Below are 57,353 nucleotides of genomic sequence, written 5' to 3' on the forward strand. Positions count from 1 at the left end.
TGGCGTGCCAAACAGCCCATGGGGGTCGGGCGGGGCACGCAAGCACCGTCAGGCGCTCAAAAGGGGGAAAGTCTTCAAGCCAGCGACTCGCGGGGCGAGGGGGGTCGCCTCTTCGCGGCGCCGGGACCATATCCAACGACCGATGGCCCGCCAACATTCCGGGCCGGCCACCCCACCGGGGCGCTTCGATCGCGTGGCTCATGTGCAACGACCGGCGGCCCGCCAACATTCCGGGCCGGCCACCTCGGCTCACCGGGGCGATCGTGTGCTGGGCGCCACCATCATTCCGCGCCCGCGCCGACGCCTCAGATTTCGGGCGGCGACCCCGGCAGCCCCGCCTTACGGGGGCTTTCCTCGGCCGTGCACCCGGGTTCAACGACCCCCGGCCGCCCGCCATTCCGGCCCCAGGATGCCGCCGGTCACGCCCGCAAACCGGACATCACCCACCACAACACGCCGGCAGGCGACCAACAGACTCTGGTGATCCACTCCAGGTCGCGTAAACGGCGGTATCCGGCAGCCGCGGGCACCGCCACATCCCGTACATGGAGTCGTTCAAGGGTTCTACCTGGGGCGGGGAGGGGTGGCGCGTGAGCTGGGGCACAAACGATACGAACCGGTTCCGTATCGAAAATCGCTCGCTTAGGCTCAGGCTCGTTACGAGTCTGGCCCGTATCGTATTTCGACGCGGGTGAACCGGGGGGAGAACCGGGATGGAACCGCACGAGAACACCGGACACCCGAGGAGGTGGGCGATCCTGGGGGTGCTGGTGATCAGCCTCCTCGTGGTCGTCCTCGACAACACTATTTTGAACGTCGCCCTGCGTACCCTCGCCGATCCGGTGCACGGCCTCGGCGCCAGCCAGGGCGAGCTGGAGTGGGCGATCAACTCCTACACCCTGGTCTTCGCCGGCCTGCTCTTCACCTTCGGCGTCCTGGGCGACCGCCTCGGCCGCAAGCGTTTCCTCCTGGTCGGCCTGGCGCTGTTCGGGCTGGCGTCGCTGCTGTCGGCGTACGCCCAGGACCCGGGGCAGCTGATCGCCGCCCGCGCGCTGATGGGGGTCGGTGGCGCGGCCATCATGCCGGTGACGCTGTCGATCATCTCCAACGTCTTCGACCCGCGGGAGCGGGCCCGGGCGATCGGCGTCTGGGCCGGTGCCGTCGGCCTCGCCGTGGCGATCGGCCCGGTCCTCGGCGGCGCCCTGCTGGAGCGCTACTGGTGGGGCTCGGTCTTCCTGATCAACGTGCCGGTGGTGCTGCTCGGCCTGGTGCTGGTCGCCGCGCTGGTGCCGGAGTCCCGCGACCCGAAGCCGGGCCGCGTCGACGTGCTCGGCGTGCTGCTGTCCGTGGTCGGCCTGGTCGCGCTCACCTACGGCATCATCGACGGCGGCGAGCACGGCTTCGACCGGCTGCCGGTCTGGGTTGCCATCGCCGGTGGGCTGGCGGTGCTGGCCGGGTTCGTCGCCCACGAGCTGCGCAGCGACCACCCGTCGCTGGACGTCCGGCTGTTCCGGGTGCCCCGGTTCGCCGCCCCGGTGGCGATGGTGGGCCTGGTCTTCTTCGCCGCGATGGGCGTGATGTTCTTCGGCGCGTTCTACCTGCAGCTGGTGCGCGGCTACACCCCGCTGGAGAGCGGCCTGCTCTTCCTGCCGTTCGCCCTCGCCCAGCTCATCTTCGCCCCGCGCAGCGCCGCCATGGTCCGCCGCTACGGCGGCCGGGCGGTCTCCGCGGTCGGGCTGCTGCTCACCGCCGCCGCGCTCGGCGCGTTCGTCCTCATCGACGCGGACACGCCGATCTGGATCTTCTCGGCGCTGGGCTTCATCCAGGGCGCCGGGATGGCCAACATCATGCCCCCGGCCACCGAGTCGATCATGTCGGCGCTGCCCCGGGAGAAGGCCGGCGTCGGTTCCGCGGTGAGCAACACCGTCCGCCAGGTGGCCGGCGCGCTCGGCGTGGCGGTGCTCGGCTCGGTGCTCTCCGCGGTCTACCGCAGCGACGTGGCCTCCGCGCTGACCGGGCTGCCCGGTCCCGCGCAGGACGCCGCCCGGGAGTCGATCTCCGGTGCGTACGCGGCGGCGGCGCAGCTCGGGCCGGTCGCGCCGCGGCTGATCGCGGCGGCCAACGACTCGTTCGTGTCGGCGATGCACTGGGCGGCGGCGCTCTCCGCGCTGGTGGCCGCGTTCGGCACCGTCATCGTGCTCCGTTGGATGCCGGGCCGTCCGGTGCCCGCCGCGGCCGACGCTCGACCGACCGCCGAACCTGAGTTGGCCGGGACCGCGTAGGTTCGGCGACAATGTCTGACATGAGTTCCACCGCCGATGCTCCGCGGTCGCCCGGGCGACCGCGGAGCAGCCGCGCGGACGAGGCGATCGTGCAGGCGACCCTGGACCTGCTGGCCGAGGGCAGCACCATCGAGGCGCTCTCCATCGAGGCGATCGCGGCCCGCGCCGGGGTCGGCAAGGCCACCATCTATCGTCGCTGGCCGGGCAAGGAAGCCCTGCTGCTCGACGCGTTGCGCACCCTCAAGGGCATCCCGCCCGAGCCGGCCGGCCACTCCGTCCGGGACGACCTGGTGCTGCTGGTCGGCGCGATCGGGCACAACGTCGACCCGCGGGCCGCGAAGATCATGCCCTGCCTGGTGCCGGAGGTGAACCGCAGCCCGGTGCACTACCAGCTCTACCGGAACATGGTCGAGCCGCGCCGGAAGCTGATGCGGCAGGTGCTCGAGCGCGGCGTACGCAGCGGGGAACTCCGCGCCGACCTGGACATCGAGCTGGCCATGGCGCTGCTGAGCGGGCCGATGCTGATGCAGCGGATGCTGCGGTGGCAGCCGGAGCTGGACGGCAGGATCCTGCCGGAGCGGATCGTCGACGCCGTCCTGGACGGCCTCCGCGCCCGCTGACCCGGGTCCCCGGCCGGGGCACCGTCCGCCGCGTCCCGGTCACCCCGGACACGGCAGGGTCGGCGACCTCGGCCGGGCAGCTCAGCCGGCGGGGGTACGCAGCCGGTGCAGCCGCAACGCCAACTGCACCTCCAGGGCGCGCTCCGGCTTCTGCCAGTCCGCGCCGAGCAACTGCCCGACCCGCTCCAGCCGCTGGGTCACCGTGTTGACGTGCACGTGCAGCAGCTCCGCCGCCCGGGCCAGGCTGCCGCCCACCCCGAAGTACGCCTCCAGCGTCTTCACCAGCGCCGTGCCCCGCCGGGCGTCGTAGTCCACCACCGGCCCCACCGTCGCGATGAGGAACCGGGTCACGTCCCGGTCGCCCGAGTCGCCGACCGCCCCGAGCAGCAGCCCGACGAACCCCAGCTCGGCCGTGCTCGCGCCCTGCCCCGCGCGGCCCAGCGCGCCCAGCGCGGTCAGGCAGCGTTCCGCCTCGGCGAACGTGGCGGCCAGCGACGCCGGCCCGGTCGACGGCCCGCTCGCCCCGGCGGTCACCGGCCGGCCGGTGACCCGCGACAGGTCCCGGGCCACCGCGCGCGCGGCGCCGCCGGCATCCTTGCCGGGCAGCATCAGCACCACCCGGCCGTCCCGCGCCGCCGCCAGCCCGCCCCGCGTGGAGGCGTACGTGGTGGCCCAGGAGAGCACCCGCTGCCGGGCCGAGCCGGTCGCGGCGATCGCGTCGTCGCCCACGGCCACCAGCACGTGCGGGGCGTCCAGGTCCACCCCGAGCCGCCGAGCCCGGCTGCGCAGCGCGTCGGCGTCCCGCAGCGGCCGGGCGATCAGGTCGTCCAGCAGCTCGCCCCGGACCCGCCCCTCCGCCTCGGCCACTGTCCGCCGGAACAGCAGCAGCAGCGCGGTCACCAGCGCGGCCCGCTCCAGGATCCGCTGGTCGGCGTCGACCAGCTCGCCGTCCGGGCGCAGCACCAGCGCGCCCAGGTTCTCCGCGCCGGCCACCACGGCGGCGTACCAGAGCGGGCCGCGGCGGACGCTGCGCCCCTCGGTCCGGGACGCGGCCACCGCCTCCACGATGTCGGCCCGCTCCGGCTCCTCGATCTCGCCCACCCGGGCCAGCCGCCGCCCCTCGGCGTCCAGCGCCAGCAGCTCCCCGCCGAGCACCTCGGTCACCGCCGCCGCCACGTCCTCCATCCCGCCGCCGCGCACCACCAGGGCGGTCATCCGGTCGTGGGCGGCCGCGGCCCGCTCCACCGAGCTGCTGTGCGCCCGGATGGTGCTGTTCGCCGACGACAACTCCGCTAGCGCCGCGCGGGTCTCGGCGAGCAGCCGGGCGGTGTCGATCGCCACGGCCGCGTGCGCCGCGAGGGAGACGAGCAGGGACACCTCCTCCCGGGCGAACGGCCGGGCCGACCGGTTGGCCGCGTACAGCACGCCGATCACGCTCGACCCGAGCCGCAGCGGCACGCCGAGGATCGCCACCAGGCCCTCCTCGCCCACCCCGGCGTCGATCTCCCCGGTGTGGTGGAACCGCTCGTCCTCCGGGTAGTTGGCCGTCGCGTACGGGGTGCCGGTCTGCGCCACCAGCCCGCCCAGGCCGGCGCCCATCGGCAGCCGCAGCTGCTGGAACCGGGCCGAGATCGAGCCGTCGGTGACCCGCATGTACGTGTCGCCGCGCTCCTCGTCGTTGAGCGTCATGTACGCCACGTCGGTGCCGAGCAGGTTCCGGGCCCGGTGCACGATGGCCCGCAGCACGTCGTCCAGGTCGCGCAGCCCGGCCAGGTCGCTGGCCGTGTCGTACAGGCCGGAGAGCTCGATCTCCCGGCGGCGCCGGCGCTCCAGCAGCGCGCGGACCCGCAGCGCCACCACCTTCGCCTGCTCCAGCTCGGCCAGCCGCTCGGCGGGCAGGCCGGCGGCGCGGGCCGCGACCAGCGGCCCTTCGAACTCCACCGCGGCGGCCTCCCGGGCCAGCAGCTCGAGAAACTCGACGGGTGACGACATGACCGTCATTGTGCGGGGCGCCACTAGTTCGCCGTCCAGCCCCCGTCGAGGGCGATCGAGGCGCCGGTGATGAACGATGCCGGCGGGGAGCACAGGTACGCCACCAGCTCCGCCACCTCCTCCGGCTCGATCAGCCGCTTGATCGCCGCCCGGGCCAGCATGATCTTCTCGACCACCTCGTCCTCGCCGATGCCGTGGCTGGCCGCCTGGTCGGCGATCTGGCTCTCCACCAGCGCCGTCCGCACGTACGCCGGGTTGATGCAGTTGGCGGTCACCCCGTGCGCGGCGCCCTCCAGGGCGACCACCTTCGACAGCCCCTCCAGCGCGTGCTTGGCCGAGACGTACGCCGCCTTGTACGGCGAGGCGCGCAGCCCGTGCACCGAGGAGATGTTGACGATCCGGCCCCAGTCGTTGGCGTACATGTGCGGCAGCGCCCGCCGGATCAGCAGGAACGGCGCCTCCACCATCACCCGTTGGATGTACTCGAAGCGTTCGACGGGGAAGTCCTGCACCGGCGCGACGTGCTGCAGGCCGGCGTTGTTGACCACGATGTCGACGTTGACGTCCAGCCGGTCCACGGCGGCCGGGTCGGCCAGGTCGATGCCCTCGGCGCGACCGCCCGCCTCGGCGGCCACCGCCTTGGCCGCCTCCACGTTGCGGTCGACCACCAGCACCGCCGCGCCGGCTGCCGCCAGCCGCAGGGCGCAGGCCCGTCCGATGCCGCTGCCACCACCGGTCACCAGGGCGCTACGACCGGAGAGGTCGACGCGTACGACGTGGGGGACCGCCACGGGTTCTGCCGTCATGGCGCAAGAAGTTACGAGCTGTGTGGCCGGGCGCACATGGGGTGGCGGCACATACTCGACGGCCTTCCTATGTGGCAGCCGAGGCCTCCCGGGTGGGCCTGTCGGCGGTCCTGAGCGGCGGGACGGAAATCCCGGGCCGAACGGGATCCGGGCCGATGTGGCGGGACACCTCCGCGACCGACCATCCCTGCATCGCCGTTCGTCGAATCGGACAAGGGAGAACACGTCATGAACCTCAGCCTCATCCGTCTGGGCGCCGCCGCTGCGGCCGCCGGTGGCCTCTGCTCCGTCCTGCTGGGCCTGGACCACCTGGCGGACCCGGACGGCGGGCCGCTGTCGGCGCTCGGGTACCTCGGCCGCGGCCTCCTCCTGCCGGTCGCGATCGTCGCCCTCGCCGCGCTCTGCCGTCCCCGTTCGGCCCGACTGGCCACCACCGGGGCCGTCGTTGGGGTGCTCGGGTCCCTGGTGCAGGCCGTGATCCTGCTGCTGAACCTGGCCGGGGTGGGCGATTTCTTCGAGTCCCCGGCGGCGCCGGCCTCGCTGCTGGCGCTGCTGGTCGGCTTGCTCCTGCTCGGCATCGCCTGCCTGCGGTCGCGGGCCCTGCCGGTCTGGGCGGGGGTGGGAGTTCTGCTTGGCATCGTGCTCAGCGGGGTCCCGGTCTACGGCGAGATCGCCTTCGGGCTGCTCTACGTCGCGATCGGCTGGGCCATGTCGCGGCGTGCCGCGCCGGAGGTGGTTCCGGCCGTAGGTTGAGTCGCCAGCCGGGCAGAATGTCCGCCACGCGGCCGGGCCGACCGTGCCGGGTCGGCCCGGTGCGGATCGGCGCTGTCGACGTCGGTGTCGCCACGCTGGCGGCGCCGTCATGAGCGGGCGCGGGAAGGGGAGGAACATGCTCGACCGACCGGCCCGCGCCGGCGCGCTCTGGAGCGGTGTCGTCGTTCTCGCGCTGGTGGCGTTGGTGCTTCGCCGGCAGGCGCCGGCCGGACCGCTCTGGTCCGACGTCGGCTTCACCCTGGTCGTGCCGGTTGCCCTGGCCAGTGTTGGCGCGCTGGTCCTGGCCCGCCGTCCCGGGCATCCGGTTGGACCGCTGCTGACGGCCTCCGCGGCGGCGATGGTCGCGGCCGACGCCACCTCGGCGTACGCGGCGGTGGCAGACGGCGCGGCGAGGACCGCCGCGGCCTGGGCCGGTGCCGTCCTGGCACCGATGGGCGTCGGCCTGCTGATCCTGTCGATGCTCCTGATCCCGGACGGGCGATTGCCGTCGCGACGCTGGCGGCCGGCGCTCGCCGGGGGTGCCGCTCTGCTCGCGGTGAAGGGCGTGGTCACGGCGTTTGCCCCGGGAGCGGTCGGGGGCGCGCCGGGCGTTGACAATCCGCTCGGCATCGGCGCCCTGGCCGGACTGGCGGCGGTCCTCGCCGCCGTGGAACCGCCGGTGACCGCGGCGCTGGTACTCGCCGCGGCGGCGTCCGTGCTGGTCCGGCATCGCCGGGGCGACGCCGACCAACGGCGGCGGCTGTCCTGGGTTGTCGCGGCGGCCCTGGTCTTCATCGGGGTGCTCGCCGCCCACCCGGTGGCCGGGGCGCTCGGTCTGCCGCTGCCCGGATGGTTGGCGGACGTGCTGTTCCTGGTCGCCGTCGTCACCTTCCCGGTCGCCCTGGGCCTCGCGATCCTGCGCCACCGTCTCTTCGACATCGAGGCGGTGCTCGGCGCGGCCCTGGTCTACGGGTCGTTGACCGCGCTGCTCACCGCGTTCTACGTGGCGGTGGTCGGCTACCTCGGGGAGATCCTCGGTGCCCAGACGGGTCGGCTCGGTGGGTTGGTGGCGACCGCCGGGGTGGCAGTCGCCTTCGCCCCGCTGCGCGATCGGTTGCAGGCGACCGTCGACCGCCTGCTGCACGGGGGGCGGCGGGACCCGTACGGCACGCTGACCCGGATCGGACGCCGGCTGGGACAGGCCGCCGAGCCGGACGCCGACCTGGACAGCGTGGTCACCGCGATCGCCGACGGCCTGCGCCTGCCGTACGCCCGACTGGCCCTCTGCGGTCAGGATGGCGAGGTGACTCGTGAGGCGGAACACGGCACGCCCCGGCACGGGCGGTACGCGATCGAGCTGATCCACGGCGGCCGACCCGTGGGCCAGCTGGAGCTGGGCCCCCGCGGTCCGGGGGAGGCCTTCACCGAGTCGGAGCGGCGGCTGCTCGCCGAACTCGGCCGCCAGGTGGCGGTCGCCGCCCATGCCGCCCAGCTGGCGGAGGAGGTGCGCGCCTCCCGGGAACGCCTGGTGCTCTCCCGGGAGGAGGAACGGCGCCGGCTGCGCCGCGACCTGCACGACGGGACCGGGCCGCGGCTGGCGGCGCTGGTGCTGCGACTGGAGACGGCCCAGGCCCGGTTCGCCGGCCAACCGGCGGTGGTCGCCGCGCTGACCGACCTGGCCGCGCTGGCCCGCGAGGCGGTCGCCGACGTCCGGCGGGTGGTGCGGGGGCTGCGCCCGCCGAGCCTGGACGAGCTGGGGCTGGTCGGCGCGCTCCGCGAGTTGGCCGCCCGGCACAGTCATGACGGACTGAGCGTCCAGTTGGTCGGCGACCCGCCCGTCGGACGGCTGCCCGCAGCGGTGGAGGCTGCCGCGTACCGGATCACCGACGAGGCGGTGACCAACGCCGCGCGGCACGCCGCCGCCCGGGCCTGCGCCATCCGGCTGACCATCGACCCAGGGGGCTTGGTGGTGCAGGTCGACGACGACGGGGCGGGGCTGGCCGAGGACCGGCCGGCCGGCGTTGGGCTGACCAGCATGCGTGAGCGGGCCGAGGAACTGGGCGGCACCTTCCTGGTGACCCCAGGTCCGGGGGGCGGCACGTCGGTACGGGCGTGCCTGCCCGTGGATCGCGGATGGGCGGTGACCGGGTGATCAGGGTTGTCGTGGTGGACGACCATCCGCTGTTCCGCGACGGGCTGCGGGGGCTGCTGGAGTCGCTGCCGGGCATGCAGGTGGTGGGTGAGGCCGGTGACGGCGCGGCCGCGGTCGCGCTCGCTGAGCAACTGCGGCCCGACGTCATGCTCATCGACGTCGCGATGCCCGGGGTCAACGGCATCGCCGCCACAGCGGAGATCAGCGACGTGGCGCCGGCGGTGGCCGTGCTGGTGGTGACGATGCTGGACGACGACGCCTCACTGCTCGCGGCCGTCCGGGCCGGGGCACGGGGCTACCTGCGCAAGGACGCGAGCCGGGAGGCGGTACGCGTCGCCGTGGAGGCGGTAGCCCAGGGGCAGAGCGTGCTCGCGCCGGGACTCGTCGCCCGACTCGTGGCGTCGGCCAGCCTGCGTCCGGCGGAACGCGCCTTCCCCGAACTCACCGAGCGGGAGGAGGAGGTGCTGCGCCTGCTGGCCGCAGGCCGGACCAACGACGAGATCGCCACGGCCCTGTCGCTGAGTCTCAAGACGGTCCGGAACCACCTGTCGAACATCCTGGCCAAGCTGCGGGTGGCGGATCGTGCCCAGGCCGCGCTGCGTGCCCGGGAGGCCGGGCTGTGAGGCGGGAACGCCCGTGGTCGGTGCCGGACGAGGGCGGCCTCGCGGCACCCTCGTCGGGCCGCCGTGGCCAACCAGGAGGCGGACGTCCCGCTCGTCATCCTGGCCGGCCACACCCGGAGATGTCGGTGGGACGTGGCACAGTCGCCGGGACGGCTTCCCGCCCGGTCGCCCGCCGTGCGGCCGACCCGACCGAAGGAACGTGCACATGGCGACGGTGGTGCCGGAGCGCCGGGCCGAGCCGGCTGACGACGATCGCCGGGAGCCGACAGATGCCGACGGGGCAACCTTCGAGGCGACCCTGGTCCGCTGGTCGGGCGCCGGCGGATGGGTGTTCGCCCCGGTGCCGGCGGGTTGCGCGCCACCTGCGGCGGGACCGTTCGGCCGCGTCCCGGTGATCGCCACGGTGGACGGCCGCACCTGGTCGACGAGCGTCTGGCGGGATCGGAAGGCGGGCTGGTTGCTGGCGGTGCCGGCGCGGATCCGCGCCGGCAAGGACGACGGGGACGTGGTCACCGCGGCGATCGAGATCGACCACGGCCGGTGGTGAGGGCACGGACCGCCGGACCGGTGGTCGCCGTCCCGGCGGGCTGGGTGGACGCGTCCGTGGCGTTGGGGACTCGCCGGGCCAGCCCCGCCCCCGGCGTGTCCCCGCCGGTGCCCGGCGGTTTGCTCGACGGCGTGTCCGCGCGGGCGAGCGTCGGAGTGGATCGGTAGGGTGTCGAACACACGTACTGCTGGCGGTCGGGGAGGAGGCGGCGTGCGGGTGCTCGGCGTCGACCCGGGGCTGACCCGGTGCGGGGTCGGCGTGGTCGAGGGCGTGCCGGGGCGGCCCTGCACGCTGGTCGCCTACTACGTCGTCTACACCGATCCCGCCGACGAGTTGCCGCTGCGCCTGCTGCACCTGGACCGCTCGCTCACCGACCTGATCGCCGAGCACCGGCCGGACGCGGTCGCCGTGGAGCGGGTGTTCAGCCAGCACAACGTCCGCACTGTGATGGGCACGGCCCAGGCCAGCGGGATCGCCGTGCTCGCCGGGGCGCGCGTCGGGCTGCCGGTGCAGACCTACACCCCGAGCGAGGTCAAGGCGGCGGTGACCGGCTCCGGTCAGGCCGACAAGGCGCAGATGACCGCGATGGTCACCCGGCTGCTGCGGCTGCCCGAGCCGCCCCGGCCCGCCGACGCCGCCGACGCCCTGGCCCTGGCCATCTGCCACGTCTGGCGCGGTGGCACCCGATCCAAGCTGGCCGCCGCGGCCGAGCGGGCACGACGAGGAGGAGCTCGATGATCGCCAGCGTGCGCGGCACAGTGACCGCGACCGGTCCGGACCACGCGGTGGTGGAGGTGGGCGGCATCGGCCTGGCGGTGCAGTGCGCCCCCGGCACCCTCGCCGAGCTGCGGGTCGGCCAGCCGGCCCGGCTCGCCACCAGCCTGGTCGTCCGGGAGGATTCGCTCACCCTCTACGGCTTCGCCGACGACGACGCCAAGCAGCTCTTCGAGCTGCTCCAGACCGCCAGCGGGGTGGGCCCCCGGCTGGCCCAGGCGGTGCTGGCCGTGCACACCCCGGACGCGGTCCGCAAGGCCATCGCCAACGCTGACACCGCCGCGCTGACCCGGGTGCCCGGCATCGGCAAGAAGGGCGCGGAGCGGCTCGTCCTCGAACTGCGCGACCGGATCGGCCCGATCCCGGTCGGCCCGGACGGCGCCGCCGGGGTGACCGCGGGCGCCTGGCCGGAGCAGGTGCGCCAGGCCCTGGTCGGGCTCGGCTGGACGGCCGCCCAGGCCGAGCAGGCCGTCGCCGCGGTCGCCGAGACCGTCGACGGGGAGACCCCGCCGGTGCCGGTCCTGCTCAAGCAGGCCATCCGCCTCCTGGGTCGCACCCGATGACGAGCGCGAGGATGCGCGTTCCGGGGCGGCTCGCGTGGGACGCGGCCGAGCCGGAATGCGCGCTTGAGTCAGGGTTGCGCGCCCCGCAGTCACGAATGAAGATCAACTCATGACGGGGGAGAACCTGGTCTCGGCGTACGTCAGCGACGCGGAACGGGACGCGGAGGTCAGCGTCCGGCCGAAGCGGCTGGAGGAGTTCATCGCCCAGCACCGGGTCCGCGACCAGCTCGACCTGCTGCTCAAGGGCGCGATGCGGCGGGGCTCCCCGCCCGACCACATCCTCCTGTCGGGCCCGCCCGGCTTGGGTAAGACCACCCTGGCCAACATCGTGGCGGCCGAGCTGGGCTCGGGGATCCGGGTGACCAGCGGGCCGGCCATCGAGCGCTCCGGCGACCTGGCCGCCATCCTGACCAGCCTCGCCGAGGGCGACGTGCTGTTCATCGACGAGATCCACCGGATCGCCAAGCCGGCCGAGGAACTGCTCTACAGCGCGATGGAGGACTTCCGGGTCGACGTGGTGGTCGGCAAGGGCCCCGGCGCGACCGCCATCCCGCTCGACGTGGAGCCGTTCACGCTGGTCGGCGCGACCACCCGCTCCGGCCTGCTCACCGGGCCGATGCGGGACCGGTTCGGCTTCGTCGCCCACCTCGACTTCTACGCCCCGGCCGACCTGGAGGCGCTGCTGCGCCGCTCGGCGCGGATCCTCGGCGTGCCGATCACCGACGAGGGCGCGATCGAGATCGCCGGCCGGTCGCGGGGGACGCCCCGGATCGCCAACCGGCTGCTGCGCCGGGTCCGCGACTTCGCCGAGGTCCGGGCCGACGGCGTGGTCAACCGGGAGACCGCCCAGGCCGCCCTCACCGTGTACGACGTCGACGCGCTCGGGCTGGACCGGCTGGACCGGGCGGTGCTCACCGCGCTGGTCGACTCGTTCCGGGGCGGCCCGGTGGGGCTCTCCACCCTCGCCGTGGCGGTGGGCGAGCAGCCGGACACGGTCGAGGAGGTGTGCGAGCCGTTCCTGGTGCGGGCCGGGCTGCTGGCGCGTACGCCCCGGGGGCGGGTCGCGACCGAGGCTGCCTGGCACCATCTGGGGCGTACGCCGCCGAATGGTACATTTGGCACCGAGACGCCGCCCGCGCCCGATCTGTTCTCCGTGCAGACCGATCAGCCGTGATCCGAACGTGATCTGTGCCGCATTCGGTCTTCTCAGGTGCAGGGACTAGACTTCGCGCGGTCTACAGGACGTGAGAATCCGCCTCCGCTCCGGCACCCCTCGTGCTGGTGGGGAGGCCAATGGGAAGGTCGACAACCGTGCTTTACGCAGCAGCGAGTGGCGGGGGAGCCGGCGGTCTGATGCCGATCCTCATGATCGCTCTGCTCTTCGGCGTCATGTACTTCATGATGATCCGCCCCCAGCAGAAGCGCCGCCGCGAGGCTGAGCAGATGCAGTCCGCGCTGGCCCCGGGCGACGAGGTCGTCACCATCGGCGGGCTCCACGGCACGGTCACCGCCGTGGAGGACGAGACGGTCCTGCTGGAGGTCGCCCCGGGTGTGCAGACCCGGTACGCGCGCCCGGCCGTCGCCCGCGTGATCAAGCAGGCCGAGCGCCCCGAGACGATCGAGCCGGTAACCGAGGACGCCGAGCCCGTCAAGGAGTGACCGTGGGCCCCGGACGGGGCAGCGGATTCAGCCGCACAAGTGGATAGTTGGGTCGGCGCCCGGCGCCGACACGCATGGGAATCCCGAGCGACGCGGCCGCGTCGTACCGGGGGAGGCGTGTCGGCCGGTGGCGTCGACCCGCCAGAGCCGTCGGGCGGACACCCCCGGCCCGACTTTCGTCGCCGCTGCCCAGCGGCGCGACCGTACAGGGAGACAGGACAGCCGTGGCACCACCTCAGGGACAGATGCGCCCCGGACGGCAGCTTGCCGTGCTCGGGCTCGTCTTCGTCGTCCTCTATCTTTTGGTGTTCTTCTCGGGCGGCGCCAGCGGTGGCTGGAAGGACCGGCTGGAGCCTCGGCTCGGCCTGGACCTGATCGGCGGCACCCGGCTGACGCTGGAGGCCACCAACAGCGTGGACGGCAAGCCCCCGACGGCCGCCAACCTCGAGGAGGCGCGCCAGATCATCGAGAACCGGGTCAACGCGTACGGCGTGGCCGAGGCCGAGGTGGTCACCGAGGGCAACCGCAACATCGTCATCTCCCTGCCCGGCCAGAACCGGGACCTGACCGACGTCGGCAGCGCCGCCGAGCTGCGCTTCCGCAAGGTCCTCAAGGCCACCGACGGCAGCGGCGCCACCGTCGCCCCGGCCCCGAGCGCCAGCGCCACCCCGGCCCCGTCGGGCAGCGCCACCCCGGCCCCGTCCGGCAGCGCGACGCCGGCGCCGTCCGGCAGCGCCGCGCCGCAGGCCACCGCCTCGCCGAGCGCGGGCGGTCAGGGCGGCATGGCCCCGGCGCCGAGCGCCAGCGCCGCCGCGCCGACCCCGTCGGCGTCGCCGAGCGCCGCCGCACCGTCCCCGAGCGCGAGCGCCAGCGCCGCGCCGGTGCCGCAGGGCATCGAGGAGCAGCGCAAGGCCGTCGAGCAGAAGGTCGGGGCCGCCGCCTGGGGCGCCGCCACCGGCCTGAAGGCCCCGGCCGACGTCACCGCCGACCCCTCGCTGGCCGAGAAGCTCAAGCCGTTCGGCACCCTCTCCCCGCAGGAGATCGCGGTGCTGCCGGTCGAGATGCAGTACAACGTCCCGACCATCACCTGCGCCCATCTCGACAAGCGGCCGCCGGCGTCGATCAAGGACGAGAACCAGCAGGCGGTCGCCTGTGAGTCCGGCGCCAAGTACCTGCTGGACAAGGCGAAGGTGGTCGGCCGCGACGTCAAGAACGCCTCGGCTCAGCTCGACCAGACCAGCGCCTGGGTGGTGAGCCTGCAGTTCACTGGCAAGGGCCAGGAGAAGTGGACCGCGCTGACCCGCGAGTCGTTCAACAACGAGGGCCAGGCCTGCGACCAGACCGCGCTCGGCCAGGACGGCAAGTGCCGGGTCGCCGTGGTGCTGGACAACGAGATCATCTCGTCGCCGGAGATCCAGGGCGTGCTGACCGGTGACTCCCAGATCACCGGCAGCTTCGACAGCAAGACCGCCAACCAGCTGGCCAGCCAGCTGCGCTACGGCGCGCTGCCGGTGACCTTCAACCAGGCTGAGCAGCAGAACGTCACCGCGACCCTGGGCGACAGCCACCTCAAGGCGGGCCTGCTCGCGGCCGGCATCGGCATGCTGCTGGTCATCATCTACTCGTTCTTCTACTACCGGCTGCTCGGCTCGGTCATCTTCCTGAGCCTGGTGCTCTCCGCGCTGCTGGTCTTCGGCGCGCTGGTGGTGCTCGGCCGGTCGATCGGCTTCACCCTCACCCTCGCCGGCATCGCCGGCATGATCGTCTCGCTCGGTGTGGCGGCGGACTCGTTCGTCATCTACTTCGAGCGGCTCAAGGACGAGATCCGGGAGGGGCGCAGCCCACGCAGCGCGGTGCCGCGGGCGTGGGTCCGGGCCCGCCGGACGATCATCTCGGCGAACGCGATCACCCTGATGTCCGCCGTGGTGCTCTACCTCGTCTCGGTCGGCGCGGTGAAGGGCTTCGCCTTCGCGCTCGGCCTGGCGACCGTCCTCGACCTGGTGGTCGTCTTCCTCTTCCGGCACCCGATCATGACGATGTTCGCCCGGACCCGGGCGTTCCTGTCCCCGCGGGTCAGCGGTCTCGGCCGGGCCCTGCCGGCCCGGTCGGCCGAGCAGGCCACCGTTCGCAACCCGCGCGTGAAGGAGGCCTGAGATGGCTAAGACTGGTCTGGCGTCCCGGCTCTACCGGGGCGAGGCCGATCTCAACATCGTCGGCCGGCGCAAGCTGTGGTTCGGCGTCGCCGGAGTGCTGGTGCTGGTCGCCGTGCTCAGCTTCGCGATCCAGGGCTTCCGCCTCGGCATCGAGTTCGCCGGTGGCAACTCCTTCCAGGTGCCGGCCAGCGTCGGCACCCTGGACCAGGCCGAGGCGAAGGTCAACGCCGCCCTGCTCGCCAAGGGTGGCGGCGTCGAGGTGGTCACCGCGCAGAAGGTCGGCAGCACCAGCGGCGAGTACTACGAGCTGCGCACCGCGCAACTCAGCGCCGAGCAGGCCAACGCGGTCAAGACCGAGATGGCCCAGGAGTTCGGCATCAACGCCGACCAGATCAGCGGCAGCCAGGTCTCCGAGGCCTGGGGCAGCCAGGTCACCTCTCGCGCGCTGCTCGGTCTGCTGATCTTCATCGCGGTGGTGGCGGTCTACCTGATCCTCCGCTTCGAGTGGCGGATGGCGGTCGCGGCGATCGCCTCGCTGCTGACCAACCTGGTCCTCACCGCCGGCATCTACTCGATGGTCGGCTTCGAGGTCACCCCGTCGACGATCATCGGTTTCCTTACCATCCTGGGCTTCGCGCTCTACGACGTGGTGGTGGTCTTCGACAAGGTCCAGGAGAACACCCGGGGCATCACCGCGAACAACAACATGACCTACGGCGAGGCGGCCAACCTGGCGCTCAACCAGAGCCTCATGCGGTCGCTGAACACCTCGGTGGTCGCCCTGCTGCCGGTCGGTGGTCTGCTGTTCATCGGGGCGGGCCTGCTCGGCGCCGGCACGCTCAAGGACCTGGGTCTGGTGCTCTTCGTCGGTATGGCGGTGGCGTTCCTGACCTCGATCCTGCTGGCCACCCCGCTGCTGGTGCTGATGAAGAACCAGGACCCGCGGATCAGCGCGCACAACAAGCGCGTGCTGGCCCGGCGTGGCGCGATCGCCCGGGGCGAGGTCGCCCCGAAGGGCACGCCGCGGGCCGCCGTGGCCAGCGACGACGCCATCGACCCGGAGGCGGCGGCCCTCGCCGGGGCCGCGCCGAAGGTGGGCGCCCGGCCGGCCGGCAAGCGTCCCGCCGGCACCCGGGGCGGTCGCCCCGGCGGCGGAGGCAACCGGCCGGGCGGCGCCAAGCGCCGCTGACCGGGGGCGACCTCCGACCTGCCCGGGGACACCCGGTAGGAACCGACCGGACGGCGTCCGTCATGTTGTGCGAGCGGCATGACGGACGCCGTCGTCGTTACGAAGGGACACGGGACGTATCGTGACGGAGACCCACACCACCGGGGTACGGGGAGACAGCGGCCTGGAGGTCGCCCAGCTGGTCGCCAGCCGGGTGCTGGACGTGCCGGACTTCCCCCAGCCCGGGGTCATGTTCAAGGACCTGATGCCGCTCTTCGCCGACGGTGCCGTCTTCCGCGAGGTGACCGACGGGATCATCGCGTACCACGGGCGGGACTCGTTCGACGCGGTGGCCGGCATCGAGGCGCGAGGGTTCGTGGTCGCCGCCGCCATCGCGTACGCCTGCGGGGTCGGCGTGGTCCCGGTGCGCAAGGCCGGCAAGCTGCCCCGCGCGACGCACTCCGCCTCGTACGCGCTGGAGTACGGCGAGGCGACCCTGGAGGTGCACCAGGACGCCTTCACCGCCGGCCACCGGGTCCTGGTGGTGGACGACGTGCTCGCCACCGGCGGCACCGCCGAGGCCACCCTCGACCTGGTGGAGCGGGCCGGTGGCACGGTCGCCGGCTTCACCGTGCTGCTGGAGTTGGGCTTCCTCAAGGGCCGGGAGCGGCTCGCCCCGCGTCCGGTCCATGCCCTGCTGACCGTTTGACCCGATGAGCCGGTCGGACCGCCCCCGTGCGGTCCGTCCGGCGGAGGGGCGACGGACCCTGCGTACGGGTAGCATTGCCCTTTGCCGACCGGGCGGGGTGGCAGGTCGGCGCGGAACAACACCGGCCCCCGGGCCGGTTGCACAGTACGTCGGCCGGACGGCCGACGCATCCCGGCGAGCGGTGAGGAGGCCGGTGTCCCACGATGTCGTCCCTCCGATGGAGGGCACGGTGCACCCGACAGGCGACGCGGACGGCTCGGTGACCGAGCGGAGCGGCAACCCGCAGGCCCGGGTGACCGGCTCCGGCGGCGGGCCCGACGCCAGGACGGACGGCGGCGCGTCGTCCGGGGCGGTCGTGGTGCCGCTGCGGGCCGACGCCACGGGTGAGCCGTCCCCCGGCGGAGGCTTCGCCCTCTCCAACGCCCCGACCGGCCGTCGGGTGCGCGCCCGGCTGGCCCGGTTCAACGCGCCGTGGCAGACCTCGCAGGTCAGCGAGGTGCTCGAGCCGCTGATCGCCACCCACCGGGAAAACCACCCCAAGGCCGACGCCCGGCTGCTCCAGCGCGCCTTCGACACGGCCGCGCGCTGGCACTCGGGTCAGTACCGCAAGTCCGGCGACCCGTACATCACCCACCCGCTGGCGGTGGCGACCATCCTGGCCAACCTCGGGATGGACACCACCACCCTGGTGGCGGCGCTGCTGCACGACACGATCGAGGACACGGAATACACCCTCGACCAGATGCGCGCCGACTTCGGCCCCGAGGTCACCCTGCTGGTCGACGGCGTGACCAAGCTCGACAAGGTCAAGCTCGGCGACGCGGCCAAGGCGGAGACGATCCGCAAGATGGTCGTCGCCATGGCCAAGGATCCGCGGGTCCTGGTGATCAAGCTGGCCGACCGGCTGCACAACATGCGTACCCTCACCTTCCTGCCCCGGCCCAAGCAGGAGCAGAAGGCGAAGGAGACGCTGGAGATCCTGGCTCCCCTGGCGCACCGCCTCGGTATGAACACCATCAAGTGGGAGCTGGAGGACCTCGCCTTCGGCACCCTGTTCCCGAAGCGGTACGAGGAGATCAACCGCCTGATCGGGGAGCACCAGCCGCAGCGGGAGGCGCTGCTGCGCCAGGTGACCCAGAAGGTGGGCACCGACCTGAAGGCCGCCAAGATCAAGGCGGAGGTCACCGGCCGGCCGAAGCACCTCTACTCGATCTACCAGAAGATGATCGTGCGGGGTCGCGACTTCAACGACATCTACGACCTGGTCGGCGTGCGGATCCTGGTCGACACGGTGCGGGACTGCTACGCGGCGCTGGGGGTCATCCACGCCAACTGGCAGCCGGTGCCGGGCCGGTTCAAGGACTACATCGCCATGCCCAAGTTCAACATGTACCAGTCGTTGCACACGACGGTCATCGGGCCCACCGGCAAGCCGGTGGAGATGCAGATCCGCACCTACGCGATGCACCGCACCGCTGAGTTCGGCATCGCCGCGCACTGGAAGTACAAGGAGCACAAGGGCACCCAGATCGTCGGCCCGCCGGCGCACATCGACGAGATGACCTGGCTGCGCCAGCTGCTCGACTGGCAGCGGGAGGCCGCCGACCCGAGCGAGTTCCTCGACGCGCTCCGGTTCGACCTGTCCAGCCAGGAGGTGTACGTCTTCACCCCGAAGGGCGACGTCATCCCGCTGCCGACCGGGTCGACGCCGGTGGACTTCGCGTACGCGGTGCACACCGAGGTCGGGCACAAGTGCATCGGCGCCCGGGTCAACGGCAAGCTGGTGCCGCTGGAGTCGACGCTCTCCAACGGCGACGTGATCGAGATCTTCACCTCGAAGTCCGACACGGCCGGCCCGACCCAGGACTGGCTCGGCTTCGTCAAGAGCCCGCGCGCCCGCACCAAGATCCGCCAGTACTTCAACAAGGAGCGGCGCGAGGAGGCGATCGAGGCCGGCAAGGACGCCATCGTCAAGGCGATGCGGAAGCAGGGCATGCCGTTGCAGCGGATGCTCACCTCCGACAACCTGATGGCGATCGCCCGGGACCTGCACCTCGCCGACGTCGCCTCGCTCTACGCCGCGGTCGGCGACAGCCAGGTCTCCGCCCAGTCGGTGGTGCAGAAGCTGATGGCCACGTACGGCGGCGAGGAGGGCGCGGCCGAGGACATCGCCGAGACCGCCGTGGCGACCCGGCCGCCGCGCAGCCGGTCCAGCAGCCACGACCCCGGCGTGGTGGTCCGCGGGGTCAGCGACGTTTGGATCAAGCTGGCCCGCTGCTGCACGCCGGTGCCGCCGGACGCCGTGTTCGGCTTCGTCACCCGCTCCGGCGGGGTGAGCGTGCACCGCGACGACTGCGCCAACGCCGAGGACCTCAAGGCGCAGAGCGAGCGGGTGGTCGAGGTGAACTGGAAGCTCACCTCCGCCTCGACGTTCCTGGTCGCCATCCAGGTGGAGGCGCTGGACCGGCACAAGCTGCTGGCCGACGTCACCCGGGTGCTCTCCGACGAGCGGGTCAACATCCTCTCTGCCACCGTCACCACCACCCGGGACCGGGTGGCGGTGAGCCGGTTCAGCTTCGAGATGGCCGACCCGAAGCACCTGGGGCACCTGCTGGCCGCGGTCCGCAAGGTCGACGGCGTCTTCGACGCGTACCGGGTCACCTCCGGGGCCTGACGCGCCGACAAGCGCCCGGGGCGCGCCGACAAGGGCCTGACGCACCGACAAGGGCCCGAGGGCAGCGACAACGGCCTGAGGCGCCGACAAGCGCCCGAGGCGCCGACAAAACGAAACGCCCGCCGGCGGTCAGCCGGCGGGCGTTTTCGTGCGTCGTACGGCGTCAGCCGCCCTGGATGTCGCTCATCGTCAGCTTTTTGATGACGATCTCCTTCTTCGGGTGACCGCCACCGGCCTGCTGGGCGAAGGCGCCGTCGTCACCGGCCGTCGCGACCTGCTTCACCACGTCCATGCCGCCGGTGATCGTGCCCAGCACGGTGTAGTTCGGGTCGAGCTGGGAGTCGCCGTAGACGATGAAGAACTGGCTGCCGGTGCTGCCCGGCTGGCCGGAGTTGGCCATCGCGATGACGCCCTCCGGGTACGGCGGCCGCTTGTCGGTGGGCAGGTTCTCCTCGGCCAGGTTGTAGCTCGGGCCGCCGGTGCCGTCGGTCTCGCGCCAGCCGTTGCCGGTCGCGCTCGGGTCGCCGCACTGGAGCACCTGGATGCCCTGGGTCACCAGCCGGTGGCACTTGGTGTTGTCGAAGAAGCCCTTGCTGGCCAGGTGGGTGAAGCTGCCGGCGGTGCAGGGCACCTTGCTCCGGTCGATCTTCGCGGTGATCGCGCCCAGGTTGGTGTCGATCGTCATGGTCTGGGTGCCCTTGTTGTCCTGCTGGACCGAGGGCAGCCCGACGTCCTTGATCTGCTTGGTGCGCCCCTCCTTGGGCACCTCCGTGTAGGCGCACTGGGCGTAGCCCTCGGCCGTGCCGGCCGCGTTCTGCTTCTTGTCGTCGCCGCCGAGCGAGGTGGCCAGCCAGACGGTGCCGGCGACCACGAGCACCAGCACGGCCGCGGCGCCGACGATGGCCTGCGTCTGCCGGCGCTTGCGGGCCTTGGTGGCGCGTTCGGCCATCTCCCGCTCGAGTCGGGCCCGCGCCGCCGCGCGCTGCCGCTCTCTCGTGGACGTCACGGTCACTCCTTCGGTGCTCTTGATGCGGCGCTGCCGCTGCTGCTCGGGTGGTGCGCCGGGTCAGCCGGCGCTGGGGCTGGTCGCCGGTGCGCCGGTCGCGGCCGGCGCGGCGTTCGGCTCGCCGACGGTGAGGCTCTGGATGACCACGTCCGTCTGCGGCTTGACCTTGGCCCCGCTCCCATTGTCCACGGTCGGCAGGGCAGCGATCTTCTCCACCACGTCGAGGCCGCCGGTGACCTTGCCGATGACCGGGTAGGCCGGCTTCGCCGGGTTGAAGTCCTTGAAGAAGATCAGGAACTGGCTGCCGTTGGCGCCCGGCGGGTTGGCGATCATGGCGACCGTGCCCTTCGGGTACGCCGGAGGCTCGTTCGGGGCCGGCGAGGCGGACGGGCTCGGCTCCGGGGCGGCCGGGACGTTCTCGTCGTAGAACGAGTACGTCGGGCCACCGAGGCCGGTGCCGCTCGGGTCGCCGCAGTGCAGCGCGCCCTCGGCGGTGATCTCGTGGCACTTGGTGTTGTCGTAGAACGACTTGCCCGCCAGGAAGGAGATGCTCGCCGCCGCACACGGCGCCGAGGTCAGGTCGAGCTCCGCGGTGATCGGGGCGCCCTGGTTGGTGGTGACCGTCATGGCCCGGGTGCCCGAGGTCGGCAGCCCGGTGGTGGTCGGCGTGCCGACGTCCTTGAGGTTGGTGTTGGCGGCGGCGTCCTGCGGGGTCCAGACGCAGACGTCCTCGGCGGCCTTCTGCTCCGGCTTCGAGTCGAACGCGCCGAGCGCCCAGGCCGAACCGACCACGATCAGTGCGAGCACCACCGCGGTGCCGATTCCGGCCTGGATCTGCCGGCGGCGCTTCGCGGCGGCGGCCCGCCGGGCCATCTGCCGGTCGAGCTTGGCCCGCGCCAGTTTGCGCTGCCGGTCCCTGCTGGAAGCCACCCGTGCTCCCCTTCCTCTACCCTGGTCCTCGCCGACGGGTCGTCGTCCGCCCGACCGGCGGGAGGTGCGCCACGCCACACGCCCGCCAGAGTGTACGGGTACCGGCTGGGAAAGTGGTGTACGAGGTCGGACCGCGGTCGATCGGACGTTGTCGCTGTGCCCGGCGGGGTCGGTGGGACGAGTGGGTCGACGGAACCCGCTAGGCGGGGCGACTAGGCTGCTGAACGGGGACGACGACTCGAACGGAAGGGGAGCGGACGTGCTCGTGGCCGGCTTTCCCGCGGACGCCTTCGGCACCAACTGCTATGTGGTGGCGACCGCGCCGGGGGAGCAGTGCGTGGTGGTCGACCCCGGCATCGGGGTGCTCGACCGGCTCGACGCCGTGCTCGCCGAGCACCGCCTGCACCCGGCCGCCGTGCTGCTCACCCACGGCCACCTCGACCACACCTTCTCCGTGGCGCCGGTCTGCGGCGCGCGGGGCATCACCGCGTACGTCCACCCGGACGACCGGGAGCTGCTCGCCGACCCGGCCAAGGCGCTCTCCATGGACCTCACCCAGCTCTTCGGCGGTCGGCTGCCGTACACCGAGCCGGACGACGTGGCCGAGCTGACCGACGGCGCCACTCTCAGCCTCGCCGGCCTGGAGATCACCGTCGACCACGCGCCCGGCCATACCGGCGGGTCGGTGCTGTTCCGGATGCCCGGCGCCGGCTCGCGCTGGGAGGCCGACCAGATCTGCCTCTCCGGTGACGTGCTCTTCGCCGGCTCGATCGGCCGCACCGACCTGCCGGGCGGCAGCATGCCCCGCATGCTGGCCAGCCTCCGGGAGAAGGTCCTCCCGCTGGCCGACGACACCGTCGTGCTGCCCGGCCACGGCCCCGCGACCACCATCGGCCGCGAGCGCGCGACCAACCCGTACCTCATCGAGGTGGCGGGGATCGGCGACGCGCGCCCGGCCGCGCCCACCCGCGGCCTCTGACGCCGCGACCACGACCTGTCCGCGCGGTCCGCGCGGCGCCCAAGGAGTACGCCATGAGCAAGCCCACGCCCATCTCCGGCTTCCCGGAGTGGACGCCCGCCCAGCGGATGATCGAGCAGTTCGTCCTGGACCGGATCCGGGCCACCTTCGAGCTGTACGGATTCGCCTCGCTGGAGACCCGCTCGGTCGAGCCGCTGGACCAGCTGCTGCGCAAGGGGGAGACCTCCAAGGAGGTCTACGTGCTGCGCCGGCTCCAGGCCGACCCGGAGTCGGCCACCGGGGACGACGCCCTCGGCCTGCACTTCGACCTGACCGTGCCGTTCGCCCGCTACGTGCTGGAGAACGCCGGCAAGCTGCAGTTCCCGTTCCGCCGCTACCAGATCCAGAAGGTGTGGCGGGGTGAGCGCCCGCAGGAGGGGCGCTACCGCGAGTTCCTGCAGGCCGACATCGACATCGTCGACCGGGACACCCTGCCGGCCCACTACGAGGCCGAGATGCCCCTGGTGATCGGTGACGCGCTGCGCTCGCTGCCGATCCCGCCGGTGCGCATCCAGGTCAACAACCGCAAGATCTGCGAGGGCTTCTACCGGGGCATCGGGCTGACCGACCCGGAGGCGGCGCTGCGCGCCGTCGACAAGCTCGACAAGATCGGCCCGACCCGGGTGGCCGAGCTGCTGGCGGAGACCGCCGGGGCGAGCGAGGCCCAGGCCAAGGCAGTCCTGGCGCTGGCCGAGATCTCCGCGCCGGACGCCTCCTTCGCCGACGCGGTCCGTGCGCTCGGGGTGAGCGACCCGCTGCTCGACGAGGGCATCGCGGAGCTGGTCGCCGTGGTGGAGACCGCGGCCGCGCACTCGCCCGGCCTCTGCGTCGCCGACCTGCGCATCGCCCGCGGCCTGGACTACTACACCGGCACGGTCTACGAGACGCAGATGATCGGCTACGAGCGGTTCGGCTCGGTCTGCTCCGGCGGCCGGTACGACAACCTGGCCAGCTCGGGCAACGTCCGGTTCCCCGGGGTGGGCATCTCGATCGGGGTGACCCGTCTGCTCGGCCTGCTGTTCGGCGCCGAGGCGCTGTCGGTCTCCCGCAGCGTGCCGACCTGCGTCCTGGTCGCGGTCACCACCGAGGACGAGCGGCCGGCGAGCAACCGGGTCGCCGAGGCGCTGCGCTCCCGGGGCATCCCGACCGAGGTGTCGCCCAGCGCCGCCAAGTTCGGCAAGCAGATCCGGTACGCCGAGCGGCGGGGTATCCCGTACGTCTGGTTCCCGGGGGCCGAGGGCGATCAGGTGAAGGACATCCGCTCGGGCGAGCAGGTGGCCGCGGCGGCGGGCGAGTGGACCCCGCCCCGGGCGGACCTGAAGCCGCTGGTGGGACCCTCGACTGGCGCGTGAGAAAGATTCGACCTACGGTGGCGTAAGTTACGCCACCGTAGGGAGAACCCTGTGACCGTGCTCAGCCAGACCGCCCTGCTCCACGAACTCGAACCCGTCGTCGAGAAGAACCTCGATCGGCACCTGGCGCTGGCGAAGGAGTGGTTCCCGCACGAGTACGTGCCGTGGAGCGAGGGGCGTACCTTCGACGGCCCGCTCGGTGGGGAACCGTGGGCGGAGGCGGACTCGAAGCTGCCCGAGGTGGCCCGCACCGCGCTGATCGTCAACCTGCTCACCGAGGACAACCTGCCCTCGTACCACCACGAGATCGCCAGCCTCTTCGGCCGGGACGGCGCGTGGGGCACCTGGGTGCACCGGTGGACCGCGGAGGAGGGGCGGCACGGCACCGCCATCCGCGACTACCTGACGGTGACCCGGGCGGTGGACCCGGTGGCCCTGGAGCGGGCCCGGATGGTGCACATGTCGGCGGGTTACCGCAACACCCACGACGACGAGGTGCTGCACTCGCTGGCGTACGTCTCGTTCCAGGAACTGGCCACCCGGATCTCGCACCGCAACACCGGCCGGGCCGCCGCCGACCCGATCTGCGAGGCGCTGCTGGCCCGGGTGGCGGCCGACGAGAACCTGCACATGGTCTTCTATCGCAACCTGCTCGGCGCGGCCTTCGAGCTGGCGCCGAGCCAGGCCATGCGCGCGGTCGCCGACGTGCTGGCTGACTTCCAGATGCCGGGCGTCGGCATCGAGGGTTTCGCCCGCAAGTCGGTGGCCATCGCCCTGGCCGGCATCTACGACCTGCGCCAGCACCGGGACGAGGTGGTCGTCCCGGTGTTGCGGCAGTGGAACCTCTTCGAGGCGACCGGGCTGGACGCGGACGGCGAGGCCGCCCGCGACCAGATCGCCGCCCACCTGGACACCCTGGAGGCCCAGGCGGCCCGCTTCGAGGAGAAGCGGGCTGCCCGCGCTGCCCGCCTCGTTGCCGCCAGCTGACCCCTTTCCCCGTTCGCCGCGCCCTCGTCGCCTCGACGAGGGCGCGGTGCTCATCCCGCGCGCCATGGCCACACTCTCCCTGGAAAGAGCGGCCATGGTGGGGCTGGCGAAGCGCGGTCAGGCCGGGGCGTCGAGGGGGAAGAGCAGGCAGGACGACGTGGCGTGGGCGATGAGGCGGTCCCTCGTGTCGGTCAGGCGCGCCTCGGCCAGGGCGGTCCGCCGGCCGCGCTGGAGCACGGTGCCCGCGCAGCGCAGCCGGCCGCTGTCGACCGTGACCGGCCGGAGGAACTTCACGTTCAGGTCGAGCGAGGTGTAACCGACGCCGGCCGGCAGGGTGCTGTGGACGGCGCACCCGGCGGCGGTGTCGAGCAGCGTGGAGATGACCCCGCCGTGCACCGTGCCGAGCGGGTTGTAGTGGAACTCCTGCGGCACCAGCTCGACCGCGACGCGGCCCTCGTCCGCCTCCATCCGGGCCATGTCGATCAGGTGCATGATCGGCGGAGCGGCCAACTCCCCGGCGATCATCGCGCGCAGCAGCTCCAGGCCGCTGCGCCGGCCGACGTGCGCGGCCCCGGCCAGCGGGTCGGACCAGGAGAAGGTGCGGCTGCGGTCCTGCGTCTGTGTCATGGACTCAGCCTCGCAGCGCGTTGCTGAGTCTGTCAATCAGACCTAGCCTGGTCGGCATGAGACCCGCGGCACTGGACTGGTCGGTGGAGAACTGCACCATCGCCCGCGCGATGGCCATCCTCGGCGAGCGGTGGACCCTGGTGGTGCTCCGCGAGGTCTTCAACGGCGTACGCCGCTTCGACGACATGCGGGTCCGCACCGGCATCCCCCGGCAGGTGCTCACCAACCGGCTCGCCATGCTGGTCGAGCAGGGCGTGCTGCGCCGGGTGCCGTACCGGGAACCGGGCAGCCGGATGCGGCACGAGTACCGGCTCACCGACAAGGGGCTCGACCTGTGGCCGGTGCTGGTGGCGGTGCTCGGCTGGGGCGACCGCTACCTGGCCGACCCGGACGGTTCGCCGCTGGCGGTCGCCCACCGGGACTGCGGGGCCGAGGTCCGGGTCGCGCTGCGCTGCGCCGAGGGGCACGAGGTGACCGAACCGCGCGACGTGCTGCCCCGCCCCGGGCCGGGGGCGCGCCGCCGGACCTGAGGCGCGATCCGGCGCGCGGACCACCGGGAGGGGCCGCGCGCCGGGCGGGGGAGGGACTACCAGCCGAAGCCGTTGGCGTACGAGACGCTGGCGAGCACCGCCTGCCCGCTGGTGTTCGGGTGGAAGTAGTCCCAGGTGGAGACCTGGCTCAGCGCGAACGGGTAGTTGAACACCGCGTTGTCGTCGAAGTCGCAGTTGGCCCCGTACGCGGCACAGGCCTGGGCGAGCTGGGTGTTGTAGTCGATCACGCGCTGCCGGACCCGGGCCCGCCGGTCCACGTCGCCCTGGCTGGTGGAGGTCGGGTTGGCCAGCATGGACTGGCAGATGCCGAAGGCCGACCAGGCGGAGCGGGCGCTGCCGCTGTCCTTGCCCACGTACCAGAGGCGGTAGATGTCCGGGATGCTGATCACGGCGACCCGGGCGTTCGGCAGGCCGGCCTTGATCCGGTTCAGCGCGCTGTCGATGTTGGCCCGGTAGGTGGCCACCGGGGTCATGGTGGACTCCGAGCTGGTGCAGGCGTCGTTGGCGCCGATGAGCAGGGTGACGTACTCGACGCCCTGGCTGACGGCCGTGCCCGCCTGGCCGTACATGTCGGCGGACTTGGCGCCGCTGCGCGCGTCGTTGTAGTTGCGGCCCTGGATGTTCGGGTTGACCGCGCGGATCCGCAGGTAGTGGCTGTTGACGCTGGAGTAGTCGCCGGTGCTGAACGACCGCGACGTGCAGTCGACGTACCAGCCGCAGGCGTTGAAGCCGCGGGTGATCGAGTCGCCCAGGCTGGCCATCGAGTTGGGTGGCGGGCCGGCGGCGACGGCGGGGGTGGCGGCGAACAGGACGAGGGCGGTGGCGCTGGCGAGGGTAGCCAGCGCGCGTCGGACGAGGGTCATGGTGGCCTCCGGATCACGGGTGCCGGCGTGCTGCGGTGGCCAGATGGTATAGACGATGCTCTGTGTCCACAATGTTGCGTACTGGTTGCTTTTCGGGCCGGGCCAATTCGGGCAAAGTGATGTCTTGCGCAGGATCTTAAATATGTGAATACTTTGCTCACTCGGCCGGTTCCCCCAGGTCGGCCGAGTTGTCCCCGGGCGCGTCCGCATGACGGCGCCCGTCACCCCCTCCTTGGAGGTTGTTACATGCGACCCACGAGGTCCTCGCTCCGTCGCGCCGCTGCCATCGCCGTGGCCGGCACCCTGGTCACCGGCTCGCTCCTCGGCGCACCCGCCCAGGCGGCCCCCGCCTCGCCCGCGTCCCCCGACGCCGCCGCCGCGCTCGTCGCCAAGCTCGGCGACCGCGCTGCCGGCACGTACGCCGACGCCAGCGGCAAGATGGTCGTCGCGGTGACCGACGCTGCGGCCGCCCGCCAGGTCCGCGCCGCCGGCGCCACCGCGAAGCTCGTCACCCGCGGGGCGAACACGCTCAAGGCGGCCACCGACGAGCTGGAGCGCTCCGCCAAGATCCCGGGCACCGCCTGGTGGGTCGACGCGGCCACCAACCAGGTCGTGGTCTCCGTCGACAGCACCGTCACCGGCGCCAAGCTGGAGCGGGTCAAGGCGGCCGCCGCGCGCACCGGCGGCACGGTGCGGGTCGAGGCCGAGCCCGGCGTGCTGAGCACCCGGATCTCCGGCGGCAACGCCATCTACGCCGGTGGCGGCGGGCGCTGCTCGCTCGGCTTCAACGTGCGCAGCAGCTCCGGCGTGAAGTACTTCCTCACCGCCGGGCACTGCACCAACATCTCGTCGAGCTGGTACAGCAACTCGTCGCAGACCGCGTACCTCGGCGCCCGCGCCGGCACCAGCTTCCCGGGCAACGACTACGGCATCGTGCGGTACAGCGACCAGACCACCACCCAGCCGGGCAACGTCTACCTGTACAACGGCACCTACCGGGACATCACCGGCGCCGGCAACGCGTACGTCGGCCAGAGCGTGTCCCGCTCCGGCAGCACCACCGGTGTGCACGGCGGGTCGGTGACCGCCACCAACGCCACGGTGAACTACGCCGAGGGCAGCGTGTACGGCCTGATCCGCACCACCGTCTGCGCCGAGCCCGGCGACAGCGGCGGCTCGCTCTTCGCCGGCAACACCGCGCTGGGCATGACCTCGGGCGGCAGCGGCAACTGCTCCTCCGGTGGCACCACCTACTTCCAGCCGGTCACCGAGGCGCTGAGCGTCTACGGCGTCAGCGTCTACTGATCGATCCCGCGAGCGGGCCGCCGGGCGACCGGCGGCCCGCTCCACGTTTCCACGCCCGGTGACAGCCCACGCCGAGGGGTGCTGACAGAATGCGGGGAGCAGACGTGTACCGCAGATGAGGAGACGCAAGCCGTGATCCGTACCCACAACGCCGGAAGCCTGCGCGCCGCGGACGCCGGCTCGACGGTGACGCTCGCCGGGTGGGTGGCCCGCCGGCGCGACCACGGCGGTGTCATCTTCGTCGACCTGCGCGACGGCTCCGGCGTGGTCCAGGTGGTCTTCCGGGAGGAGGACGCGCACGCGCTGCGCAACGAGTTCTGCGTGAAGGTCACCGGCGAGGTGACCCGCCGCCCCGCGGGCAACGAGAACCCGGACCTGCCCACCGGCGAGGTCGAGGTGACCGCGAGCGCGCTGGAGGTGCTCTCCGAGGCCGCGCCGCTGCCGCTGCCGGTGGACGACCAGATCGAGGCCGGCGACGACATCCGGCTCAAGTACCGCTACCTGGACCTGCGCCGCAGCGGCCCGGCGAAGGCGATGCGGCTGCGCTCGCGGGCCAACCAGCTGGCCCGCACGGTGCTGCACGAGCGGGACTTCCTGGAGATCGAGACGCCGACCCTGACCCGCTCCACCCCCGAGGGTGCCCGCGACTTCCTGGTCCCCGTCCGCCTCCAGCCCGGCAGCTGGTACGCGCTGCCGCAGTCGCCGCAGCTGTTCAAGCAGCTGCTCATGGTCGGCGGCATGGAGCGGTACTACCAGATCGCCCGCTGCTACCGGGACGAGGACTTCCGCGCCGACCGGCAGCCGGAGTTCACCCAGCTCGACATCGAGATGTCCTTCGTCACCGAGGACGACGTGATCGAGCTCGGCGAGGCGATCGTCTCGGCGCTCTGGTCGGACCTGGCCGGCTACCAGATCCCCCGGCCCATCCCCCGGATCACCTGGCACGACGCCATGTCCCGCTACGGCTCCGACAAGCCGGACCTGCGCTACGGCGTCGAGCTGACCGAGCTGACCGACTACCTGCGCGGCACCGAGTTCCGGGTGTTCGCCGGCGCGATCGACGCGGGCGGCTACGTCGGCGCGGTGGTCATGCCGGGCGGCGCGGCGCAGAGCCGCAAGGAGCTGGACGGCTGGCAGGACTGGGCCAAGGCGCGCGGCGCCCGGGGCCTGGCGTACGTGGTGCTCGACGCGGAGACCGGCGAGGCGCGCGGCCCGGTGGCCAAGAACCTCTCCGAGGCGCATCTGGCCGGGCTGGCCGACGCGGTCGGCGCCAAGCCGGGCGACGCCATCTTCTTCGCCGCCAGCACCAACACGCGCGAGGCGCAGGAGCTGCTCGGCGCCGCCCGGATCGAGATCGCCAAGCGGGCCAACCTGATCGACGAGACCGCCTGGGCGTTCTGCTGGGTGGTCGACGCGCCGATGTTCGAGCGCACCGACGAGGGCGGCTGGACGGCCGTGCACCACCCGTTCACCTCGCCGAACGCCGACTGGGTGGACCGGTTCGAGGAGGCGCCCGACCGGGCCCTGGCCTACGCGTACGACATCGTCTGCAACGGCAACGAGATCGGCGGCGGCTCGGTCCGTATCCACCGGGGCGACGTGCAGCAGCGGGTCTTCGACCTGCTCGGCATCACCCCCGAGGAGGCGCAGGACAAGTTCGGCTTCCTGCTGGAGGCGTTCAAGTACGGCCCGCCGCCGCACGGCGGCATCGCCTTCGGCTGGGACCGGATCTGCATGCTGCTGGCTGGGGCGGACTCGATCCGCGAGGTCATCGCGTTCCCGAAGACCCGGGGCGGCTTCGACCCGCTGACCGGTGCGCCCACGCCGATCACCGCGCAGCAGCGCGCCGAGGCGGGCGTTGACGCCAAGCCGAAGGCGCCGACCGGGGTGCATGCCGGCACCGCCGGCCCGGTGGCCCCGGTCGCCGACCCGACCTGATCGGCTGCTTCTCGACGTCGATCATGAGGTTGGCGGGCACCGCTCCGGCGGGTCGCCCCGCTAACCTCATGATCGACGAGGCGGAGAGGTGGGCGGCGTGACGTTGCTCGTGGTGGGGGCCAGCGGCTTCCTCGGCGCCGAGGTGTGCCGGCAGGCGGTGGCGGCGGGACAGCGGGTGGTCGGCACCTACCACTCGGCCGCCGTCGGAGTCGCCGGCGTCGAGCCGCGCCGGCTCGACGTCACCGACCGGTCCGCCGTCCGCGCGCTGCTGACCGAGGTACGCCCCGACGCCGTCGTCGCCACCCCCTACCGGTACGACGACTGGACGGTCACCGCCGACGGGGCGGCGCACATCGCGTACGCCGCCGCCGAGGTGGGGGCCCGGCTGGTGCACCTGTCCAGCGACGCGCTGCACGGCGGGCGCCCGACGCCGTACCTCGACGACGACGTGCCCACCCCGATTCACGCGTACGGGGCGGCGAAGGCGGCGGCGGAGACCGCGGTGCGGGCGATCGACCCGGGCGCGGCGCTGGTGCGTACCTCGCTGATCGTGGGGGAGGGGAGCAAGCAGATCCAGCTGTGCCGCGACGCGCTCGCCGGCCGGGCGACCCTCTTCACCGACGAGCTCCGCTGCCCGATCGACGTGGTGGACCTCGCCTCCGCCGTGCTGGAGCTGGTGCCCTCCGGGTACGCCGGCCTGCTCAACGTGGCCGGGCCGGATCCGGTGAGCCGCGCCGAGTTGGGCCTCCTGGTCGCCCGGCAGTCCGGGCTCGACCCGGCCGGCCTGAAGACCACGACCGCCGTCGCCGCCGGCGTGCAGCGCCCCACCGAGGTACGCCTCGACTCCTCTCGTGCCGCCGGCCTGCTGCGTACCCGGCTGCGCGGCGTCACCGAACTCCTCGCTTCCTGAGCGTCACCGCGCCGCTGTCGGATCATGCACACTTTCTATGCACAACTCTTGTGCATAGAAAGTGTGCACAGATATTGTGCAAGGCATGGAGAACGAAGGGGCGCGTCCCGCGCCACGGGCCGTCCGGCTGGATCACCGGCAGGTGCGGGTGCTGGCTCACCCGCTGCGGATGCGCCTGCTCGGCGCGCTGCGGGTCAAGGGGCCGTCGACCGCCACCCGCCTCGCCGACCTGCTCGGCACCAACACCGGGGCGACCAGTTACCACCTGCGCCAGCTCGCCGAGGTCGGCCTCGTCGCCGAGGACCCGGACCGGGGCACCGGCCGGCAGCGGTTCTGGCGATCCGCGCACGACGTCACCAGCTGGGAGGCCACCGACTTCGACGACGACCCGGATGCTCGTGCCGCCATCGAGTGGATCCAGAGCGACCAGGTGCGCCATCTGGCCGAACACGCCGAGCAGTGGTTCGCGGTCCAGCACGAGTGGTCGCCGGCCTGGCGGGACGCCTTCGGCATGGGCGACGTCTTCATGACCGTCCCGCCCGCCCGACTGGAAGCGCTCAAGGCCGAGCTGTGGCAGGTGCTTGAGCGCTACCGCAACGAGGCCGATCCGGCCGAGCCTGGTGCCGAGCAGGTGCAGCTCTGGCTCGCCGCCTACCCGCTGCTGAAGGAGTTCCGGTGAGCACCCTGTCCGTACGCCAGGTCCGGTTCCGCTACCTCACCCTCTACGGGCTGCGCTGGCTGCCCAGCGGCCTGCTGATCCCCGTGATGATCCTGCTGATGCAGGAGCGGGGCCTGTCGCTGTCCCAGATCGGTCTGGTCGCCACCGCCCAGGGCCTCGTCGTCCTCGCGCTGGAGCTGCCCACCGGCGGGTTCGCCGACGCGCTGGGCCGCAAGCCGGTGCTCGTCACCGCCTGGGTGATCTGCCTGATCTCGCTGACCATCTTGGCGGTGGCCGACTCGTTCTGGCTGTTCTTCCTGGTCTGGGCGTTGCAGGGCGTCTACCGGGCGCTGGACAGCGGCCCCCTCGAGTCCTGGTACGTCGATGCCACCCTCGCGGCCGACCCGAAGGCCGAGTACGAGCGCGGCCTCGGCTACGCCGGCACCGTCATCGGCCTCGCCATCGGCGCCGGCGCGCTGCTGGCCGGCGGCCTGGTCGCGCTCGGTCCGGTCGGGCCGGTCAGCGCGCTGGCCCTGCCCGTGCTGGTGGCCATCGTGCTGCAGGCCGTCTCGCTGGTCGCCCTGCTGATGCTGATGACGGAGAACCGGCCGGCCCGGGGCACCGCCGCGCTGCGCGCCTCGGTGGTCGAGGCGCCCCGGATGGTCGGGCAGGCGATCGGCCTGCTGCGCCGCTCCCGGGTGCTGCTCGCCCTGGTCGCCGTCGAGCTGTTCTGGGGCTTCGGCATGGTCACCTTCGAGTCGTTGCTGCCAGTCCGCCTCGCCGAGGTGGTCGGCAACGCCGACCGCGCGGCCGCCCTGCTCGGTCCGGCCAGCTCGGCGGCCTGGCTGGCCAACGCGGCCGGCGCCGCGCTCACCCCGTTCCTCCTGCGCCGGCTGGGCGCGGCGCCCGCCGCCGCGCTGATGCGGGTGCTCCAGGGCGTCACCGTGGTCGGGATGGGCCTGCTCGCCGGCCCGGTCGGGGTGCTGGTCGCCTACCTGGCCTGCTACACCGTGCACGGGGCGTCCAACCCGCTGCACATGGGGCTGCTGCACCGGCAGGTCGACGGACCGTACCGGACCAGCGTCATCTCGCTGAACTCGATGATGGGCCAGCCGGCGGGCGCGCTCGGCGCGGTGGTCCTGACCGCGCTGGCCGACCGCACCAGCGTCAGCCTCGCCATGCTGGTCGGCGCGGTGGTGCTCGCCCTGGCCGCCCCGCTCTACCTCCCGGCCTGGCGCGCCGGCCGGACCGCCCCGACGATGGCGGGGTCGGCATCCGACCCGGACGTGTCCACCACCGCCCCGGGCGGCTCCAGCGCTGGGCCGGACGATCCGGCCACGGTGCCGGTCCCCGCGGCGCAGGTGGCCGACGGTCCGGTCGCCCCGGCGGCCGGCGCGGTCCGGGCGGGCTGACCGTGCCCGGCGCCGCCCGGCCGGCCAGCGCCAGGTCGTTGATCCGCCGGACACCGCCAGGTCGGCGATATGGGCGGCGCCTGGCGAGCCACGTCGGCGAGGCGGCGGCGCCGGGCGGGTCGGGACGCCAGATCGGCGAAGTGGTGGTGTCGGGGCGGGCGCGATGGCGCTGGTTCGGCGAGGTGGTGGTGTCGGGCCGGCCGGGACGCCAGATCGGCGAGGTGGCGGGGTCGGGCCGACCGGGCCGGCACCAGGTCGGCGAGGTGGCGGGGTCGGGCGGGCCGGGGGAGGGGGTCTCAGCCGAGGTGGACGGAGCTGCGCGGCTCGGTGCCGGTGTAGCCGAGCCGGCGGTAGAGCCGGATCGCCCCGAGGTTGTCGGTGAAGACGCCGAGCGCCACGTGGTCGTACCGGGCGAAGAGGGCGCGGGTCATCCCGGCGGTGAGCGCCGCGCCGAGGCCGCCGCCCCGGCGGTCGGGCGCCACGGTCAGCCCGGCCAGGAAGCCGATGTCCCCCCGGCTGCGGTCGGCGCCGCAGGCCACCAGGCGGTCACCGTCGCGGATGCCGTACCAGTCGACGACCCGAGGGTCACCGGGACGGGACGTGGTGGCGGGGAAGGACTCCTCGATCAGCGCGGCCAGGGCCGGGTGGTCGGCCTCGGTGAGGCGGACCACCCGCTCCTCCTCCGGCTGGCGGGGCGGCGGGTTGGTGGTCCAGAGGAAGTCCCACTCGTCGAGGCGGGCCACGGTCAGCCGGCCGGTCAGCTCCTCCGGCGCCGTGCGGGGCAGGTGCAGCCACTGCCCGGCCCCAAGCGTCCCGTCCGCCACCAGGTCGGCGCACGCGTCCAGCGCTGCACCCGCCGCCCCGAGCGCCCCGGCGGCCGGGCCCTGGTCCGGCGGCAGCAACCAGCCCACCGCACCGTCCCGCCGCCAGCCGCGCGCCTCGTGACCCCGCCAGAGGGCGTGCCGGGCGTACGGATGGTGGCCAGCGGCGGCGAGCAGCGCGTCCCGACCCACCAGGACCTGGTCGGTAGTGATCATGCGGCCAGCCTACGAGAGGAGACCCCGTGACCAGCATCGACTCCCTGCACCCGGTGCGCCTGCCCGGTCACCGCTGCCTGCTGCGCGAGTGGGACGACGCCGACCTGGTCGCCCTGCACCCGCTGATCAGCGACCCCCGGGTGGTCGAGCGGGTGCTGGACGAGGCGCCGCCGTCGTTGGCGGAGATCCGGGCGGCCCTGCCGGCGTGGCGCCGGGCGGCGCAGGAGGCGCCCCGCCTGTCGTACCGGCTGGTCGCGGTGTCGGCCGACCGGCTGGTCGGTCTGGGCACCCTCACCGTGACCAGCCTTGAGCACCGTCGCGGGGAGATCGGGTACGTGATCCACCCGGACCACTGGGGGCGGGGCCTCGGCACGGAGATCGCCGGCCTGCTGCTGCGCCTCGCGTTCGCGCAGGTGGGCCTGCACCGGGTCGAGGCCACCACCCGCCCCGACCACGTCGCCTCGTGGCGGGTGCTGGAGAAGGTCGGCATGCGGCGGGAGGGGATCAGCCGCGACCACCTCTTCGTCCGAGGCGCCTGGTGGGACTCCGTGCGCTACGGCGTCCTCGCCACCGACCGGTGGTCGGCCGGCTGAGCGGGGCCCGTCCAGGGTGGAGATTGACGAAGAGTCCGATCGGGTACATCCGTCGCCGACCTACTGGGATCCCCCACCGGAGGAACGACCATGCTCGCCATTCTCGCGGCCGTCGTGTTCGGCTTCGCGCTGCTGCTCGATTTCCTGAACACCAACCTCGGCGCCCCCGACCTGTTCAACGGGCAGACCCTCAGCCTGATCGGTTTCCTGCTGCTCTCCCTCTACCTGGCCGGAGTCGGCCGCGGCACCGGCGGCGGCCGCTGGTACCGCGGTCGGCGTCCGGGTCGCGGCTGACCGGAACCGATCACCCCGGGCCGGGCCAGCGGCGCGATTCCAGCGTCGTCGGGCCGGCCCGGTACTGTTCTCGTGATGGAGTCCGACGCCCTTTTCACCCTCGGCGAACCCGCCGGAGCGCCCAGCGCCCCCGCGGGGTCCGGCGGCGTCGACGGGTTCACCGCCGCACGCGCGGATTCCCCGCTGCCGGTCCGGATGCGGCCGGCCGGCATCGACGAGCTCGTCGGGCAGGACCACCTGCTCGCCCCCGGTGCGCCGCTGCGCCAGCTGGTCGAGGGCGCGGCGCCGATGTCGGTGATCCTCTGGGGGCCGCCCGGCAGCGGCAAGACCACGATCGCCCACCTGGTCGCCCGGGCCACCGACCGGCGCTTCGTCGCCATGTCCGCGCTGACCGCCGGCGTGAAGGACGTCCGTGCGGTGATCGACACCGCCCGCCGGCAGCGGCGCGCCGGTGGCCCGCAGACCGTGCTCTTCATCGACGAGGTGCACCGGTTCAGCAAGACCCAGCAGGACTCGCTGCTCGCCGCCGTGGAGGACCGGACGGTCACCCTGCTCGCGGCGACCACGGAGAATCCGTATTTCTCGGTCATCTCACCGCTGCTGTCCCGCTGCGTACTGCTGACCCTCCAGCCGTTGGACGACGACGCCGTGCGTGGCCTGCTGCGCCGTGCGGTCGCCGACGAACGTGGCCTGGCCGGCGCGCTCACCCTGGAGACCGAGGCCGAGGACCATCTCGTCCGCCTCGCCGGCGGCGACGTACGTAAGGCGCTCACCGCGCTGGAGGCGGCGGCCGCCACCGCGGCCGCGCTCGGCACCGGGGGGATCGACCTGGCCACCGCCGAGCAAGCGGTCGACGTGGCCGCCGTCCGCTACGACCGCGACGGCGACGCGCACTACGACGTGACGAGCGCGTTCATCAAGAGCATGCGCGGCTCGGACGTGGACGCGGCGCTGCACTGGCTGGCCCGGATGCTGGTGGCCGGCGAGGACGCCCGGTTCATCGCCCGGCGTCTGGTCATCTTCGCCAGCGAGGACGTCGGCATGGCCGACCCGACGGCGCTGACCGTGGCCACCGCCGCCGCGCACGCCGTCGAGTACGTCGGGCTGCCCGAGGCCCAGCTCAACCTGGCCCAGGCGGTGATCCACCTGGCCACCGCACCGAAGTCCAACTCGGCCACCACGGCGATCGGCGCGGCCATCGCCGACGTACGCGCCGGCCGGGGCGGGCCGGTGCCCCGCGGGCTGCGCGACGCCCACTACGCCGGTGCCCGGGGGCTCGGGCACGGCACCGGTTACCGCTATCCGCACGACGACCACCGTGGGGTGGTCACCCAGCAGTACGCTCCGGACGATCTCGTCGGGACCGACTACTACCGGCCCACCGGGCACGGCGCGGAGCGGGCGGTGGCCGGCCGGCTGCCGCTGTTGCGCCGGATCGTCCGCGGGCTGCCGGCACCGGCGGCGCGAGTGGAGGCCGCCGTCAACGGTGGCCGCCCGGCGGGAGCGGAGCAGGTCGACGGGGCGAATGAGGGCGGCGACGCCGTCGGAGAGGGTCAGTAGTGATGGCGCGTGGTCCGGAGCGGCCGGAGGACGGCCCCGACGAGCGGCGCGACCCTCGTGCCAAGGGCCGTCGGTGGGGGCGCGGCAAGGCCGACGCCGAGCCGGACGAGGCGACCGTCGGCGAGGAGTTCGGCTGGATCGACGACCTGCGTACGGCGAAGCAGCAGCGGGCCGACCTCGGCCCGGACGGGGATGATGCCGGCCCGGTGCCGCCGCCGCGCGGCGGAATGCCGCCGGCGGCCCCCGCGGCCCGACCCGGCGGCCCCTCGCCCGAGCCGCCGCACGGTCCCCGGCCCGGTGCGGTGCCGCCGCCCGGCGCCGGCCGATCCGGGCCCGACGGTCCGCCCGTCCGGCGTGGCCCGGCCGACGCCGGACCCGCCACGCCCCCGGTACGACCCGGCGGCCCCGGCCCCGGCCCCGCCGCGGCTCGGCGCGGTCCCGTCGACGGCCCGTGGCCCGGCGCGCCCGAGCCCATCCGGCACCCCGCCGAGCCGTCCCGGCCGCCGCGCCGGGGCGGGGACGAGCCGACCGGCCAGCAGGGGCCGGTTACGCCGGCGCCCGGCCGGATGAGTGGCCCCCCGGGCCAGCGCATGGCCGGCCCCGGCCCGGACCCCGCCGGGCGTGCACCCGGCCCGGAGCGGGCCCCCGCCGCCCCGGCTCCCGGGTGGCAGCCCCCGGGCCATGAGGGGCCGCGCGCCGCGGCTCCCCCGACTCCGCGCGGTCGGCACGGGTCCGACGGTCCCGGCGGACCGAGCGGCGCCCCGTCCCCCGGCGGGCCGCGGGCGGCCGGCGTCGACCCGGCGGTCCAGCCCGTGTCGGGCGGGGGGCGTCGCGTCCTGCCGGACGGCGCCGATCCCGACGCCGGGCGGCCCGGCGGAGCCACGGCCCGCGCCACGGCCGCCACCTCCGGTGTCGGCCGCCCCGCCGCCGATCCAACCGGCGCCGCGCCTCCGGGCGCCCCCGAGCCCCGTCGGCGCCGGGGCCCGGCAGAACCCGATGCCACCGCCGGCATGTCGCGGCTGGACGCCCCCACCGCACCGGGCGGCGGGCGCGGCGGCCGCCGCCACGCCGAACCGGACCAGCCCGCCGTGGTGCCGCGCAGCGGGAACGCCCCGCCGGTGCCGGGCGTCCCGTCCGAGGTTCCTCCCCCTGGCCGCCAGGCGGGCGGCCCGGGTGCCCCGGCCGCCCGTCGCGCCGCGCCGGACAGCGCCGTCACGTCGACCGGTCGTCGGGCCGCACCCGACGAGGGAGTGAAGCCGGCCGGACGGAGCGCCGCTCCCGGCAACCCCGTCACGTCGACGGGTCGTCGCGCCGCGCCGGATGACGCCGTCACGTCAACGGGTCGTCGGGCCGCGCCGGATGACGCCGTCACGTCGACGGGTCGTCGGGCCGCGCTGGATGATGCCGTCACGTCGGCCGGTCGCCGGGCCGCGCCGGACGATGCCGTGACCTCGACCGGTCGTCGCGCGGCCGACCCGTCGACGCCGGCCCCGCGCCGCGGTGCTCCCGGGGCCGGGGGACCGGCCGCCGGTCGGCGGGCGGCTCCGGACGACGCGCCGGCCGGAAATCGCGCCGCGCCGGACGACGGATCCGGCGCGACCGGTCGCCGGGCCGCCCCGGAGGCGCCGGCCGGACGCCGGTCCACCGCCGACGGACCGCGGACGGGTCCGCGCCGCGCGGCCCCGGAGAGCACCGACGAACCGCCGGCGCAGCGCCCCGATCGACCCGCCGACTGGGTCCGGCAGGCGGGCCGCGTCCAGCGCACCGACCCGGCCATGCCGGTGGTGGGCCGCCCCGCCGCTCCGGTGGACGAGCCGACGGCGGGGCAGGGTCCCGCCGCCGGACCTGACCGCACCGCGACCGGGCGGGCCGGCGCCACTGCCGTGCCCCCGGTCAAGCCGGACCGGTCCGGGCCCGTCCGGGGGGCCGCACGTCCGGCCGGCCGATCCACCGACGCCGGCCAGACTCCGGGCCGACACACCGGCACCGGCCCCGACCACACCGGCGGCCTGCCGACCGGCGGCGACCCGGGTCGAACCGGCGGTTTCCCCGTCTCCGGTGATCCGGCGCGGACCGGTGGCAGTCCCGCCGGCGGCGATCCGGAGCGGCGGCCCGGGCGGCACCCGTCCACTGGCGACCCTGGCCGGACGGGTGGCCTGCCGGTCGGTGGCGACGCCGGCCGCGGCGCCCCGGGTCCGGCCGCGCCCCCTGGACCGGCTCCGGCTCACGGCGGACGACCCGGACCGGCTTCCGCTCAGGCGGGCGGCCCGGGTTACCCGGGGGCGACCCGGAACGACGGTACGGATGGCCGGCGCGGACCGGCTCCCGCCCAGGCCGAGCGGCCCGGACCGGGGCCGGCGGCCGGTGACCCGCGGACCGCCGGCCCGGCCCGGGGCGCGGCCCGACCGGGGCCGGACGGTCCCGTCCCGCCGCGTACGCCGGGGGACGACAGGCGCGCGCCGCAGCCGGGCGGAGCGGCCGGCGGTGCGGCGGTGGCCCGGGCAGCCGCGTCCGTGACCCGGCCCGCCGACCCCGACGAGCGATCGGCCGGCCGGGCACACCCGCCCGCGCCCGAGCCGATCCGGCCTGCCCCGACCGGGGCCGTGCCGGCGCCGGGGCGGGCCGGCGAGCCGGCGGTGGCCCGGGCGGCTGCGGTCGTACCGCCTCAAGAGCCGGCCGGACCGCGACCGGGGCCGGCCGACGGGGCTGGCGCACTGCGGCGGGCCGAGGCGGAGCCGGCTGCGGCGCCCACCGCCGGCCTGCGTGGTGCCCGCTCCGAGCTACGCCGCCAGATGCGCGAGCGGCGACGCCTGCGGATGGGCATCCTCGCGCTGGTCAGCCTGGTGCTGCTCGGTGCGGTCCCGCTCTACTTCGGGGTGCGCACGCTCAGCCGTGACCCGGTCTTCGACAGCCTCGACGCGCTGGACGTGCCCTCCTGGGCGGCGGTGAAGACCGTCGACAACGTCAGCGGCAGCCGCTGGTGCCTGCAGGACTGCCGGCTGCGGGAACGGACCATCGAGTCGCAGAAGGCGCCGAAGGAGACCGCCCAGGCGTACGAGCAGGCGCTGGCCAAGGACGGCTGGCGGCGCTGGAAGGTGGACCGCTGCCCGGAGCAGCTCCCGGGGCAGCCGGCCAAGGGCAACTACACCTGCTGGCGGCGGGACGAGCTCACCCTCGACCTCTGGGTACGCGAACCGACCTGTGTGCCGCCGCCGGTGGACGGGGCGCCCGCGCCGTCTCCCGCGCCCACGCCCGCAGCGGAGACGTGCACCGGGTCGTTGGTGTCGGTGAAGGTCCGCAACGCGATCGACGACGAACGGACCGGGCCGCAGCCGAGCACCGATCCGTCACTCACCGGTGAGGATCCCTTCCCGACGCTCACCGACGATCCACTCGGCGAGTTGACACCCTCACCGTCGTGAGCAGCTCTCCATCACGGACGGTAGGGTCTGGGGCTGGCGGGCCCGGCGATGCGGTCGGTCGCGGGGTCGGGCCGAGGCGGATTGCGTGGGACGGTGGGGCGTCTCGGGGCGTCAGGCCCCGGGACTCTGGTCGAGGAGGACAGGCGTGAGTTTTATGGAGGTCGCGGCGCTGATCGCGGCGATCGCTTTCGCGATGCTCGTGTTGATCCTGACGCTGCCCATCCTGCGGCTGCGGCACACCGTGGACGCCGCCACCCGGATGATCAACGACCTCAACGACCGCACCGCGCCGCTGCTCGGTGACGTCAACAGCACGGTGAAGAACGTGAACACCGCCCTCGAGCAGGTGCAGACCTCCCTCGACGGGGTCAACATCCAGCTCGCCAAGGTGGACACCATGACCACCCACGCGCAGAACGTCACCGCCAACGTGGCCAACCTCGCCGCCGTGGTCTCCGCCGCCGCCGCGAACCCGCTGGTCAAGGTGGCCGCCTTCGGTTACGGCGTGCGCCGGGCCGCGGCCGCCCGCCGGCACGCGGAGCACGAGCGGGAGGCCCGCGACATCATCAAGCAGCGGCGCCGCGCCGAGAAGCGCGCCAACCGGTGACCCGGCCGAGCGGGAGGGTGTGACATGAAGCGGTTGTTCTGGCTCGGCATCGGGCTGGCCGTGGGCGTGCTGGTGGTCCGCAAGGCGACCCGCACCGCGCAGGCGTACACGCCGGCCGGCATCGCCAGCGGCCTGTCCGAATCCGCCGGCAGCCTCGTCGAGTCGGTCCGCGGCTTCGTCGAGGACGTCCGGATCGGGATGGCCGAGCGCGAGCAGGAGATCCACGAGGCCTTCGCCCGCGGCGAGGTGTATGACGACCAGTTCGCCGAGTTGCGGGAGGACCCGCGCATCGGCGACCGAGAGATTTTCCCGGAGGAGCACCAGCGATGAAGACGGCGGAGATCAAGCGGCGGTACCTCGCCCACTTCGAGGCGAACGGCCATGCCGTGGTGCCGTCCGCTCCGCTGCCCGCCATCAGCGACCCGAACCTGCTGTTCGTCAACGCCGGCATGGTGCAGTTCGTCCCCTATTTCCTCGGTCAGCAGACCCCGCCGTTCTCCCGCGCGGTCAGCGTGCAGAAGTGCATCCGTACCCCGGACATCGACGAGGTCGGCAAGACCAGCCGGCACGGCACGTTCTTCCAGATGAACGGCAACTTCTCCTTCGGTGACTACTTCAAGGAGGGGGCGATCCCGCTCGCCTGGGACCTGGCCACCAAGCCGGTCGACCAGGGCGGCTTCGGGCTCGACCCCGAGCGGATCTGGGCGACGGTCTACCTGGACGACGACGAGGCGTTCGAGATCTGGCGGCGCACCGGCGTGCCGGTCGAGCGGATCGTGCGGCGCGGCAAGGCGGACAACTTCTGGTCGATGGGCATCCCCGGCCCGTGCGGTCCGTGCTCGGAGCTCTACTACGACCGGGGCCCCGCCTACGGGCGGGAGGGCGGCCCGGAGGTGGACGAGGACCGCTACCTGGAGTTCTGGAACCTCGTCTTCATGCAGTTCGAGCGGGGTCCCGGCGTCGGCAAGGAGGACTTCCCGATCCTGGGCGACCTGCCGGCGAAGAACATCGACACCGGCATGGGCCTGGAGCGGATGTCGTCCCTCCTTCAGGGCGTCGACAACCTCTACGAGATCGACGAGGTCAAGCCGATCCTCGACAAGGCCGCCGAGCTGACCGGCAAGCGGTACGGCGCACGCTCCGGCCACGCGGCCAGCGAGTCGCACCCGGACGACGTCCGGCTGCGGGTGATCGCCGACCACGTGCGGACCGCGCTGATGCTGATCGGCGACGGCGTGACCCCGTCCAACGAGGGGCGCGGCTACGTGCTGCGGCGGATCATGCGCCGGGCCATCCGGGCCGTCCGTCTCCTCGGCTACCAGGACCGGGCGCTGCCGGAGCTGCTCCCGGTGGCCCGGGACTGCATGTCCCCGTCGTACCCCGAGCTGACCGCGGAGTTCGGTCGGATCTCCCAGTACGCGTACGCGGAGGAGGACGCCTTCCTCGCCACGCTGCGCGCCGGCACCACGATCCTGGACACCGCGATCGCGGAGACCAAGTCGGCGGGGCAGGCCGCGATCTCGGGCGACAAGGCGTTCCAGCTGCACGACACGTACGGCTTCCCGATCGACCTGACCCTGGAGATCGCGGCGGAGCAGGGCCTCCAGGTGGACGCGGAGGGCTTCCGCCGGCTCATGGCCGACCAGCGCAACCGCGCCAAGGCGGACGCGCAGGCGCGCAAGACCGGCCACACCGACGTGTCGGCGTACCGGTCGGTGCTCGACGGGGGCGGCCCGGTGGAGTTCACCGGCTACACCGAGCTGAACCGGGAGTCCCGGGTGCGCGCCCTGCTCGCCGGCGGCGCGGAGATCGCCGCGGCGGCCGAGGGGGACACCGTCGAGCTGGTGCTCGACACCACCCCGTTCTACGCCGAGGGCGGTGGCCAGCAGCCCGACCAGGGCCTGATCACGGTCGGCGGCGGCCAGCTCGAGGTCTTCGACGTGCAGCAGCCGGTGCCGGGGTTGATCGTGCACCGGGCCAAGGTGGTCCGGGGCGAGGTGCGCGCCGGCGAGACCGGGTACGCGGAGATCGACGTGTCCCGCCGGCGGGCCATCTCCCGCTCGCACACCGCCACCCACCTGGTGCACCAGACCATGCGTAACTTCCTCGGCGAGTCGGCCACCCAGGCGGGTTCGCTGAACGCGCCGGGCCGGCTGCGGTTCGACTTCAACACTCCGACCGGGGTGGCGCCGAGCGTGCTGCACGACGTCGAGCAGCAGGTCAACGAGGTGCTCCTGGCCGACCTGGAGGTGCACGCCTTCATCACCACGCAGGAGGAGGCGCGCCGGATCGGCGCGATGGCGCTGTTCGGCGAGAAGTACGGCGAGCGCGTCCGGGTCGTGGAGGTGGGCGACTACGCCCGGGAGCTGTGCGGCGGCACGCACGTGGCCCGCTCGGCCCAGCTCGGCCTGGTCAAGATCCTCTCCGAGGCGTCGGTCGGCTCCGGCGTGCGCCGGATCGAGGCCCTGGTCGGCATGGACGCGTTCGGCTTCCTGGCCCGCGAGCACCTGCTGGTCTCCCGGCTGGCCGAGCTGTTCCGGGTGCCCGGCGACCAGGTCGCCGACCGGGTGGAGCAGACCGTCACCCAGCTCCGCGACGCGGAGAAGGAGCTGGAGAAGCTCCGCGCCCAGCTGGTGCTGGGCGGGGCGGCGGCGCTCGCCGGGCAGGCCCGGGACGTGCGGGGCGTCGCGTACGTGGGCACCGAGGCGCCCGAGGGTGCGGCCGTCAACGACGTGCGCACGCTGGCCCAGGAGATCCGGGGCCGGATCGACCCGGCCCGGCCGGCGGTGGTCGCCGTGGCCGCCCGGGCGAACGGCAAGGCGTCCCTGGTGGTGGCCGTCAACCAGGCCGCCCGGGGCCGGGGCCTGAGCGCGAAGGAGCTGGTGAAGGCGGCCTTCTCCGGCCGGGGCGGCGGCAGTGACGAGCTGGCCCAGGGCGGCGGCCTGCCCGCCGCGGAGGCGCCGAACCTGCTGCAGACGGTGGAGAAGGCGATCGCCGAGGCGTGATGGTCGCATCGATCGAGGCCAGGGCGGACCGTGCGGTCCGCCCTGGCCCGTACCGGCGGGAAGGTGTCCGGTAGATGGCTGAGCTGTCCCGCGGTGTCCGACTCGGGGTCGACGTCGGGCAGGTCCGGGTGGGGGTGGCCCGCTCCGATCCGCACGGCATCCTGGCCACGCCGCTGGTCACCCTCGCCCGCGACCTGACCGCGGCGCCGGACGCGGTGCCCACCGACATGGCCGAGCTGGTCCGGCTGGCCGCCGAGCACGAGGCGGTCGAGATCGTCGTGGGCCTGCCGGTCAACCTCGCCGGAAAGCATGGCCCTGCGGCAACGAACGTCTCGGCGTACGCTGCCCGATTGGCCGATGTAATGGGGTCGATTCCGGTGACGCTCACGGACGAGAGGATGTCGACCGTGGTCGCGAGTCGTAGGCTGGCCGAACGGGGCGTCCGGGGTAAGCGCCAACGGGCGGTGGTCGACCAGGCCGCCGCGGTGGAGATTCTGCAGAGCTGGCTGGATGCACAGCGGAGGCGGACGCAATGATCGACGACCTTGACCTGGTGTTCGACGAGCAGGAGAGGGGGGAGAAGGGACGGCACCGGCGCAGCGCGGTACGCAAGCGCAACGGCCGCTCGGGCGGCGGCCGGGGCAAGACGATCTTCGCCCTCCTGATGGCGCTCGTGCTGCTGGGCGGCATCGGCGGCGGCGCGTACGTCGGCTTCGACCGCATCCGCAGCTACCTCGTCACTCCGGACTACGACGGCCCGGGCTCGGGTGAGGTGCTCGTGCAGGTGAAGGCCGGCGACACCCTCACCGACATCGGCAACACCCTCTACGACGCCGGGGTGGTGAAGAGCACCAAGGCGTTCATCGAGGCCGCCGACGCGAACTCCCGCAGCAAGAACATCCAGGTCGGCAGCTACAAGGTCCGCAAGCAGATGAAGGCCGCCGACGTGGTCATCCTGCTGCTCGACCCGAAGAGCCGGGTGGTCAACGGGGTGACCATCCCCGAGGGCACGATCAGCCTGAACATCTACGCGAAACTCTCCAAGGAGACCAAGATCCCGGTCGCCGAGTTCCAGGAGGCCGCGAAGGACCCGGAGAAGTTGGGCGTACCGGCCTTCTGGTTCAAGCGCGAGGACGGCAAGAAGGGCCCGAAGAGCATCGAGGGCTTCCTCTACCCGTCCACCTACGAGATCCCGCCGAAGGCCACCGCCGAGCAGATCCTGAAAATGATGGTGGCCGAGTTCCTCCGGGTCACCCAGCAGCTCGACTTCGTCGACCGGGCGCAGAAGGAACGCCAGATCTCCCCGTACGAGGCGCTGATCACCGCCTCCATCGCGCAGGCCGAGGCGGTCGACCCGAAGGACTTCCCGAAGGTCTCCCGGGTGATCTACAACCGGGTCTACGCCGGCAAGATCGGCTGCAAGTGCCTCGGCATCGACAGCGGCATCAACTACTGGTTCCGCCTGCAGGGCAAGGACCCGAAGGACTCGGACAAACTGCTGCAGAGCGAGATCAACGACCTGAAGAACCCGTACAACACGCACAACGTGGCCGGGCTGCCGATCACCCCGATCAGCAACCCCGGTGAGGGCGCGCTCAAGGGCGCGTTGGAGCCGCCGAACGGGGACTGGATCTACTTCATGACGGTGGACCAGAAGGGCACGATGGGCTACGGCTCCAACGATGCCGACTTCCGGAAGCTGCAGAAGCAGATGTGCGACAACAAGGTCCTGACGGGAAGCAACTGCACGTGAGGGCCGCCGTTGTCGGCAAGCCGATCGCGCACTCGCTCTCCCCGGTGATCCACGAGGCCGGCTACGCGGCGGCCGGGCTCACCGGGTGGTCGTACACCCGGATCGAGTGCGCGGCCGACGAGCTGGCCGGCCTGGTCGCCGGCCTGGGCCCGGAGTGGGCCGGGCTGTCGGTGACCATGCCGGGCAAGGAGGCGGCGCTCGCGGTGGCCGACGAGGTCTCGCCGGTCGCCGCCGCCGTCGGCGCCGCCAACACCCTGGTACGCCGATCCGACGGCACCTGGTACGCGGACAACACCGACGTCACCGGGATGGTCGACGTGCTCACCACCGTCGGCTGCGCGGCCGGCGCCACGGTGACCGTGCTCGGCGCGGGCGGCACCGCCCGGGCGGCGATCGCCGCGGCGGCCCGGATCGGCGCGGCCGACGTGACCGTGGTGGCCCGCCGGCCGGAGGCGATCGACGAGCTGCGCCCGGTGGCCGGCGCGGTCGGGGTGCCCCTCGCCGGCGCCGACTGGGACGGCGCCCCGGCACACGCCCGCGCCGACCTGGTGATCTCGACCGTGCCGAAGGGGGTGGCCGATCCGCTCGCCGGGCATTTCGACTGGCGGCCGGGGTCCGTCTTCTTCGACGCGCTCTACGATCCCTGGCCCACCCCGCTCGCCACGGCCGCGCTCGCGGCCGGCTGTCGGGTGGTCTCCGGCCTGGACCTGCTGCTGGCCCAGGCGGTCGACCAGTTCGTGCAGTTCACCGGCGTGCCGGCGCCGCGCGAGGCGATGGCCGCCGCGCTGGCCGGCACCCGCGCCGGCTGACGCCCGCCGCGCGGACGGGCGCGTCCGCAGGGCGGGACGCGGTGGGCGGAGCACCGGGGCGGCCACCGGGCGTGACAGACTGACCGCTGTGTTGCGCTGGCTGACTGCAGGTGAATCCCACGGACCCGCCCTCGTCGCGATGCTGGACGGGGTGCCCGCCGGCGTCGAGCTGACCACCGCGGAGATCTCCGGTGAGCTGGCCCGGCGCCGGCTCGGCTATGGCCGGGGCGCCCGGATGTCGTTCGAGCAGGACGAGGTCGAGATCATCGGCGGCCTGCGGCACGGCGTCACGCTGGGCAGCCCGGTGGCGATCCGGGTCGGCAACTCGGAGTGGCCGAAGTGGCGCACCGTGATGGCCGCCGACCCGGTCGACCCGGCGGAGCTGGCCGGGCAGGCCCGCAACGCCCCGCTCACCCGCCCCCGCCCGGGCCACGCCGACCTGGCTGGCATGCAGAAGTACGGCCACGTCGACGCCCGGCCGATCCTGGAGCGCGCCAGCGCCCGGGAGACCGCCGCCCGGGTCGCCGTGGGCACGGTCGCCAAGGCCCTGGTGAAGCAGGCGCTCGGGGTCGAGATCGTCTCCCACGTGGTGGAGCTGGGTCCGGTCGCCGTGAAGCCCGGCCTGCGCCCGACCCCGGAGGACGCCGCGCGGATCGACGCCGACCCGCTGCGCTGCCTCGACCCGGAGGCCAGCGCCCGGATGGTCGCCGAGGTCGACGCCGCGAAGAAGGACGCCGACACCCTGGGCGGCGTGGTGGAGGTGCTCGCGTACGGGGTGCCGCCGGGCCTGGGCAGTCACGTCCAGTGGGACCGGAAGCTCGACGCCCGGCTGGCCACCGCGCTGATGTCCATCCAGGCCATCAAGGGCGTGGAGATCGGCGACGGCTGGCAGCAGGCGCGCTCGCGCGGCTCGGAGGCGCACGACGAGATCCTGCCCACCGCCGCCGGGGTACGCCGGGTGACCGACCGGGCCGGCGGCCTGGAGGGCGGCATCACCACCGGTGAACCGCTGCGGGTGAAGGCCGCGATGAAGCCGATCTCGTCGCTCAACCGGGCACTGTCCACGGTCGACGTCGCCACCGGCGAGCCGGCCACGGCGATCAACCAGCGCTCCGACGTCTGCGCGGTGCCGGCCGCGGCGGTGGTGGCCGAGGCCATGGTGGCCCTGGTGCTCGCCGAGGCCGCGGTGGAGAAGTTCGGCGGCGACTCGGTCGCCGAGATGCGCCGCAACCTGGCCGGATACCTCGACGCGTTGGTGATCAAATGAGCACCCGGCCGGTCTGCGTGCTGGTCGGGGCGCCCGGCTCCGGCAAGACCACGGTCGGGTTGGCGCTCGCCGCCGCGCTGGGCGTGGCGTTCCGGGACACCGACACCGACATCGAGCAGCTCGCCGGCAAGCCGATCCCGGAGATCTTCGTCGACGAGGGGGAGGCCCACTTCCGTACCCTCGAACGGGCGGCGGTGGCGGCGGCGCTGGCCTCGCATCCCGGGGTGCTCGCCCTCGGCGGCGGCGCGGTCCTCGCCGAGGACAACCGCGCCGCGCTGATCGGGCACACCGTCGTGCACCTGTCGGTGGAGCTGCCCGACGCGGTGAAGCGGGTCGGCCTGGGGGCCGGCCGGCCGCTGCTGGCGCTCAACCCGCGGGCCACCCTGAAACACCTGATGGAGCAACGCCGGCCGCTCTACGCCGAGGTGGCGACCGCCACCGTGGTCACCGACGGGCGTACCCCGGAGGAGATCGCCGACGAGCTCGCCGCCCTGCTCACGGCCGACGGGCGGGCGGCGCGGTGACGGACGAGGTGACCCGGATCGCGGTCGGCGGCGAGCGGCCGTACGACGTGCTCGTGGGACGTGACCTGCTCGACCCGCCGCCGCGCCTGCTGCCCGGTGCGGAGCGGGTGGCCTTCCTGCACGCGCCCCCGCTGAAGGGCCTGGCCGAGCGGATCGCGGAGCAGGTGCGAGCGGCCGGCGTCGCGCCGCTGCTGATCGAGGTGCCGGACGCCGAGGCGGGCAAGCACATCGACGTGGCCGCCGCCTGCTGGGACCGGCTCGGGGAGGCTGGGTTCACCCGTACCGACGCCGTGGTGGGAGTGGGCGGCGGCGCCGTCACCGACCTGGCCGGCTTCGTCGCGGCCTGCTGGCTGCGCGGGGTGCGCTGGGTGCCGGTGGCGACCTCCCTGCTCGGCATGGTCGACGCCGCCGTGGGCGGCAAGACCGGGATCAACACCGCGACCGGCAAGAACCTGGTCGGCGCCTTCCACCCGCCCGCCGGGGTGATCTGCGACCTGGCGACCCTGGACAGCCTGCCGCCGGTCGACCTGGCCGCCGGGATGGCCGAGGTGGTGAAGTGCGGCTTCATCGCCGACCCGGTGATCCTCGACCTGGTCGAGCGGGACCCGGCCGCCGCGCTCGACCCGACCGGGCCGGTGGCCCGGGAGCTGATCGAGCGGGCGATCCGGGTCAAGGCGGACGTGGTCTCCGGGGACCTGCGCGAGTCCGGGGTACGCGAGGTGCTCAACTACGGGCACACCCTGGCCCACGCGATCGAGAAGGTCGAGGGCTACCGCTGGCGGCACGGTCACGCCGTCGCGGTGGGGCTCGTCTACGCGGCCACGCTGGCCCGGCTCGCCGGCCGGCTGGACCCGGCCACCGCCGAGCGGCACCGCGCCGTGCTGGGCCTGCTCGGCCTGCCCACCACCTACCGGGCCGACGCCTGGCAGCGGCTGCTGGCCACCATGCGGGTGGACAAGAAGGCCCGGGGCAACACCCTGCGTTTCGTGGTGCTCGACGGCCTGGCCCGCCCGGCGATCCTCGAGGGCCCCGACGACGAGTTGCTGCACGCCGCCTACCGGGAGATCAGCTCATGAGGGTGTACGTGCTCAACGGGCCGAACCTGGGGCGGCTGGGCACCCGCCAGGTCGACGTGTACGGCGTCACCAGCTACGCCGACCTGGTCGCCATGTGCGTGGACACCGGCCGGGAGTTGGGGCTGGACGTGGTGGTCCGGCAGACCGACGCCGAGCACGAGTTGCTGGGCTGGCTGCACGAGGCGGCCGACGATCAGGCTGCGGTGGTGCTCAACCCGGCCGCCTGGTCGCACTACTCGATCGCGGTCCGGGACGCCTGCGCGATGCTCCGCGGCCCCCTGGTGGAGGTGCACATCTCCAACATCCACGCCCGGGAGGAGTTCCGGCACCACTCGGTGGTCTCCGCGGTGGCGACCGGGGTGATCTGCGGCCTGGGCGTGGACGGTTACCGGCTCGCCCTGCGCCACCTGGCCACCCGGCTGGCCGCCGACGCCTGACCGCCCGGGTCTGGTCCGCTCGTGCGGTCCGGTCCGGTCGTGCGGTTCCGGTCCTCGTCCGAGCCGCCCCGGCGTCGGCGCCACCACCGCCCGGGCCGGCGTCTGGGGCCTGCCCCGGGCACGTGCGCCCGGTGACTCTCCGTGTTCGCCGCCTTCGTCACGCTCCGTTGTAGGGTCTGCCGCGCCGGCACCGGGTGGTCGCCGCCCTTTGCTCTGCAGCCATCCACGCAACACCTGGTTGAGCTGCGAAGACCTGGCCCGGCCCGAGGTGGCCGGTCGGCTGGGCCCGTCACGGTGGGTGCCTGCTGCGCCGATGGCTGCAGAGCAAAGGCGGCGCGGGGGAGGTGTCGGCGGCACCTCGGTTGCTTGCGCTGAGTGATGTTCGGCACGTTCGGCCGGTCGGCGGGCCGGCCCCGCGCCGGCCCCGCGCAGGCGCGGCGGACCCGGTTCGACACAGCTAGGGCCTGTTTTCATAAGACCGTGCCCGCCTGCGCCGGACCCAGGCGACGCCCAGCGGCGTTGTCGGTTCGTCCGGATACAACACCGGTATCCGGACGAACCTCCGCCTTGCCGGACGCCGCCTGGGCCTCGGCTCGCTCGGGCGAGCCTTATGAAACAGGCCCTAGTAGAATTCTTAGGTCTGTCCGCCAATTGATGATCAAGGCAGGAAATGGCCACCACCAACGACCTCAAGAACGGCCTGGTACTCAACCTCGACGGCGAGCTGTGGTCCGTCGTCGAGTTCCAGCACGTCAAGCCCGGTAAGGGTGGTGCCTTCGTGCGTACCACGCTGAAGAACGTGCTGTCCGGCAAGGTGGTCGACAAGACCTTCAACGCGGGTACCAAGGTCGACACCGCCACCGTTGACAAGCGCACCATGCAGTACCTCTACGCCGACGGCGAGGACTACGTCTTCATGGACCTGGAGACGTTCGACCAGATCACCGTCCCCGGCGGCACCGTCGGCGAGGCGGCCAACTACCTCCTCCCGGAGGCCGAGGCGACCGTCGCCACCCACGAGAGCGTGCCGCTGTACATCGAGCTGCCGACCTCGGTCGTGCTCGAGGTCACCTACACCGAGCCGGGCCTGCAGGGCGACCGGTCGACCGGCGGCAACAAGCCGGCCACCGTCGAGACCGGCGCGACGGTCCAGGTGCCGCTCTTCATCACCACCGGCGAGAAGATCAAGGTCGACACCCGCGACGGCCGTTACCTCGGCCGCGCCTGATGGCCGAGGGTCCCAAGCAGCAGATGCCGGCGCGCCGCAAGGCGCGCAAGCGGGCGCTGGACGTGCTCTTCGAGGCCGACCTGCGGGACCGGCCGCCGGTCGAGGTGCTGGCCGGCTACATCGAGCGGATCGAGAAGCCCCGCCCCGAGCACCTGGGCTACGCGGTTGGCTTGGTCGAGGGCGTCGCCGCCCACCTCGACCGGATCGACGAGCTGATCGCCAGCTACGCCGAGGGCTGGACGCTGGACCGGATGCCGGTGGTCGACCGCAACCTCGCCCGGATCGCGGTCTACGAGCTGCTCTACGTCGACGAGATCGACGACGCGGTGGCGATCAGCGAGGCCGTCGAGCTGGCCCGGCAGATGTCGACCGACGACTCGCCGCGCTTCCTCAACGGCATCCTCGGCCGGATCGCCGAGTACGCCACCCGCTGACCGGCGGCATCACCAGCGACGACGATTGAGGGCCCGTGCCGGACGGCACGGGCCCTCAATCGTGGCGACAGCGGTCAGGACGCGAAGAAGGCGCGCGGGTCGGCGACCAGCACACCGTGCTCGGTGAGCCGCTCGATCAGGCCCGACGGCGAGGCGTCGTAGACGATTGCGAGGGCCCGCAGGTCGTCGGCGCGGATGGAGAGCACCCGGCCGTTGTAGTCGCCGCGCTGCTGCTGGATGGCGCGGGCGTACCGGGCGACGTACGCGAGGTCCTCGGAGGCCTCGTCGTAGAGCCGCTCCAGGTCCAGGACGATCTTGCTGGTGGGCTCGTGGCGCACCCCGCTGCCGTCGGGCAGCAGCTCCGAGACGGGAACGCGGTAGAAGTCGGCCAGCTCCGCCAGGCGGGACACGGTGACGGCGCGGTCGCCACGCTCGTACGAGCCGACCACCACAGCCTTCCACCGCCCGTTCGACTTCTCCTCCACACCCTGCAGGGACAGGCCCTGCTGCTGGCGGATGGAGCGCAGGCGGGCGCCCAGCGACTTGGCGTATTCAGAGGGCATTCGGACACTCCCAGTGCTGCTCGGGGTTCTCCCAGCTATCGCTACGGAGCGTGACGGTACGGGGATTGCGACACGGGGTCAAGTGGTCGTGACGTTACCGTTGGGGCAGCCGGGGGACTTGTCCCCATTTCACCGGGCTGACCAGGGGGTCAGTGCCGGCGACGGCCGGGCCGGTGACCGCTGGTAACGTGGCATGAAGCCCCGGTCCGGCCGCGCGCGGCCCGCCGGAAAGACCAGACATCCTTTAACGACCCGTCCCGTGAGGCGGGGAAGGAGGTCCGCCGTGGCCTACCCACCGGCTGCCCGCACGTCACCGCCGCGACAACCCTCGGTGAAGGTGATCCTCACCGCAGCCGACGTGTCGCGGGTGGTCGACCGCATCGCCCACCAGATCCTGGAGAAGACCCAGGGCGCCGCCGACACCGTGCTGCTCGGCATCCCCACCCGCGGAGTCCCGCTCGCCGGGCGCCTCGCCGCCCGGATCAGCACCTTCGAGGACGTGACCGTCCCGGTCGGCGTGCTCGACATCACGCTCTACCGCGACGACCTGCGCCGGCATGCCACCCGCGCGGTCGGCCCGACCGACCTGCCCGCCGGCGGGATCGACGGCAAGCGGGTGATCCTCGTCGACGACGTGCTCTTCTCCGGCCGTACCGTGCGGGCCGCCCTCGATGCGCTCAGCGATGTCGGCCGCCCGGCCTCCGTGCAGCTCGCCGTCCTGGTCGACCGCGGCCACCGGCAGCTGCCGATCCGCGCCGACTACGTCGGCAAGAACATCCCGACCGCGCTCGCCGAGAGCGTCAAGGTCACCCTCGCCGAGACCGACGGCGGCGACGAGGTCAAGCTCTACGGGGGTACGCCCGCATGATCAGGCACCTGCTCTCCGGCGCCGACCTGGACGCGGCCACCGCCACCCAGATCCTCGACACCGCGGCCGAGATGGCCACGGTCGCCGGCCGCGAGGTCAAGAAGCTGCCCGCGCTGCGCGGCCGCACCGTGGTGAACCTCTTCTACGAGGACTCCACCCGGACCCGGATCTCGTTCGAGGCGGCGGCCAAGCGGCTCAGCGCCGACGTGATCAATTTTTCCGCGAAGGGTTCCAGCGTCGCCAAGGGCGAGAGCCTGAAGGACACCGCGCTCACCCTCCAGGCCATGGGCGCCGACGCGGTGGTCGTCCGGCACCCGGCCTCCGGCGCCCCGCACCGGCTGGCCAACTGGGTGGACGGCTCGGTGGTCAACGCCGGCGACGGCACCCACGAGCACCCCACCCAGGCGTTGCTCGACGCGTACACGATGCGCTCCCGGCTGGGCCGGCTGGCCGGCCTGCACGTGGCGATCGTCGGCGACGTGCTGCACTCCCGGGTGGCCCGGTCCAACGTGCTGCTGCTCTCCACCCTCGGCGCCAAGATCACCCTGGTCGGCCCGCCCACCCTCATCCCGGTGGACATCGCCCAGGCGCTCGCTCCCGGCACCGACGTCTCGTACGACCTCGACGCCGTTCTACCCGGTGTGGACGTGGTGATGATGCTGCGGGTGCAGCGGGAGCGGATGAACGACTCCTACTTCCCCTCGGCCCGCGAGTACGCCCGCCGTTACGGGCTCGACGGGCCGCGCCTGCGCCGGCTGCCCGAGCACGCGATCGTCATGCACCCCGGCCCGATGAACCGGGGCATGGAGATCACGCCCGAGGTCGCCGACTCACCCCGCTCCACCATCGTCGAACAGGTCGCCAACGGGGTCTCCGTGCGGATGGCCGTCCTCTACCTGCTGCTCGGAGGGAACAACCGGTGACCGCGTACCTGATCCGGAACGTGAGCGTGGTCGGCGCCGCGCCGACCGACCTGCTGATCCGCGACGGCGTCGTGGCGGAGACCGGCGCGGGGCTGACCGCGCCGGACGCCACGGTGGTCGACGCCACCGGCCTGGTCGCCCTGCCCGGCCTGGTCGACCTGCACACCCACCTGCGCGAGCCCGGCCGGGAGGACGCCGAGACCGTCGAGTCCGGCTCCCGGGCGGCGGCGCTCGGCGGCTACACCGCGGTCTGCGCGATGGCCAACACCTCGCCGGTCGCCGACACCGCGGGCGTGGTCGAGCAGGTCTGGCGGCTCGGCCGCGAGGCCGGGCTGGTCGACGTGCAGCCGATCGGCGCGGTCACCGTCGGTCTGGCCGGCGAGCGCCTGGCCGAGCTGGGCGCGATGGCCGACTCGGCGGCCCGGGTGCGGATCTTCTCCGACGACGGACACTGCGTCGCCGACCCGATGCTGATGCGCCGGGCCCTGGAGTACGTCAAGGCGTTCGACGGGGTGATCGCCCAACACGCCGAGGAGCCCCGGCTCACCGAGGGTGCGCAGATGCACGAGGGCGAGGTCTCCACCCGGCTCGGGCTGACCGGCTGGCCGGCGGTCGCCGAGGAGGCGATCATCGCCCGGGACCTGCTGCTGGCCGAGCACGTCGGCAGCCGGCTGCACATCTGCCACGTCTCCACCGCCGGCAGCGTGGAGGTGCTGCGGCACGCCAAGGCGCGCGGGGTGAAGGTGACCGCCGAGGTGACCCCGCACCACCTGCTGCTCACCGACGAGAAGGCGACCAGCTACGACCCGGTCTACAAGGTCAACCCGCCCCTGCGGACCGCGGCCGACGTCGCCGCGCTGCGGGCCGCGCTGGCCGAGGGCGTGATCGACATCATCGCCACCGACCACGCCCCGCACGCCGTGGAGGACAAGGAGTGCGAGTGGGCGTACGCCCGGCCGGGCATGCTCGGCCTGGAGACGGCGCTGTCGATCGCGCTCGACGTGTTCGGGCCGCAGTGGGACCTGATCGCCGAGCGGATGTCCCGCGCCCCGGCCCGGATCGCCGGGCTGGACGGGCACGGCCTCGACCCCGCCCCCGGCGTGCCGGCCAACCTGACCCTGGTCGACCCGGCCGCCCGCCGCGTCATCGAACCGGCGGAACTGGCCAGTCGCAGTCGCAACACCCCGTACGCCCGCATGACGCTGCCGGGTCGCATCGTGGCGACCTTCCTGCGCGGCGAGCCGACGGTCCTGGACGGAAAGGCTGTCAAGTAAATGGCGAAGCGCAGAAGCGCGATCCTCGTCCTAGAGGACGGGCGCACTTTCCACGGCGAGGCGTACGGCAGCGTCGGGGAGACCTTCGGCGAGGCGGTCTTCAACACCGGCATGACCGGCTACCAGGAGACCCTGACCGACCCCTCGTACCACCGGCAGGTGGTGGTGCAGACCGCGCCGCACATCGGCAACACCGGCGTCAACGGCGAGGACGACGAGTCCGGCCGGATCTGGGTCGCCGGGTACGTGGTGCGTGACCCGGCCCGGATCGGCTCCAACTGGCGCGCCACCGGCGGGCTGGAGGACCGGCTCGCCGCCGAGGGCGTGGTCGGCATCAGCGGCGTGGACACCCGCGCGCTCACCCGGCACCTGCGCGAGCGGGGCGCCATGCGGGTGGGCATCTCCAGCGTCGACGACGACGCGGACGGCCTCCTCGACCGGGTGCGCCGGTCGCCGCAGATGGTCGGCGCGGACCTCTCCGCCGAGGTGACCACCGCCAAGCCGTACGTGGTCGAGGCGCAGGGCCCGCACCGGTTCACCGTCGCCGCGCTGGACCTGGGCATCAAGCGCAACGTGCCGCGCCGGCTGGCGGCCCGCGGGGTGACCACCCACGTACTGCCCGCCACCGCGAGCATCGAGGACCTGCTCGCCACCGGGGCGGACGCCGTCTTCTTCTCGCCGGGTCCGGGCGACCCGGCCACCGCCGACGGTCCGGTCGCGCTGGCCCGGGAGGTGCTGACCCGGCGGATCCCGCTCTTCGGCATCTGCTTCGGCAGCCAGATCCTCGGTCGGGCGCTCGGCTTCGGCACCTACAAGCTTGGCTACGGGCACCGCGGCATCAACCAGCCGGTGCTCGACCGGGTCACCGGCAAGGTCGAGGTGACCAGCCACAACCACGGCTTCGCGGTCGAGGTCCCGGGCGCGGCGCACGGCGCGGTCGTGCCCGACCAGGTGATCGACACCGCGTTCGGCGGCGTCCAGGTGTCGCACGTCTGCCTCAACGACAACGTGGTCGAGGGGCTGCGGGCCAAGGACGTGCCCGCCTTCACCGTCCAGTACCACCCGGAGGCGGCGGCCGGCCCGCACGACGCGGACTACCTCTTCGACCGCTTCGCCGAGCTCATCGAAGGCGGAAAGAATGCCTAAGCGGACCGACCTCAAGCACGTCCTGGTGATCGGCTCCGGGCCGATCGTGATCGGGCAGGCCTGCGAGTTCGACTACTCCGGCACCCAGGCCTGCCGGGTGCTGCGCAGCGAGGGGATCCGGGTCAGCCTGGTCAACTCGAACCCGGCGACGATCATGACGGACCCGGAGTTCGCCGACGCCACGTACGTCGAACCGATCACCCCGGAGTTCGTCGAGCTGGTCATCGCCAAGGAGCGCCCCGACGCGCTGCTGCCCACCCTGGGCGGGCAGACCGCGCTGAACACCGCCGTCGCCCTGCACGAGGCCGGTGTCCTGGAGAAGTACGGCGTGGAGCTGATCGGCGCCAACATCGACGCCATCAACCGGGGCGAGGACCGGCAGCTGTTCAAGGACATCGTGGCCAAGGCCGGCGTACGCCTCGGCCTGGACGACCCGTCGTCGCTGGTGCCCCGCTCCCGGGTCTGCCACTCGATGGACGAGGTCCGCGAGACCGTCGGCGAGCTGGGCCTGCCCGTGGTGATCCGGCCGTCGTTCACGATGGGCGGCCTCGGCTCCGGCATGGCGCACACCGACGAGGACCTCGAGCGGATCGCCGGCGCCGGGCTGGCCGCCAGCCCGGTGCACGAGGTGCTCATCGAGGAGAGCGTGCTCGGCTGGAAGGAGTACGAGCTCGAACTGATGCGCGACCGGCACGACAACGTGGTGGTGGTCTGCTCGATCGAGAACCTCGACCCGATGGGCGTGCACACCGGCGACAGCGTCACCGTCGCCCCGGCGATGACCCTGACCGACCGGGAGTACCAGCGGCTGCGCGACCTCGGCATCGCGGTGCTGCGCGAGGTCGGGGTGGACACCGGCGGCTGCAACATCCAGTTCGCGGTGAACCCGGCGGACGGCCGCATCGTCGTGATCGAGATGAACCCCCGGGTGTCCCGCTCCTCGGCGCTGGCCTCGAAGGCCACCGGCTTCCCGATCGCCAAGATCGCCGCGAAGCTGGCCATCGGCTACACCCTGGACGAGATCCCCAACGACATCACCCTGAAGACCCCGGCGGCGTTCGAGCCGACCCTGGACTACGTGGTGGTGAAGATCCCCCGGTTCGCGTTCGAGAAGTTCCCCGGCGCGGACCCGGAGCTGACCACCACCATGAAGTCGGTGGGCGAGGCGATGAGCCTGGGCCGCAACTTCACCGAGGCGCTGAACAAGGCGATGCGCTCGATGGAGACCAAGGGCGGCGGATTCTGGACCCGGCCGGACCCGGCCGGCGCCACCCGGGAGAACACCCTCGCCGCGCTGCGTATGCCGCACGACGGCCGGCTCTACACGGTGGAGCGGGCGCTGCGGCTCGGTGCCTCGATCGCGGAGGTCGCCGAGGCGTCCGGCGGGATGGACCCGTGGTTCCTGGACCAGGTCGCGGCGCTGGTCGAGCTGCGTGCCGAGCTCGTCGACGCCCCGGTGCTCGACGGCGACCTGCTGCGCCGGGCCAAGCGGGCCGGCCTG

General features: G+C 73.3%; 52 protein-coding genes (1 of these 52 running past the window's edge). 44 read left to right on the forward strand and 8 right to left on the reverse strand.

What is annotated here, in order from left to right; all coding sequences use genetic code 11:
* Positions 1-713 precede the first annotated feature (713 nt).
* Both ACY34I_RS23945 and ACY34I_RS23950 read left to right on the forward strand, forming a co-directional pair.
* On the forward strand, positions 714-2,282 hold the full coding sequence (locus tag ACY34I_RS23945; RefSeq protein WP_462757293.1) for an MFS transporter: 1,569 nt from the start codon (positions 714-716) through the stop codon (positions 2,280-2,282).
* Positions 2,283-2,293: 11 nt separating this feature from the next.
* Complete coding sequence (locus tag ACY34I_RS23950; protein WP_148802264.1) at positions 2,294-2,902, forward strand: TetR/AcrR family transcriptional regulator; 609 nt, start codon at positions 2,294-2,296, stop codon at positions 2,900-2,902.
* A gap of 81 nt (positions 2,903-2,983) precedes the next feature.
* On the opposite strand, the gene ACY34I_RS23955 is transcribed toward ACY34I_RS23950, so the two are convergent.
* Positions 2,984-4,903: a helix-turn-helix domain-containing protein gene (locus ACY34I_RS23955; protein WP_462757294.1), complete on the reverse strand. Its 1,920-nt coding sequence runs from the start codon at positions 4,901-4,903 to the stop codon at positions 2,984-2,986.
* A 14-nt stretch (positions 4,904-4,917) separates the two neighbouring features.
* On the reverse strand, positions 4,918-5,700 hold the full coding sequence (locus tag ACY34I_RS23960) for a 3-hydroxybutyrate dehydrogenase (RefSeq protein WP_462757295.1): 783 nt from the start codon (positions 5,698-5,700) through the stop codon (positions 4,918-4,920).
* Between the two features lie 228 nt (positions 5,701-5,928).
* On the opposite strand from ACY34I_RS23960, the gene ACY34I_RS23965 reads away from it, so the two are divergent.
* The 12 genes from ACY34I_RS23965 to ACY34I_RS24020 all read left to right on the forward strand — a co-directional run bounded on the left by ACY34I_RS23965 (position 5,929) and on the right by ACY34I_RS24020 (position 19,475).
* Positions 5,929-6,453 (forward strand): hypothetical protein, encoded by a 525-nt coding sequence (locus tag ACY34I_RS23965; protein ID WP_462757296.1) that lies wholly within the window; start codon positions 5,929-5,931, stop codon positions 6,451-6,453.
* Between the two features lie 136 nt (positions 6,454-6,589).
* Positions 6,590-8,605, forward strand: a complete 2,016-nt coding sequence (locus ACY34I_RS23970; protein ID WP_462757297.1) for a sensor histidine kinase — start codon at positions 6,590-6,592, stop codon at positions 8,603-8,605.
* Entirely contained in the window at positions 8,587-9,228 is a 642-nt protein-coding gene (locus tag ACY34I_RS23975) for a response regulator (RefSeq protein WP_462757298.1), read from the forward strand. The genes ACY34I_RS23970 and ACY34I_RS23975 overlap by 19 nt, the downstream gene beginning before the upstream one ends.
* A gap of 205 nt (positions 9,229-9,433) precedes the next feature.
* Positions 9,434-9,775 (forward strand): DUF1905 domain-containing protein, encoded by a 342-nt coding sequence (locus ACY34I_RS23980; RefSeq protein ID WP_462757299.1) that lies wholly within the window; start codon positions 9,434-9,436, stop codon positions 9,773-9,775.
* A 210-nt stretch (positions 9,776-9,985) separates the two neighbouring features.
* Positions 9,986-10,513 carry a crossover junction endodeoxyribonuclease RuvC gene (gene ruvC / locus ACY34I_RS23985; RefSeq protein WP_148802272.1) on the forward strand — a complete coding sequence of 176 codons (528 nt, stop codon included), beginning with the start codon at positions 9,986-9,988 and terminating at the stop codon, positions 10,511-10,513.
* Positions 10,510-11,112: a Holliday junction branch migration protein RuvA gene (gene ruvA / locus ACY34I_RS23990; protein WP_462757300.1), complete on the forward strand. Its 603-nt coding sequence runs from the start codon at positions 10,510-10,512 to the stop codon at positions 11,110-11,112. The genes ruvC and ruvA overlap by 4 nt, the downstream gene beginning before the upstream one ends.
* A 109-nt stretch (positions 11,113-11,221) precedes the next feature.
* The gene (ruvB, locus tag ACY34I_RS23995) at positions 11,222-12,286 is read left to right on the forward strand and encodes a Holliday junction branch migration DNA helicase RuvB (protein WP_462757301.1); all 1,065 of its coding nucleotides are present in this window, start codon (positions 11,222-11,224) and stop codon (positions 12,284-12,286) included.
* Between the two features lie 137 nt (positions 12,287-12,423).
* On the forward strand, positions 12,424-12,771 hold the full coding sequence (gene yajC / locus ACY34I_RS24000) for a preprotein translocase subunit YajC (RefSeq protein ID WP_462757302.1): 348 nt from the start codon (positions 12,424-12,426) through the stop codon (positions 12,769-12,771).
* A gap of 224 nt (positions 12,772-12,995) precedes the next feature.
* Entirely contained in the window at positions 12,996-14,924 is a 1,929-nt protein-coding gene (gene secD / locus ACY34I_RS24005; RefSeq protein WP_462757303.1) for a protein translocase subunit SecD, read from the forward strand.
* A 1-nt stretch (position 14,925) separates the two neighbouring features.
* Positions 14,926-16,113 (forward strand): protein translocase subunit SecF, encoded by a 1,188-nt coding sequence (gene secF / locus ACY34I_RS24010; protein WP_462757304.1) that lies wholly within the window; start codon positions 14,926-14,928, stop codon positions 16,111-16,113.
* A 121-nt stretch (positions 16,114-16,234) separates the two neighbouring features.
* On the forward strand, positions 16,235-16,801 hold the full coding sequence (locus ACY34I_RS24015; protein ID WP_462757305.1) for an adenine phosphoribosyltransferase: 567 nt from the start codon (positions 16,235-16,237) through the stop codon (positions 16,799-16,801).
* Positions 16,802-16,994: 193 nt separating this feature from the next.
* Positions 16,995-19,475: a RelA/SpoT family protein gene (locus tag ACY34I_RS24020; RefSeq protein WP_462757306.1), complete on the forward strand. Its 2,481-nt coding sequence runs from the start codon at positions 16,995-16,997 to the stop codon at positions 19,473-19,475.
* 163 nt (positions 19,476-19,638) lie between these two features.
* Here ACY34I_RS24020 and ACY34I_RS24025 read toward each other — a convergent pair whose 3' ends face one another.
* Both ACY34I_RS24025 and ACY34I_RS24030 read right to left on the reverse strand, forming a co-directional pair.
* A complete protein-coding gene (locus ACY34I_RS24025; RefSeq protein WP_462757307.1) occupies positions 19,639-20,481 on the reverse strand; it encodes a peptidylprolyl isomerase in 843 nt (280 codons plus the stop codon).
* A 60-nt stretch (positions 20,482-20,541) separates the two neighbouring features.
* A complete protein-coding gene (locus ACY34I_RS24030; RefSeq protein ID WP_462757308.1) occupies positions 20,542-21,411 on the reverse strand; it encodes a peptidylprolyl isomerase in 870 nt (289 codons plus the stop codon).
* A 259-nt stretch (positions 21,412-21,670) separates the two neighbouring features.
* Between ACY34I_RS24030 and ACY34I_RS24035 the strand changes: the two genes are divergently transcribed.
* Genes ACY34I_RS24035 through ACY34I_RS24045 form a run of 3 tightly spaced genes read left to right on the forward strand, consistent with a single transcriptional unit; the run spans position 21,671 to position 24,768 of the window.
* Positions 21,671-22,390, forward strand: a complete 720-nt coding sequence (locus tag ACY34I_RS24035; RefSeq protein ID WP_462757309.1) for an MBL fold metallo-hydrolase — start codon at positions 21,671-21,673, stop codon at positions 22,388-22,390.
* 53 nt (positions 22,391-22,443) lie between these two features.
* Positions 22,444-23,781 (forward strand): histidine--tRNA ligase, encoded by a 1,338-nt coding sequence (gene hisS, locus ACY34I_RS24040; RefSeq protein ID WP_462757310.1) that lies wholly within the window; start codon positions 22,444-22,446, stop codon positions 23,779-23,781.
* Between the two features lie 51 nt (positions 23,782-23,832).
* Complete coding sequence (locus ACY34I_RS24045; RefSeq protein ID WP_462757311.1) at positions 23,833-24,768, forward strand: acyl-ACP desaturase; 936 nt, start codon at positions 23,833-23,835, stop codon at positions 24,766-24,768.
* Between the two features lie 117 nt (positions 24,769-24,885).
* Here the strand turns inward: ACY34I_RS24045 and ACY34I_RS24050 are convergent, their stop codons facing one another.
* Positions 24,886-25,395 (reverse strand): PaaI family thioesterase, encoded by a 510-nt coding sequence (locus tag ACY34I_RS24050; RefSeq protein WP_462757312.1) that lies wholly within the window; start codon positions 25,393-25,395, stop codon positions 24,886-24,888.
* A 56-nt stretch (positions 25,396-25,451) separates the two neighbouring features.
* On the opposite strand from ACY34I_RS24050, the gene ACY34I_RS24055 reads away from it, so the two are divergent.
* Positions 25,452-25,925 carry a winged helix-turn-helix transcriptional regulator gene (locus ACY34I_RS24055; protein ID WP_148800190.1) on the forward strand — a complete coding sequence of 158 codons (474 nt, stop codon included), beginning with the start codon at positions 25,452-25,454 and terminating at the stop codon, positions 25,923-25,925.
* Between the two features lie 56 nt (positions 25,926-25,981).
* Here ACY34I_RS24055 and ACY34I_RS24060 read toward each other — a convergent pair whose 3' ends face one another.
* Complete coding sequence (locus ACY34I_RS24060) at positions 25,982-26,809, reverse strand: SGNH/GDSL hydrolase family protein (RefSeq protein ID WP_462757313.1); 828 nt, start codon at positions 26,807-26,809, stop codon at positions 25,982-25,984.
* A 246-nt stretch (positions 26,810-27,055) separates the two neighbouring features.
* Here ACY34I_RS24060 and ACY34I_RS24065 point away from each other — a divergent pair, with 246 nt between their 5' ends.
* The 5 genes from ACY34I_RS24065 (at position 27,056) to ACY34I_RS24085 (ending at position 33,032) form a co-directional block, all read left to right on the forward strand.
* Positions 27,056-28,114 (forward strand): S1 family peptidase, encoded by a 1,059-nt coding sequence (locus tag ACY34I_RS24065; protein ID WP_462757314.1) that lies wholly within the window; start codon positions 27,056-27,058, stop codon positions 28,112-28,114.
* A 132-nt stretch (positions 28,115-28,246) separates the two neighbouring features.
* Positions 28,247-30,052 (forward strand): aspartate--tRNA ligase, encoded by a 1,806-nt coding sequence (gene aspS / locus ACY34I_RS24070; RefSeq protein WP_148800198.1) that lies wholly within the window; start codon positions 28,247-28,249, stop codon positions 30,050-30,052.
* A 97-nt stretch (positions 30,053-30,149) separates the two neighbouring features.
* Complete coding sequence (locus ACY34I_RS24075) at positions 30,150-30,962, forward strand: SDR family oxidoreductase (RefSeq protein ID WP_462757315.1); 813 nt, start codon at positions 30,150-30,152, stop codon at positions 30,960-30,962.
* Positions 30,963-31,047: 85 nt separating this feature from the next.
* On the forward strand, positions 31,048-31,641 hold the full coding sequence (locus ACY34I_RS24080) for a helix-turn-helix domain-containing protein (RefSeq protein ID WP_462757316.1): 594 nt from the start codon (positions 31,048-31,050) through the stop codon (positions 31,639-31,641).
* A complete protein-coding gene (locus ACY34I_RS24085) occupies positions 31,638-33,032 on the forward strand; it encodes an MFS transporter (protein ID WP_462757317.1) in 1,395 nt (464 codons plus the stop codon). Before ACY34I_RS24080 ends, ACY34I_RS24085 begins: the two co-directional genes overlap by 4 nt.
* A 296-nt stretch (positions 33,033-33,328) precedes the next feature.
* Here the strand turns inward: ACY34I_RS24085 and ACY34I_RS24090 are convergent, their stop codons facing one another.
* Positions 33,329-34,069, reverse strand: a complete 741-nt coding sequence (locus ACY34I_RS24090) for a GNAT family N-acetyltransferase (RefSeq protein WP_462757318.1) — start codon at positions 34,067-34,069, stop codon at positions 33,329-33,331.
* Positions 34,070-34,095: 26 nt separating this feature from the next.
* Here ACY34I_RS24090 and ACY34I_RS24095 point away from each other — a divergent pair, with 26 nt between their 5' ends.
* From ACY34I_RS24095 to nusB, 16 genes are all read left to right on the forward strand, one after another.
* Positions 34,096-34,662, forward strand: a complete 567-nt coding sequence (locus ACY34I_RS24095) for a GNAT family N-acetyltransferase (RefSeq protein ID WP_462757319.1) — start codon at positions 34,096-34,098, stop codon at positions 34,660-34,662.
* Positions 34,663-34,752: 90 nt separating this feature from the next.
* Positions 34,753-34,956, forward strand: coding sequence for a hypothetical protein (locus ACY34I_RS24100; RefSeq protein ID WP_462757320.1), 204 nt, complete (start codon positions 34,753-34,755; stop codon positions 34,954-34,956).
* A gap of 75 nt (positions 34,957-35,031) precedes the next feature.
* On the forward strand, positions 35,032-36,516 hold the full coding sequence (locus ACY34I_RS24105) for a replication-associated recombination protein A (protein ID WP_462757321.1): 1,485 nt from the start codon (positions 35,032-35,034) through the stop codon (positions 36,514-36,516).
* 2,792 nt (positions 36,517-39,308) lie between these two features.
* Complete coding sequence (locus ACY34I_RS24110; protein ID WP_462757355.1) at positions 39,309-39,938, forward strand: hypothetical protein; 630 nt, start codon at positions 39,309-39,311, stop codon at positions 39,936-39,938.
* 145 nt (positions 39,939-40,083) lie between these two features.
* On the forward strand, positions 40,084-40,545 hold the full coding sequence (locus ACY34I_RS24115) for a DUF948 domain-containing protein (protein ID WP_148800221.1): 462 nt from the start codon (positions 40,084-40,086) through the stop codon (positions 40,543-40,545).
* 24 nt (positions 40,546-40,569) lie between these two features.
* Positions 40,570-40,875, forward strand: coding sequence for a hypothetical protein (locus ACY34I_RS24120; protein ID WP_073835241.1), 306 nt, complete (start codon positions 40,570-40,572; stop codon positions 40,873-40,875).
* Positions 40,872-43,550, forward strand: a complete 2,679-nt coding sequence (gene alaS, locus ACY34I_RS24125; RefSeq protein WP_148800223.1) for an alanine--tRNA ligase — start codon at positions 40,872-40,874, stop codon at positions 43,548-43,550. Before ACY34I_RS24120 ends, alaS begins: the two co-directional genes overlap by 4 nt.
* A 74-nt stretch (positions 43,551-43,624) precedes the next feature.
* On the forward strand, positions 43,625-44,086 hold the full coding sequence (gene ruvX, locus ACY34I_RS24130; RefSeq protein WP_148800225.1) for a Holliday junction resolvase RuvX: 462 nt from the start codon (positions 43,625-43,627) through the stop codon (positions 44,084-44,086).
* On the forward strand, positions 44,083-45,303 hold the full coding sequence (gene mltG / locus ACY34I_RS24135) for an endolytic transglycosylase MltG (protein ID WP_462757322.1): 1,221 nt from the start codon (positions 44,083-44,085) through the stop codon (positions 45,301-45,303). The genes ruvX and mltG overlap by 4 nt, the downstream gene beginning before the upstream one ends.
* On the forward strand, positions 45,300-46,112 hold the full coding sequence (locus ACY34I_RS24140) for a shikimate dehydrogenase (protein ID WP_462757323.1): 813 nt from the start codon (positions 45,300-45,302) through the stop codon (positions 46,110-46,112). The genes mltG and ACY34I_RS24140 overlap by 4 nt, the downstream gene beginning before the upstream one ends.
* 88 nt (positions 46,113-46,200) lie before the next feature.
* Positions 46,201-47,379 carry a chorismate synthase gene (gene aroC, locus ACY34I_RS24145; protein ID WP_462757324.1) on the forward strand — a complete coding sequence of 393 codons (1,179 nt, stop codon included), beginning with the start codon at positions 46,201-46,203 and terminating at the stop codon, positions 47,377-47,379.
* Entirely contained in the window at positions 47,376-47,903 is a 528-nt protein-coding gene (locus ACY34I_RS24150) for a shikimate kinase (protein ID WP_148800234.1), read from the forward strand. Before aroC ends, ACY34I_RS24150 begins: the two co-directional genes overlap by 4 nt.
* Entirely contained in the window at positions 47,900-48,979 is a 1,080-nt protein-coding gene (gene aroB, locus ACY34I_RS24155; protein ID WP_462757325.1) for a 3-dehydroquinate synthase, read from the forward strand. The genes ACY34I_RS24150 and aroB overlap by 4 nt, the downstream gene beginning before the upstream one ends.
* Entirely contained in the window at positions 48,976-49,416 is a 441-nt protein-coding gene (aroQ, locus tag ACY34I_RS24160; RefSeq protein WP_462757326.1) for a type II 3-dehydroquinate dehydratase, read from the forward strand. Before aroB ends, aroQ begins: the two co-directional genes overlap by 4 nt.
* 670 nt (positions 49,417-50,086) lie before the next feature.
* The gene (gene efp, locus ACY34I_RS24165; protein WP_462757327.1) at positions 50,087-50,644 is read left to right on the forward strand and encodes an elongation factor P; all 558 of its coding nucleotides are present in this window, start codon (positions 50,087-50,089) and stop codon (positions 50,642-50,644) included.
* 23 nt (positions 50,645-50,667) lie between these two features.
* Complete coding sequence (gene nusB, locus ACY34I_RS24170; RefSeq protein ID WP_187413655.1) at positions 50,668-51,078, forward strand: transcription antitermination factor NusB; 411 nt, start codon at positions 50,668-50,670, stop codon at positions 51,076-51,078.
* Positions 51,079-51,152: 74 nt separating this feature from the next.
* Here nusB and bldD read toward each other — a convergent pair whose 3' ends face one another.
* Positions 51,153-51,641 (reverse strand): transcriptional regulator BldD, encoded by a 489-nt coding sequence (gene bldD / locus ACY34I_RS24175; RefSeq protein ID WP_013285505.1) that lies wholly within the window; start codon positions 51,639-51,641, stop codon positions 51,153-51,155.
* Positions 51,642-51,924: 283 nt separating this feature from the next.
* Between bldD and pyrR the strand changes: the two genes are divergently transcribed.
* The 5 genes in view from pyrR to carB are tightly spaced (each overlapping or abutting the next) and all read left to right on the forward strand, a layout consistent with a single transcriptional unit that may run on beyond the window.
* Positions 51,925-52,509 (forward strand): bifunctional pyr operon transcriptional regulator/uracil phosphoribosyltransferase PyrR, encoded by a 585-nt coding sequence (gene pyrR, locus ACY34I_RS24180; RefSeq protein ID WP_462757328.1) that lies wholly within the window; start codon positions 51,925-51,927, stop codon positions 52,507-52,509.
* Complete coding sequence (locus ACY34I_RS24185; RefSeq protein ID WP_148800246.1) at positions 52,506-53,432, forward strand: aspartate carbamoyltransferase catalytic subunit; 927 nt, start codon at positions 52,506-52,508, stop codon at positions 53,430-53,432. Before pyrR ends, ACY34I_RS24185 begins: the two co-directional genes overlap by 4 nt.
* Entirely contained in the window at positions 53,429-54,706 is a 1,278-nt protein-coding gene (locus ACY34I_RS24190; protein ID WP_462757329.1) for a dihydroorotase, read from the forward strand. Before ACY34I_RS24185 ends, ACY34I_RS24190 begins: the two co-directional genes overlap by 4 nt.
* Positions 54,707-55,852 (forward strand): glutamine-hydrolyzing carbamoyl-phosphate synthase small subunit, encoded by a 1,146-nt coding sequence (carA, locus tag ACY34I_RS24195; protein WP_462757330.1) that lies wholly within the window; start codon positions 54,707-54,709, stop codon positions 55,850-55,852.
* A protein-coding gene (gene carB / locus ACY34I_RS24200; RefSeq protein WP_462757331.1) for a carbamoyl-phosphate synthase large subunit crosses the window boundary here: on the forward strand, positions 55,845-57,353 show its start. The gene runs 1,839 nt beyond the window's last position; only the first 1,509 of its 3,348 coding nucleotides appear in the window; its start codon is at positions 55,845-55,847; its stop codon lies beyond the right edge, outside the window. The genes carA and carB overlap by 8 nt, the downstream gene beginning before the upstream one ends.

Source organism: Micromonospora sp. RTBAU3-60, assembly GCF_054963695.1.

What these genes read in the sequence shown, in the direction of transcription:
- ACY34I_RS23945 (WP_462757293.1), top strand. Translation starts at nt 714, where the DNA reads ATGGAACCGCACGAGAACACCGGACACCCGAGGAGGTGGGCGATCCTG.
- ACY34I_RS23950 (WP_148802264.1), top strand. Translation starts at nt 2,294, where the DNA reads ATGTCTGACATGAGTTCCACCGCCGATGCTCCGCGGTCGCCCGGGCGA.
- ACY34I_RS23955 (WP_462757294.1), bottom strand. Translation starts at nt 4,903, where the DNA reads ATGACGGTCATGTCGTCACCCGTCGAGTTTCTCGAGCTGCTGGCCCGG.
- ACY34I_RS23960 (WP_462757295.1), bottom strand. Translation starts at nt 5,700, where the DNA reads ATGACGGCAGAACCCGTGGCGGTCCCCCACGTCGTACGCGTCGACCTC.
- ACY34I_RS23965 (WP_462757296.1), top strand. Translation starts at nt 5,929, where the DNA reads ATGAACCTCAGCCTCATCCGTCTGGGCGCCGCCGCTGCGGCCGCCGGT.
- ACY34I_RS23970 (WP_462757297.1), top strand. Translation starts at nt 6,590, where the DNA reads ATGCTCGACCGACCGGCCCGCGCCGGCGCGCTCTGGAGCGGTGTCGTC.
- ACY34I_RS23975 (WP_462757298.1), top strand. Translation starts at nt 8,587, where the DNA reads ATGGGCGGTGACCGGGTGATCAGGGTTGTCGTGGTGGACGACCATCCG.
- ACY34I_RS23980 (WP_462757299.1), top strand. Translation starts at nt 9,434, where the DNA reads ATGGCGACGGTGGTGCCGGAGCGCCGGGCCGAGCCGGCTGACGACGAT.
- ruvA (WP_462757300.1), top strand. Translation starts at nt 10,510, where the DNA reads ATGATCGCCAGCGTGCGCGGCACAGTGACCGCGACCGGTCCGGACCAC.
- ruvB (WP_462757301.1), top strand. Translation starts at nt 11,222, where the DNA reads ATGACGGGGGAGAACCTGGTCTCGGCGTACGTCAGCGACGCGGAACGG.
- secF (WP_462757304.1), top strand. Translation starts at nt 14,926, where the DNA reads ATGGCTAAGACTGGTCTGGCGTCCCGGCTCTACCGGGGCGAGGCCGAT.
- hisS (WP_462757310.1), top strand. Translation starts at nt 22,444, where the DNA reads ATGAGCAAGCCCACGCCCATCTCCGGCTTCCCGGAGTGGACGCCCGCC.
- ACY34I_RS24050 (WP_462757312.1), bottom strand. Translation starts at nt 25,395, where the DNA reads ATGACACAGACGCAGGACCGCAGCCGCACCTTCTCCTGGTCCGACCCG.
- ACY34I_RS24055 (WP_148800190.1), top strand. Translation starts at nt 25,452, where the DNA reads ATGAGACCCGCGGCACTGGACTGGTCGGTGGAGAACTGCACCATCGCC.
- ACY34I_RS24060 (WP_462757313.1), bottom strand. Translation starts at nt 26,809, where the DNA reads ATGACCCTCGTCCGACGCGCGCTGGCTACCCTCGCCAGCGCCACCGCC.
- ACY34I_RS24065 (WP_462757314.1), top strand. Translation starts at nt 27,056, where the DNA reads ATGCGACCCACGAGGTCCTCGCTCCGTCGCGCCGCTGCCATCGCCGTG.
- ACY34I_RS24080 (WP_462757316.1), top strand. Translation starts at nt 31,048, where the DNA reads ATGGAGAACGAAGGGGCGCGTCCCGCGCCACGGGCCGTCCGGCTGGAT.
- ACY34I_RS24090 (WP_462757318.1), bottom strand. Translation starts at nt 34,069, where the DNA reads ATGATCACTACCGACCAGGTCCTGGTGGGTCGGGACGCGCTGCTCGCC.
- ACY34I_RS24100 (WP_462757320.1), top strand. Translation starts at nt 34,753, where the DNA reads ATGCTCGCCATTCTCGCGGCCGTCGTGTTCGGCTTCGCGCTGCTGCTC.
- ACY34I_RS24105 (WP_462757321.1), top strand. Translation starts at nt 35,032, where the DNA reads ATGGAGTCCGACGCCCTTTTCACCCTCGGCGAACCCGCCGGAGCGCCC.
- ACY34I_RS24110 (WP_462757355.1), top strand. Translation starts at nt 39,309, where the DNA reads ATGCGCGAGCGGCGACGCCTGCGGATGGGCATCCTCGCGCTGGTCAGC.
- ACY34I_RS24120 (WP_073835241.1), top strand. Translation starts at nt 40,570, where the DNA reads ATGAAGCGGTTGTTCTGGCTCGGCATCGGGCTGGCCGTGGGCGTGCTG.
- alaS (WP_148800223.1), top strand. Translation starts at nt 40,872, where the DNA reads ATGAAGACGGCGGAGATCAAGCGGCGGTACCTCGCCCACTTCGAGGCG.
- ruvX (WP_148800225.1), top strand. Translation starts at nt 43,625, where the DNA reads ATGGCTGAGCTGTCCCGCGGTGTCCGACTCGGGGTCGACGTCGGGCAG.
- mltG (WP_462757322.1), top strand. Translation starts at nt 44,083, where the DNA reads ATGATCGACGACCTTGACCTGGTGTTCGACGAGCAGGAGAGGGGGGAG.
- ACY34I_RS24150 (WP_148800234.1), top strand. Translation starts at nt 47,376, where the DNA reads ATGAGCACCCGGCCGGTCTGCGTGCTGGTCGGGGCGCCCGGCTCCGGC.
- aroQ (WP_462757326.1), top strand. Translation starts at nt 48,976, where the DNA reads ATGAGGGTGTACGTGCTCAACGGGCCGAACCTGGGGCGGCTGGGCACC.
- efp (WP_462757327.1), top strand. Translation starts at nt 50,087, where the DNA reads ATGGCCACCACCAACGACCTCAAGAACGGCCTGGTACTCAACCTCGAC.
- nusB (WP_187413655.1), top strand. Translation starts at nt 50,668, where the DNA reads ATGCCGGCGCGCCGCAAGGCGCGCAAGCGGGCGCTGGACGTGCTCTTC.
- bldD (WP_013285505.1), bottom strand. Translation starts at nt 51,641, where the DNA reads ATGCCCTCTGAATACGCCAAGTCGCTGGGCGCCCGCCTGCGCTCCATC.
- ACY34I_RS24185 (WP_148800246.1), top strand. Translation starts at nt 52,506, where the DNA reads ATGATCAGGCACCTGCTCTCCGGCGCCGACCTGGACGCGGCCACCGCC.
- carA (WP_462757330.1), top strand. Translation starts at nt 54,707, where the DNA reads ATGGCGAAGCGCAGAAGCGCGATCCTCGTCCTAGAGGACGGGCGCACT.